Source organism: Pseudomonas paraversuta (assembly GCF_904063065.1).
Taxonomy (GTDB): domain Bacteria; phylum Pseudomonadota; class Gammaproteobacteria; order Pseudomonadales; family Pseudomonadaceae; genus Aquipseudomonas; species Aquipseudomonas paraversuta.
In genome coordinates this window covers 1-57,671 of the sequence record NZ_CAJFCL010000013.1, presented here as the reverse complement: position 1 = coordinate 57,671, position 57,671 = coordinate 1, and the positions used below count along the sequence as shown (strand labels likewise).

45 protein-coding genes and 1 riboswitch (1 of these 46 running past the window's edge) are annotated in these 57,671 nt (G+C 59.5%); of the genes, 17 read left to right on the top strand and 28 right to left on the bottom strand.

The annotated features are described in order from the left end of the window. The 6 genes from JQ845_RS21575 to JQ845_RS21550 all read left to right on the top strand — a co-directional run. A protein-coding gene (locus JQ845_RS21575; RefSeq protein WP_202210674.1) for a bifunctional OB-fold nucleic acid binding domain-containing protein/MaoC family dehydratase crosses the window boundary here: on the top strand, positions 1-248 show its 3' portion. Its footprint begins 691 nt before the window's first position; 248 of the gene's 939 nt are visible here — the last part of the coding sequence; its start codon lies off the left edge, out of view; its stop codon occupies positions 246-248. 248 nt (positions 249-496) lie between these two features. Next, entirely contained in the window at positions 497-1,387 is an 891-nt protein-coding gene (locus JQ845_RS21570) for a VOC family protein (RefSeq protein ID WP_202210675.1), read from the top strand. Between the two features lie 22 nt (positions 1,388-1,409). After that, complete coding sequence (locus tag JQ845_RS21565) at positions 1,410-2,285, top strand: CoA transferase subunit A (RefSeq protein ID WP_003445131.1); 876 nt, start codon at positions 1,410-1,412, stop codon at positions 2,283-2,285. Between the two features lie 11 nt (positions 2,286-2,296). Continuing rightward, complete coding sequence (locus JQ845_RS21560) at positions 2,297-3,094, top strand: CoA-transferase subunit beta (protein WP_203009446.1); 798 nt, start codon at positions 2,297-2,299, stop codon at positions 3,092-3,094. Positions 3,095-3,109: 15 nt separating this feature from the next. Then, complete coding sequence (locus tag JQ845_RS21555; RefSeq protein WP_003445133.1) at positions 3,110-4,015, top strand: enoyl-CoA hydratase; 906 nt, start codon at positions 3,110-3,112, stop codon at positions 4,013-4,015. After that, positions 4,012-5,079 carry an NAD(P)H-dependent flavin oxidoreductase gene (locus JQ845_RS21550; protein ID WP_003445134.1) on the top strand — a complete coding sequence of 356 codons (1,068 nt, stop codon included), beginning with the start codon at positions 4,012-4,014 and terminating at the stop codon, positions 5,077-5,079. Before JQ845_RS21555 ends, JQ845_RS21550 begins: the two co-directional genes overlap by 4 nt. A 75-nt stretch (positions 5,080-5,154) precedes the next feature. Here JQ845_RS21550 and JQ845_RS21545 read toward each other — a convergent pair whose 3' ends face one another. From JQ845_RS21545 to JQ845_RS21525, 5 genes are all read right to left on the bottom strand, one after another. Beyond that, entirely contained in the window at positions 5,155-6,261 is a 1,107-nt protein-coding gene (locus tag JQ845_RS21545) for a Gfo/Idh/MocA family protein (RefSeq protein WP_127195614.1), read from the bottom strand. Positions 6,262-6,461: 200 nt separating this feature from the next. Next, positions 6,462-7,229 carry an SDR family oxidoreductase gene (locus tag JQ845_RS21540; RefSeq protein WP_203009445.1) on the bottom strand — a complete coding sequence of 256 codons (768 nt, stop codon included), beginning with the start codon at positions 7,227-7,229 and terminating at the stop codon, positions 6,462-6,464. A gap of 24 nt (positions 7,230-7,253) precedes the next feature. Then, on the bottom strand, positions 7,254-8,321 hold the full coding sequence (locus JQ845_RS21535; protein WP_203009444.1) for a phosphotransferase family protein: 1,068 nt from the start codon (positions 8,319-8,321) through the stop codon (positions 7,254-7,256). Between the two features lie 206 nt (positions 8,322-8,527). Next, positions 8,528-8,842 (bottom strand): SCP2 sterol-binding domain-containing protein, encoded by a 315-nt coding sequence (locus tag JQ845_RS21530; RefSeq protein WP_003445138.1) that lies wholly within the window; start codon positions 8,840-8,842, stop codon positions 8,528-8,530. Between the two features lie 55 nt (positions 8,843-8,897). After that, the gene (locus JQ845_RS21525) at positions 8,898-9,608 is read right to left on the bottom strand and encodes a histidine phosphatase family protein (RefSeq protein WP_003445140.1); all 711 of its coding nucleotides are present in this window, start codon (positions 9,606-9,608) and stop codon (positions 8,898-8,900) included. Positions 9,609-9,815: 207 nt separating this feature from the next. On the opposite strand from JQ845_RS21525, the gene sohB reads away from it, so the two are divergent. Next, the gene (sohB, locus tag JQ845_RS21520; RefSeq protein WP_003445142.1) at positions 9,816-10,838 is read left to right on the top strand and encodes a protease SohB; all 1,023 of its coding nucleotides are present in this window, start codon (positions 9,816-9,818) and stop codon (positions 10,836-10,838) included. A 92-nt stretch (positions 10,839-10,930) separates the two neighbouring features. On the opposite strand, the gene JQ845_RS21515 is transcribed toward sohB, so the two are convergent. The 4 genes from JQ845_RS21515 to metH form a co-directional block, all read right to left on the bottom strand. Beyond that, complete coding sequence (locus JQ845_RS21515) at positions 10,931-11,425, bottom strand: DUF934 domain-containing protein (protein WP_003445144.1); 495 nt, start codon at positions 11,423-11,425, stop codon at positions 10,931-10,933. After that, positions 11,409-13,067, bottom strand: a complete 1,659-nt coding sequence (locus JQ845_RS21510; RefSeq protein ID WP_003445145.1) for a nitrite/sulfite reductase — start codon at positions 13,065-13,067, stop codon at positions 11,409-11,411. The genes JQ845_RS21515 and JQ845_RS21510 overlap by 17 nt, the downstream gene beginning before the upstream one ends. A 355-nt stretch (positions 13,068-13,422) precedes the next feature. Then, positions 13,423-13,641, bottom strand: coding sequence for a DUF2970 domain-containing protein (locus JQ845_RS21505; RefSeq protein WP_003445148.1), 219 nt, complete (start codon positions 13,639-13,641; stop codon positions 13,423-13,425). Between the two features lie 109 nt (positions 13,642-13,750). Further along, the gene (gene metH, locus JQ845_RS21500; RefSeq protein ID WP_060781776.1) at positions 13,751-17,461 is read right to left on the bottom strand and encodes a methionine synthase; all 3,711 of its coding nucleotides are present in this window, start codon (positions 17,459-17,461) and stop codon (positions 13,751-13,753) included. Between the two features lie 153 nt (positions 17,462-17,614). Between metH and JQ845_RS21495 the strand changes: the two genes are divergently transcribed. Both JQ845_RS21495 and nfuA read left to right on the top strand, forming a co-directional pair. After that, on the top strand, positions 17,615-19,912 hold the full coding sequence (locus tag JQ845_RS21495; RefSeq protein ID WP_203009443.1) for a fatty acid cis/trans isomerase: 2,298 nt from the start codon (positions 17,615-17,617) through the stop codon (positions 19,910-19,912). A gap of 111 nt (positions 19,913-20,023) precedes the next feature. After that, a complete protein-coding gene (gene nfuA, locus JQ845_RS21490; RefSeq protein ID WP_003445154.1) occupies positions 20,024-20,608 on the top strand; it encodes a Fe-S biogenesis protein NfuA in 585 nt (194 codons plus the stop codon). Between the two features lie 96 nt (positions 20,609-20,704). Here the strand turns inward: nfuA and cobM are convergent, their stop codons facing one another. The 5 genes from cobM to JQ845_RS21465 form a co-directional block, all read right to left on the bottom strand. Then, positions 20,705-21,451, bottom strand: a complete 747-nt coding sequence (gene cobM, locus JQ845_RS21485) for a precorrin-4 C(11)-methyltransferase (RefSeq protein ID WP_203009442.1) — start codon at positions 21,449-21,451, stop codon at positions 20,705-20,707. Between the two features lie 76 nt (positions 21,452-21,527). Further along, positions 21,528-21,941 carry a cobalamin biosynthesis protein gene (locus JQ845_RS21480; RefSeq protein WP_127195610.1) on the bottom strand — a complete coding sequence of 138 codons (414 nt, stop codon included), beginning with the start codon at positions 21,939-21,941 and terminating at the stop codon, positions 21,528-21,530. Next, complete coding sequence (locus JQ845_RS21475; protein ID WP_203009441.1) at positions 21,938-22,645, bottom strand: CbtA family protein; 708 nt, start codon at positions 22,643-22,645, stop codon at positions 21,938-21,940. The genes JQ845_RS21480 and JQ845_RS21475 overlap by 4 nt, the downstream gene beginning before the upstream one ends. A gap of 11 nt (positions 22,646-22,656) precedes the next feature. Then, entirely contained in the window at positions 22,657-22,845 is a 189-nt protein-coding gene (locus tag JQ845_RS21470) for a CbtB domain-containing protein (protein ID WP_003445163.1), read from the bottom strand. A gap of 96 nt (positions 22,846-22,941) precedes the next feature. Further along, positions 22,942-23,156: riboswitch (cobalamin riboswitch) on the bottom strand. Positions 23,157-23,222: 66 nt separating this feature from the next. Beyond that, positions 23,223-23,585 carry a response regulator gene (locus JQ845_RS21465; RefSeq protein ID WP_003445165.1) on the bottom strand — a complete coding sequence of 121 codons (363 nt, stop codon included), beginning with the start codon at positions 23,583-23,585 and terminating at the stop codon, positions 23,223-23,225. Positions 23,586-23,842: 257 nt separating this feature from the next. Here JQ845_RS21465 and JQ845_RS21460 point away from each other — a divergent pair, with 257 nt between their 5' ends. From JQ845_RS21460 to JQ845_RS21440, 5 genes are all read left to right on the top strand, one after another. Beyond that, on the top strand, positions 23,843-27,340 hold the full coding sequence (locus JQ845_RS21460; protein ID WP_160627498.1) for a response regulator: 3,498 nt from the start codon (positions 23,843-23,845) through the stop codon (positions 27,338-27,340). Continuing rightward, positions 27,341-28,165, top strand: a complete 825-nt coding sequence (locus tag JQ845_RS21455) for a CheR family methyltransferase (protein WP_003445169.1) — start codon at positions 27,341-27,343, stop codon at positions 28,163-28,165. Next, positions 28,162-28,767, top strand: coding sequence for a chemotaxis protein CheB (locus JQ845_RS21450; RefSeq protein ID WP_203009440.1), 606 nt, complete (start codon positions 28,162-28,164; stop codon positions 28,765-28,767). Before JQ845_RS21455 ends, JQ845_RS21450 begins: the two co-directional genes overlap by 4 nt. Continuing rightward, entirely contained in the window at positions 28,764-29,945 is a 1,182-nt protein-coding gene (locus tag JQ845_RS21445) for a hybrid sensor histidine kinase/response regulator (protein ID WP_029612658.1), read from the top strand. Before JQ845_RS21450 ends, JQ845_RS21445 begins: the two co-directional genes overlap by 4 nt. 78 nt (positions 29,946-30,023) lie before the next feature. After that, positions 30,024-30,401, top strand: coding sequence for a response regulator (locus tag JQ845_RS21440; protein WP_003445176.1), 378 nt, complete (start codon positions 30,024-30,026; stop codon positions 30,399-30,401). Positions 30,402-30,482: 81 nt separating this feature from the next. On the opposite strand, the gene JQ845_RS21435 is transcribed toward JQ845_RS21440, so the two are convergent. From JQ845_RS21435 to JQ845_RS21415, 5 genes are all read right to left on the bottom strand, one after another. Then, positions 30,483-31,535, bottom strand: a complete 1,053-nt coding sequence (locus JQ845_RS21435; protein WP_203009439.1) for a tetratricopeptide repeat protein — start codon at positions 31,533-31,535, stop codon at positions 30,483-30,485. A gap of 239 nt (positions 31,536-31,774) precedes the next feature. After that, positions 31,775-33,184, bottom strand: a complete 1,410-nt coding sequence (locus JQ845_RS21430) for an efflux transporter outer membrane subunit (protein WP_003445179.1) — start codon at positions 33,182-33,184, stop codon at positions 31,775-31,777. Next, the gene (locus JQ845_RS21425; RefSeq protein ID WP_003445180.1) at positions 33,181-36,360 is read right to left on the bottom strand and encodes an efflux RND transporter permease subunit; all 3,180 of its coding nucleotides are present in this window, start codon (positions 36,358-36,360) and stop codon (positions 33,181-33,183) included. Before JQ845_RS21425 ends, JQ845_RS21430 begins: the two co-directional genes overlap by 4 nt. A gap of 15 nt (positions 36,361-36,375) precedes the next feature. Continuing rightward, positions 36,376-37,620 carry a multidrug efflux RND transporter periplasmic adaptor subunit MexE gene (mexE, locus tag JQ845_RS21420; RefSeq protein WP_003445181.1) on the bottom strand — a complete coding sequence of 415 codons (1,245 nt, stop codon included), beginning with the start codon at positions 37,618-37,620 and terminating at the stop codon, positions 36,376-36,378. 267 nt (positions 37,621-37,887) lie between these two features. Further along, a complete protein-coding gene (locus JQ845_RS21415) occupies positions 37,888-40,080 on the bottom strand; it encodes a TonB-dependent siderophore receptor (RefSeq protein ID WP_161718573.1) in 2,193 nt (730 codons plus the stop codon). 127 nt (positions 40,081-40,207) lie between these two features. Between JQ845_RS21415 and JQ845_RS21410 the strand changes: the two genes are divergently transcribed. From JQ845_RS21410 to JQ845_RS21400, 3 genes are all read left to right on the top strand, one after another. Further along, complete coding sequence (locus tag JQ845_RS21410; RefSeq protein WP_161718575.1) at positions 40,208-41,227, top strand: alpha/beta fold hydrolase; 1,020 nt, start codon at positions 40,208-40,210, stop codon at positions 41,225-41,227. A gap of 568 nt (positions 41,228-41,795) precedes the next feature. Further along, the gene (gene mtlD / locus JQ845_RS21405; protein WP_203009438.1) at positions 41,796-43,937 is read left to right on the top strand and encodes a bifunctional mannitol-1-phosphate dehydrogenase/phosphatase; all 2,142 of its coding nucleotides are present in this window, start codon (positions 41,796-41,798) and stop codon (positions 43,935-43,937) included. Positions 43,938-43,999: 62 nt separating this feature from the next. Further along, positions 44,000-45,007 carry an Ldh family oxidoreductase gene (locus tag JQ845_RS21400; protein WP_160627509.1) on the top strand — a complete coding sequence of 336 codons (1,008 nt, stop codon included), beginning with the start codon at positions 44,000-44,002 and terminating at the stop codon, positions 45,005-45,007. Positions 45,008-45,467: 460 nt separating this feature from the next. Here the strand turns inward: JQ845_RS21400 and abaF are convergent, their stop codons facing one another. The 9 genes from abaF to JQ845_RS21355 all read right to left on the bottom strand — a co-directional run. Then, positions 45,468-46,862 carry an MFS transporter gene (abaF, locus tag JQ845_RS21395; RefSeq protein WP_203009437.1) on the bottom strand — a complete coding sequence of 465 codons (1,395 nt, stop codon included), beginning with the start codon at positions 46,860-46,862 and terminating at the stop codon, positions 45,468-45,470. 68 nt (positions 46,863-46,930) lie between these two features. Further along, positions 46,931-47,848, bottom strand: coding sequence for a dihydrodipicolinate synthase family protein (locus JQ845_RS21390; protein ID WP_003445196.1), 918 nt, complete (start codon positions 47,846-47,848; stop codon positions 46,931-46,933). A 135-nt stretch (positions 47,849-47,983) separates the two neighbouring features. Further along, entirely contained in the window at positions 47,984-49,012 is a 1,029-nt protein-coding gene (locus JQ845_RS21385) for a trans-3-hydroxy-L-proline dehydratase (RefSeq protein WP_010656606.1), read from the bottom strand. A 9-nt stretch (positions 49,013-49,021) separates the two neighbouring features. Next, positions 49,022-49,744 (bottom strand): amino acid ABC transporter ATP-binding protein, encoded by a 723-nt coding sequence (locus JQ845_RS21380; RefSeq protein WP_003445202.1) that lies wholly within the window; start codon positions 49,742-49,744, stop codon positions 49,022-49,024. Further along, positions 49,737-50,387: an amino acid ABC transporter permease gene (locus tag JQ845_RS21375; RefSeq protein ID WP_003445205.1), complete on the bottom strand. Its 651-nt coding sequence runs from the start codon at positions 50,385-50,387 to the stop codon at positions 49,737-49,739. The genes JQ845_RS21380 and JQ845_RS21375 overlap by 8 nt, the downstream gene beginning before the upstream one ends. A gap of 10 nt (positions 50,388-50,397) precedes the next feature. Then, positions 50,398-51,063, bottom strand: a complete 666-nt coding sequence (locus JQ845_RS21370) for an amino acid ABC transporter permease (RefSeq protein ID WP_003445208.1) — start codon at positions 51,061-51,063, stop codon at positions 50,398-50,400. Then, positions 51,056-52,828 (bottom strand): cis-3-hydroxy-L-proline dehydratase, encoded by a 1,773-nt coding sequence (lhpI, locus tag JQ845_RS21365; RefSeq protein ID WP_203009436.1) that lies wholly within the window; start codon positions 52,826-52,828, stop codon positions 51,056-51,058. The genes JQ845_RS21370 and lhpI overlap by 8 nt, the downstream gene beginning before the upstream one ends. 11 nt (positions 52,829-52,839) lie before the next feature. Continuing rightward, positions 52,840-53,658, bottom strand: coding sequence for an ABC transporter substrate-binding protein (locus tag JQ845_RS21360; RefSeq protein WP_003445213.1), 819 nt, complete (start codon positions 53,656-53,658; stop codon positions 52,840-52,842). Positions 53,659-54,075: 417 nt separating this feature from the next. After that, on the bottom strand, positions 54,076-57,671 hold a 3,596-nt coding region (locus JQ845_RS21355), incomplete at its 5' end, for an RHS repeat-associated core domain-containing protein (protein ID WP_203009435.1).

The window sequence follows — 57,671 nt, the reverse complement described above, 5'->3', positions numbered from 1 at the left end:
TGCAGTCGCGCATGCAGTTGAACCTGGATTACGAGATCACCGGTTTCAGCAATATGGTCAATTACGGTTCGGACCGTTTGCGCTTTCCGGCGCCGGTACCGGCCGGTTCGACCATCCATTCGCGGGCCCGGGTAAAGCGTGTGGAACGGGTTAAAAGCGGTACCCAGCTGACCCTGGAGCTCAACATCCACGTGCTGGGCAGCGAGCGGCCTTCAGTGATCAATGAGCTGGTGATTCTCTATATGTAATCCTCGCGTGACCTGTGAACTGTGACCTGTCGTCTGTAGGAGCGAGCTTGCCTCGCGAGCTGTTAGCGGTAGAAAAGCTCGCGAGGCAAGCTCGCTCCTACAGAAGCTCGCTCCTGCAGTTATGAGGTATGAAGCGTTGAGGTTATTCAGTGTCCTCAAGGGCTTTAGTCTCAACGGACGATGAGCCCGGCAACCTTCCTTCCCATACTGCCCCAAGCCAATAAATACAGGCATTGAGGAGCAGGCACATGATCGACATTCGTGGTTTGAGCTACTTCGTTGCAGAGTCCGCCGACCCGGTGCAGTGGCAGCGTTATGCCGAAGATGTACTCGGGATGATGGTCACTGCGGCACCCGCCGGGGGATTGTATGTGAAGATGGACCAACGCCCGTTCCGGATGTTGATCGTGCCTGGCGGTGAGTCACGCTATCTGGCATCGGGCTGGGAGCTGGCCAGTGAGAAGGCGTTCAATGCCGCCATCGAAACCCTGGATCAGGCCGATGTCAGCTGGCGCCCGGGTACTCCCGAGCAATGCGATCAGCGCGGTGTACAGGCGTTGCTGCACGTCACCGATCCTTCGGGCAACCGCCATGAACTGAGCTGGGGCCATCGCTCCGATTGCCAGCCCTTTGTTTCGCCGCAAGGTGTTCCGGGGTTCATCACCGGTGAGATGGGCCTGGGGCACACCGTTCTGCCCGCTCCCAACTTCGATGCCACCCTGGCCTTTGCCAAGGACGTACTGGGCTTCGAGTTGTCGGACATATTCAATTTCCGGCCCGACCCGTCGGCCGCACCGATCCGCATTCACTTCCTGCATTGCAAAAACAGCCGTCACCACAGTCTGGCCCTGGCCGAGTACCCGGTGCCGTCCGGCTGCGTGCATGTGATGGTCGAGGTCGAAACGATGACCGAAGTGGGCCGCGCCCATGACCGGCGCCTGGCGCATAACGTGCCGTTGTCGGCCACTTTGGGCCAGCACCTGAACGACCAGATGACCTCTTTCTATATGAAAACCCCTTCGGGCTTTGACCTGGAGTACGGCTATGGCGGCTTGCTGGTGGATTGGCAAGACCACAGCGCTTTTGAATTCACCCGGGTCAGCCTGTGGGGCCACGATTTTTCAGTCGGCCAGCAGTAACAGACCGGTAAAGGAGTAACCCATGAACAAGCAAATGACAGCGGCAGACGTGGTCGGCCAATTGCGTGACGGCATGACCATAGGTTTTGGCGGCTGGGGGCCACGGCGCAAGCCGATGGCGATCGTGCGCGAGATCCTGCGCTCGGAGGTCAAGGACCTGACCGTGGTGGCATATGGCGGCCCTGAAGTCGGCATGCTTTGCGCGGCCGGCAAGGTCAAGAAACTGGTGTTCGGTTTTGCCACCCTCGATGCGATCCCGCTGGAAGCCTACTTTCGCAAGGCGCGGGAGGCCGGTGAGCTGGAATTGATGGAGCTGGATGAGGGCATGTTGCAATGGGGCCTGCGCGCCGCCGGTATGCGGTTGCCGTTTTTGCCGACCCGCTGCGGCCTGGCAACCGATGTCAGCCGTCTGAACCCGGACATCAAGCAGGTGCAGTCGCCCTATGACGACGGTGAAGTGTTGCTGGCGATGCCTGCGCTGAACCTGGATATGGCCTTTTTGCATGTCAACGTCGCTGACCGCCTGGGTAACACCCTGATCACCGGTCCCGATCCGTATTTTGATCATCTGTTCGCCCGTGCCGCCAAGCAGTGCTTTGTGTCCTGCGAACGGATCGAAGAGCGCCTGAGCCTGGATGCCGCCCAGGCCCGCTTCAATACCTTTGAGCGCTATCTGGTCAGTGGCGTGGTGCACGCCCCCTTTGGTGCGCACCCGACCTCGTGCCCGTCCGATTACGGCTGGGACATGAGCCATCTCAAGCGTTATAGCGCCAGTGCCGGCGAAGCCGACGGCTGGCAAGGCTATGTAGCAGAGTTTGTGACACCGGGCGAATCAGCCTACCAGGCCAGCAATGGCGGTGCCGACCGGCTGGGCGCTTTGCCGCTGCCAGTGTTTTGAGGAGTATGGACATGACTGCGACTTGCGAATTTACCCTGGCCGAACTGTTGATCGTGGCTGCTTGTGAAGCCTGGCGCGATAACGGCGAAGTGATTGCTTCCGGCCTGGGGGTGATCCCGCGCCTGGGCGCGAGCCTGGCCAAACTGAGCCACAGCCCGGAACTGTTGATGACCGACAGCGAGGCCTTTCTGGTGGAAGAGCCGATTCCTTTGGGGCCGCGCGGTGACTATGAGCCGCGTTACTCGGGTTACCTGTCGTTTGAACGGGTGTTTGAGTGCGTGTGGGGCGGCCGTCGTCACGCGATGATCGGCCCGACCCAGATCGACCGCTGGGGCCAGACCAATCTGTCGTGCATTGGCGACTATCACAAGCCCAAGGTGGCAATGCTGGGGGTGCGCGGTTTGCCGGGCAACAGCATCAACCATATCAACTCGTTCTTTGTGCCGAGCCATAACACCCGGGCATTTGTGTCCGGTGAAGTGGACATGGTTTCAGGTGTCGGGTTCAAGCCAGAGCGTTGGGAAGAAGGCATGCGCCGCGACCTGATGGATATCCGCCTGATCGTCACCGATCTGTGTGTGATGGACTTCGGCGGCCCGGACCGCGCGGTTCAGGTGCGCTCGCTGCACCCGGGTGTGAGCTTTGAACAGGTGCAGGACAATACCGGCTTTCCGCTGCTCAAGGCAGCCGATATCAAGCAGACCGTGGCGCCTACTGCGCAGCAATTGGAGCTGATCCGTCGTCTGGACCCGCATGACTATCGCGCAGCCGCGCAGAAGGGCAATCCACCCGGCATTCGCCAGGCCTGAAGGCAAGGAATCCAGATGAACAGCGACAGCGAATTTGTGCAGCGGGCTGATACCGCTGTGTATGAAACCGAAGAACCGGTGCTGTACGGGGTGGCGGACGGGATTGCCACCCTGACCCTGAATCGGCCGACAGTGAACAACGCGCAAAACTCGCAGATGACCTATGCCCTGGACGATGCGTTTCGCCGGGCGGTGAATGATGACCTGGTGAAAGTCATAGTGTTGCGCGCTAACGGCAAGCATTTCTCGGCCGGGCATGACATTGGCACCCCCGGGCGCGACATCAACAAGTCGTTTGAGCGTGCGCACCTGTGGTGGGATCACACCAACAAGCCTGGCGGCGAATATCTGTATGCCCGGGAGCAGGAGGTGTATCTGGGCATGTGCCGGCGCTGGCGCGAGCTGCCCAAGCCGACCATCGCGATGGTGCAGGGCGCGTGCATTGCCGGCGGGCTGATGCTGGCCTGGGTGTGTGACTTGATCGTGGCCAGTGATGATGCGTTTTTCCAGGACCCGGTGGTGCGCATGGGCATTCCGGGGGTGGAGTACTTTGCCCACCCTTACGAATTGAACCCGCGCATTGCCAAGGAATTTCTGTTCACCGGCGACCGTATGAGTGCCGAGCGCGCCTATCAGATGGGCATGGTCAATCGCCTGTTCAGTCGCGAAGAACTGGAGGCCGGCACTTATGCGCTGGCAGCGGCCATTGCCAAACAGCCGCGCATGGGGCTGGCGCTGACCAAGCAGGCGATCAATCACGTTGAAGATTTGCAGGGTAAGCGCACAGCCATGGACGCGGTGTTTGCCTGGCATCACTTCGCCCATAGTCATAACGAACTGCTGTCGGGCGACAAGCTCGGTGGTTATGACGCCAAGGCCATGATTCAGGCAAACAAGACGGCTGCGGGAGAGCGTGGATGAGTGGCTATCTGCAAACGGCGCTGACCGATGCATTGGGCTGTCGTTACCCCATAGTGCAGACCGCGATGGGCTGGGTGGCGGATGCCAATCTGGTGATTGCCAGCACCCGGGCCGGGGCGTTCGGATTTCTTGCCGGGGCGACCATCGCCGCGGACCAGCTTGAGGCTGAAATCCAGCGGGTGATCGAGGCCACCGGCGGCAGTAATTTCGGCCTCAACTTTCATATGTTCCAGGAGAACGCTGCGCAGTGCGTGGACCTGGCGATCGAGTACCGCTTGCGTGCCGTCAGTTATGGTCGCGGGCCGGATCGCCAGACCATCGAGCGCTTCAAGCGGGCCGGGGTGCTGTGTATACCCACGGTGGGCGCACTCAAGCATGCGCTCAAGGCGGTGGAGCTGGGCGCTGACATGGTCACGGTACAGGGTGGTGAAGGCGGCGGGCATACCGGCGGGGTGCCGAGCACCATTTTGCTGCCCCAGGTGCTGGATGCGGTACAGGTCCCGGTGATTGCCGCCGGTGGCTATTCCACCGGTCGCGGTCTGGCCGGAGCATTGGCCAGCGGGGCGGCCGGGATTGCCATGGGCACGCGGTTTTTGATGACCCGGGAATCGCCCACCCCTTTGGCGACCCTGGAACGCTATGTGAAAGTCAAAGATCCGCAGCAGATTCGCGTGACCCTGGCGGTGGACGGGATGCGCCACCGGATGATCGAAAATGCCTTTATCAATCGTCTGGAAAAGGCCGGTGCCTTTGGCCGCTTGCGCATTGCCCTGGGCAGTGCCTGGCAGTGGAAGCAACAGACCGGCATGAGCCTGGGGCATATGTTCAGTGTGTTCGCCCAGTCGGTGAAGGAAGACCCGGGTGCCTTGTCGCAAACCGTAATGGCAGCCAACCAGCCGGTGCTGCTGCAGCGCTCCATGGTGGACGGCATTCCGGATGAAGGGATCTTGCCCAGCGGGCAAGTGGCAGCAGCGATCAGCGAGCTGAAAAGTTGCGAGGAGCTGATTCAGGAGATGGTGCTCGAGGCAGAGCGGTGTTTGGGCCGATTGCATAGAACTGTGTAGGAGCGAGCTTGTCTCGCGAGCTGTTGGCGGTTGAAAGAGCTCGCGAGCAAGCTCGCTCCTACAGGTATGGGGGGGTCAGAGGGTTATCCAGCGCTGTTGTTCGGCGGCTTCGCGAATGGCCGCAGCCAGACGTTCTACCTGCCAGGCTTCTTCGAAGTCGGGGCCCGGCGCAGGGTTGCCGGCGCAGGCCTGGATCAGCCCGTGTACCTCCAGGGTTTTCAGTTCGTTGTACCCCAGCTGATGCCCGCCCGCAGGGCTGAACGCGGCGTAGCCGGGTAGTTCCGGGCCCGCCAGCAGGCGTTCGAAGCCGGCCTGGCCGGCTTTGCACAGGTGCAGTTCATTCAGCCGCTCCTGATCGAATTTAAGGGTGCCGCCGGTACCGCTGATCTCGAAGCTGAGGTGGTTTTTATAACCGTGCTTGAGCCAGCTGCTGCTCAGGGTGCCCCGGGCGCCATTGCTGAAACGCACCAGGGCGTGGGTCTGGTCGTCGATCAGGATGTCGCGCAGTTCGCTGCTGTTGCGGCTGGCCGGGCGTTGTGGGTGAACGGTCTGGCTGTCGGCGCACACGGCTTGGACATCCCCCACCAGATAGCGCGCCATGGCCAGCAGATGGCTGCCCAGATCGGCCAGGGCACCGCCGGCATGCCCGGGTTCGCAGCGCCATGACCAGGGCAGCGCCGGATCGGCCATGAAGTCCTCGCTGAACTCGCCCTGGAAACTGATGATGCGTCCCAGGTCACCACGCTCAATCATCTGTTTGGCCAACACCAGCATCGGGTTGTGTTGATAGTTGTAACCCACCCGCGTGACCACGCCGGCGACCCTGGCAGCGAGATGCATTTGCTCGGCCTGTTGCAGGCTGACGGCCAGGGGTTTTTCGCAATACACCGCTTTACCCGCTGCGATGGCGGCCATGGCCATGGGGAAGTGCAAGTGGTTGGGGGTGGTAATGGCGACCACATCCACTGCCGGGTCGCTGATCAGCTGTTGCCAGTCGCCATGGGCGCGGGCAAAGCCCCAGGCGTTTGCACAGTGCTGCGCGCGCTCGACGTCGGCATCAGCCAGTGCTGCAAGGTGCAAGTGCACCGGCAGTTCAAACGCAGAACTGACATTACGAAACGCCAGCGCATGGGCTCGGCCCATGAATCCGGTGCCGATCAAACCAATACCAAGTGCACGCATAGCCTGGATCCTTTGAATTGTTATTTTCAGGGAGGGCTATTAATGGAATAAATATTCCGAAATATCAACTATTAGAATTAACTTATTGGTCTGTGAGCCAGGTTCTGTAGGAGCGAGCTTGTCTCGCGAGCTTTTTAAAACCGCCAACAGCTCGCGAGACGAGCTCGCTCCTACAGGGGGGGGCTGGGCTTTGGTCTGGGTTATGAGAGGTATCCGCCGTCGACGTTTAACGAAACGCCAGTGGTGTAGGTCGAGGCGTCGCTGGCCAAATACAGCACTGCACCGGCCATTTCTTCGGGCCGGGCCACGCGTTTCAACGGGATCTGTTGCAGTGCGGTCTTGAGGATGGCGTCGTTGCCGACCAGCGCCGATGCAAATTTGGTGTCGGTCAGGCCCGGGAGCAGGGCGTTGCAGCGTATCCCGTACTGGGCGCACTCCTTGGCAAATACCTTGGTCATGTTGATCACCGCGGCCTTGGTCATCGAGTAGACCCCCTGGAACACGCCGGGCGATACGCCGTTGATCGAAGCCACGTTGATGATGCTGCCGCCGCCGTGGTCGCGCATCAGTTTGCCGGCTTCTACCGACATGAAGAAGTAACCGCGAATGTTCACGTCCACGGTTTTCTGGAACGCACTCAGGTCCGTGTCCAGGACGTTGCAGAACTGCGGGTTGGTCGCCGCGTTGTTGACCAGGATATCGATGTGGCCAAATTCTTCGCGAATGCGGGCAAAAGTCCGGGTGATCTGCTCCATTTCGCCGATATGACAGGCGATGGCAGTGGCCTTGCCGCCTTCGGCGATGATCCCGTCAACCACCGGCTGGCAGCCTTCAAGCCTGCGGCTGGACACAATTACATGGGCGCCCTGTTGGGCCAGCAGCCTGGCGATGGCTTCACCAATGCCGCGACTGGCACCGGAAACAAAGGCAATTTTTCCATCAAGGTTGAACAGTTGAGTCCTGGACATGTTGATTCCCTGGTTGTCGCGGGTTTAGAGGCTGGATGTGCGGATGAGCTTGAGGCTCATCTGCTCGAGCAGCGCATTCATCTGCACAAAGGATGCGAAGCGCTTGTCCTGCGTCTGGCCGTGGTAATAGCGGTAATAGATCTGCTGGACAATACCCGCCAGACGGAACAGTCCGTAGGCGTAGTAAAAATCGTAATTGTCTATCTGAATGCCCGAACGCTCGGCGTAGTAATCGACGAATTGGCGGCGGGTCAACATGCCCGGGGCGTTGCTGGGCTGGCGCCGCATCAGTTGTACCGGTGCCGGGTCGTTGGCTTCAATCCAGTAGGCCAGGGTGTTGCCCAGATCCATCAGGGGGTCACCGAGGGTGGTCAGTTCCCAGTCCAGGACGCCGATGATTTGCATCGGGTTGGAGGGGGCGAGGATCACATTGTCGAAGCGGTAGTCGTTATGCACGATGGCCGGGGTCGGGTGGTCAGCCGGCATTTTGTTCTGCAGCCACTGTTTTACTGCTTCCCAGCGCGGGGCATCCGGGGTCAGGGCCTTTTCGTAACGTTCACTCCAGCCGCTGATCTGGCGTTGCACATAGCCTTGGGGCTTGCCCAGGTCGCCCAGCCCGCAGGCGTTGTAGTCGACCTGATGCAGTTGCACCAGCTTGTCGATAAAGCTGTGGCACAGGGTTTGTGTGGTGGCGGCAGTCAGCCCCAGTTCTTCGGGTATGTCCGAGCGCAGGATGATGCCCTTGACCCGCTCCATCACGTAGAACTCCGAGCCGATCAGGCTTTGGTCGGTGCAGTGGGCATAGGCTTTGGGGCAGTAAGCAAAGGCGTCCTTGAGCTGATTGAGAATGCGGAACTCGCGGCCCATGTCGTGGGCTGATTTGGCTTTGTGGCCAAAGGGCGGGCGGCGCAGTACCAGCTCCCGGTCGGGGTATTCAATCAAATAGGTGAGGTTGGACGCGCCGCCCGGGAACTGGCTGACCACAGGGTGCCCCGCAAGCCCGGGGACATGAGCCTTGAGGTAAGGATCGATGCGGCTGATGTCGAGTTCTTCACCCGCGCGGATGCGGGTCGACGAGTCGGTAAGCGCCATGTTTATCTCTTCTGCTTATATTTGTGGCTGGGCAACATTCGCTAATCTAATGGGCGCCCGGGCCCGGGACAAGGCGGGGATGGCCTTAATAGGTGCGGGTGTTAGTGAGCGATCAGCGTGATGGATAAGCGTTGAGTGAAGCACAGGCGAAAAAAAACCGAAGCGCGTGGTCTTCGGTTTTTCGGTTTTTCGGTGTTGCGTGTGGCTTACGAAGGGAACAGTTCGCTCAGCTTCATGGCCAGCATCATGTCGCCTTCAGCGCGCAGTTTGCCGCCCATGAACGCCTGCATGCCATCGGTTTCGCCGCTGACGATGCCTTCCAGGGTTTCGCCGTCCATGACCAGCGTTACCTGTGCGTCCGGGTTCTCGCCTTCCTGGAGTTCGCAAGTGCTGTCTTTAATGATCAGCGAGAAGTTTTTGGTGTCATCAATGCGAAAACCGAATACCAGGTCCAGGCCGGCAGCAGCGGCTGGGTTGAATTTGGCTTTCATTGCTTGAACGGCATCAGCTACAGAAGTCATGGTTCGATCCTTTTAGGTTGGGTTACTGCGACCCTCAGGTCGCGGTTGCCGACGCTCAACGATAGGTGATGAGTGACGGCGTCTTCAACAGTTGCAGATGCACCTGGCTGTTGAAGGAAGCCAGAATGACCTCGCGGCCATGGAACTTGAGCTGGCTGAGCGAGGTGTTAGCAATTTGCCAGGTCAGCTTGAAGGCGTCGCTGGCCGGAATCTGGGTCAGTATGTGCAGCAAGGCAGTGATGGTGCCGCCGGAGGTGAACACGGCGATGGTCTGGTCGTTGCGGGCCAGGTCGAGAATCCGGTTCAGGCCTGCCTGAACCCGTTCAACGAAACCCAGCCAGGTTTCCAGCCCGGGAGTGTCGTAGGTACCGCTGAGCCAGCGCGCGATGATCAGTTCAAAGATACGCTGGAACTCTGCCGGGTTGTGGGCGGCATTGTTCATGGCTGTTATGGCGTCAGGTTCGTCTGGCAACAGGCCAGGAAGCAGGGCGCCGAGCACGGCGAAAGCATCAAATTCGTTGAAGGCAGAGTCAATGTCATGGGCGGGAACGGGCAACCCGGCAGCCGTGAACTGTGCCAGTGCATGGCGAGCGGTGTCTTGCTGGCGCAGCAGGTCGCCGGAGATGCAGCGATCAAAGCGCAGATCCAGATCAACCAGATGCTGGCCCACGATCTCTGCCTGGCGCACACCCAGGGCCGACAGCATGTCGTAGTCGTCGGCGCCAAACGAGGCTTGGCCATGTCTTATCAAGTAGATGCTGCCCACTTTCGCGTCATCCCGCTCGGTTGAAAGTCTGGCGAGGTTAGGAGGAAGGCAGGAACCTGTCAATGAAAAAACATACGCTCGTTTGAATCGCCTGTATGGGCCTGCCGACAAGGCTGTATCGCGGCTGGCAGGGCGAGGGTCACGCCGGTATGCTGGGGGTATTACGCGGCCCTGACCCGAGGGTCGCATGCTAATTAAGGAGAGTCTGTGGAATTTTTTGCCGATTACGCCAGTTTTCTGGCCAAGACCGTGACCCTGGTGATTGCCATTGTGGTAGTGCTGGTGGTGATTGCGGCATTGCGCGGCAAAGGTCGCCGCCGCTCTGCAGGGCAGTTGCAGGTCAACAAGATGAACGAGTTTTATAAAGGACTGCGGGACACCCTGGAGCAGTCGTTGTTGCCCAAGGATCAGCTCAAGTCGCTGCGTAAACAGCAGGCCAAAACCGACAAGAAGTTGAAAAAGCAGCCTGAAGAAAAACCTCGGGTGTTCGTGCTGGATTTCGACGGCGATATCAAGGCATCGGCCACTGAAAGCCTGCGTCACGAAATCACTGCTCTGCTGGCCCTGGCTACCCCTGCCGATGAGGTGGTACTGCGTCTGGAAAGTGGTGGTGGCATGGTTCACAGCTACGGCCTGGCGTCGTCGCAACTGGCGCGTATTCGTCAGGCGGGGATTCCGCTGACCATCTGTATCGACAAGGTCGCGGCAAGCGGCGGCTATATGATGGCGTGTATCGGTCAGAAAATTATCAGCGCGCCCTTTGCGATTTTGGGTTCGATCGGGGTTGTGGCGCAGTTGCCCAACGTCAATCGCCTGCTGAAAAAGCACGACATCGATTACGAAGTGCTGACCGCCGGCGAGTACAAACGCACCCTGACCGTGTTTGGCGAAAACACTGAAAAGGGCCGGGAGAAGTTCCAGCAGGATCTGGACATCACCCATCAGCTGTTCAAGAACTTTGTCGCCAAGTACCGCCCGCAGCTGGCGATCGATGAAGTGGCCACCGGTGAAGTCTGGCTGGGGGTTGCTGCAGTCGACAAGCTGCTGGTGGATGAACTTAAAACCAGCGACGAGTATTTGTCGGAGCGTGCCAGGGACGCTCATCTTTACCACTTGCACTATGCACAGCGTAAAAGCTTGCAGGAGCGCGTTGGCCTGGCGGCCAGCAGTTCGGCAGAGCGGGTGGTTGACTCTCTGTGGAGCCGTTTGACGCAGCAGCGTTTCTGGTAAAGCTGCTGTCTTTGGGCACTCTTTGAGCCACGCAAGGGCTCAGGAGTGGCCCGTGTCACAGGCATGCCATGTGACACGGGTTCCTCAGATGATTAACGACGTCGGAACAGCGGCATCGGTTCATCTGTAGAAGACTGATAGGTGACTGAAAAATCTTTCAGGCCCTGCAGTGCTTCATAGGGGTCTTTGTCGGCACGGATGGCAAATGCATCGAAGCCACAGCGGTGCAGGTAAAACAGCTGGTCGCGCAGAACATCGCCGATCGCGCGCAATTCGCCTTTGTAACCATAACGGTCACGCAGCAAGCGGGCGTTGGAATAGCTGCGACCATCGGTGAAAGCGGGGAAGTTCAGGGCAATGACCTGGAAATTCGCCGCGTCATCGCCCAGTTCCTCGGCTTCCTCATCGCTGTCCAGCCACACACCCAGGCCGCCATCACGTGCCTTGAGTGCCGGGCCATGTTCGCGCCACAGCGCCAGCGGCACGATCAGGTCGTCGCAGTTGGAGATGTCATCAAAGCTGACGTCCTTTGGCAGCAAGTGCCAGGTTTCGTCGATCACTTCGTTGTTTTTAATTATTCGCTGCATAGACGCGCTCCTTGAAAGGGTCGATGCCGATACGTTGGTAGGTGTCGATGAAGCGCTCATCTTCGGTACGTCTTTCAACGTACACATCGATCAGCTTTTCGATCACGTCCGGCATGGCGTCCTGGGCGAACGAGGGGCCGAGAATCTTGCCCAGGCTGGCATCGCGGCTGGCGCTGCCACCCAGGGAGACCTGGTAGAACTCGGCGCCTTTTTTGTCGACGCCCAGAATCCCGATGTGACCGACGTGGTGGTGACCACAGGCGTTCATGCAACCGGAGATGTTGAGGTCAAGCTCGCCGATGTCGAACAGGTAATCCAGGTTGTCAAAGCGACGCTGGATCGATTCTGCAATCGGGATCGACTTGGCGTTGGCCAGGGAGCAGAAGTCGCCGCCCGGGCAGCAGATCATGTCGGTCAGCAAGCCAATGTTAGGGGTGGCGAAGCCTTGTTCACGCAGCTCGCCCCACATGGCGAACAACTGGTTTTCTTCGACGTCGGCCAGGATGATGTTCTGTTCGTGGGAAGTACGCAGTTGACCGAAGCTGTAGCGATCAGCCATGTCGGCGATGCCATCCCACTGCTTGTCCGTCACGTCGCCCGGCGCTACGCCTGTAGGCTTGAGCGACAGGGTAACGGCGACATAGCCCGGCTTCTTGTGGGCCAGGGTGTTGCGGGTACGCCAGCGGGCGAAACCCGGGTGCTGCTGGTCGAGTTCAGCCAGTTCGGCGCTGAAGTCGGGCAGTACTTTGTAGTCAGGGTCGACGAAGTGCCTGGCGATGCGCTGGACTTCAGCCTCGGTCAGGGTATTGGAACCACCGCGCAGGTGAACCATCTCGGCTTCAACGCGTTCGGCGAACACTTCCGGGGTCAGGGCTTTGACCAGGATCTTGATCCGGGCCTTGTACTTGTTGTCACGACGGCCGTAGCGGTTGTAAACCCGCAGGATGGCTTCGAGGTAGCTCAGCAAGTCTTGCCACGGCAGGAATTCATTGATGAAGGCGCCGATCACCGGAGTACGGCCCAGACCGCCGCCCACCAGCACGCGGAAGCCCAGTTCACCGGCGTCGTTGAACACCGGCTCGAGGCCGATATCGTGGACTTCAATGGCGGCACGGTCAGAGGCCGAACCATTGATGGCGATTTTGAATTTGCGCGGCAGGTAAGCGAATTCCGGGTGGAACGTGGTCCATTGACGAACGATCTCGCACCAAGGGCGCGAATCGATCAGTTCATCGGCAGCCACACCGGCAAACTGGTCGGTGGTGACGTTGCGCAGGCAGTTGCCGCTGGTTTGAATGGCGTGCATTTGCACTGTCGCCAGTTCTTGCAGAATGTCCGGCACGTCTTCCAGCGCCGGCCAGTTGAATTGCACGTTCTGGCGGGTACTGATGTGGGCATAGCCCTTGTCATAGTCGCGGGCAATCTTGGCCATCATTCGCGCTTGACGCGAAGTCAGCTGGCCATAGGGCACGGCGACCCGCAACATCGGGGCAAAACGCTGGACATAAAGGCCATTTTGCAGGCGCAGGGGGCGGAACTCTTCTTCGCTCAGCTCACCTGCCAGATAGCGTCGGGTCTGATCCCGGAACTGCTTGACGCGGTCCTCGATGATCCGCTGATCGTACTCGTCATATACGTACATATAGGTCCTGTTCTCAGGCTGCTAACAGCTTATCTGCGCGCACGGCCGCGCACTCCCCAAGGAGCAAGGCACGATACCAGCTTGTAGTTATGCGCAAAAGTGATGTTTAAGCATATGCAAAGAACCAAAACGACTATAAGAGTCTGATTCTCAATGCCTTACTTGTGGGAAGGGCATTACTGAACTTAACTGAGCCCAAGTCTTCAAGCATTCACCCATAAAACCGAAAAAAGGCGATGCGATGAGTACTCCAGTCAAAGTGCGTAAAAGCGACAGCAAGGTCGATGCATGGGCCATTTTCTTTCTTGTCATCCTGGTGGTCTCAACGGCCGTCTTCTGGGTGAGTCACCAGTAATCAAACCCCGGCCAGATACAGCACCAGCTTGACGATGCCGAACAGGGTGAGCGCAAAACACAGGGTAAACAGCAGGCCCAGGATCAGAAACTGAGCGGGTTTGCCGTGGGTGAAATCGCGAGAGCGGTTTTTTGCGCTTTGCACGCCAAAGGCTGCAGCCAATACGCTGTGCAACACTTGCCATAAGGTAGGCGGCTTGTTGTTGGCTGGATCGTCCATATATCCCCCACTATTGAGTTGCTGTGAACACAGCATAGTTCAAGGGATGCATACCACTTGACTGCAGGAGCGAGCTTTAACGGCTCGCTCCTGTAGAGGCAGAGGTTGTTTAGTTGTCGTAGCCCAGGTTCGGCGCCAGCCAGCGCTCCGTCACGCTCAGGTCCTGACCTTTACGCGCCGTGTAGCTTTCAATCTGGTCCTTGTCGACCTTGCCCACGGCAAAGTACTGCGCCTGCGGGTGAGCAAAGTACCAGCCGCTGACCGCCGCCGCCGGGAACATGGCGTAGTGCTCGGTCAGGAATACACCGCTCTGGCCTGCGCGCATCTCTTGTGCTTCAGGGTCCAGCAGGGCGAACAGGGTGCCTTTTTCTGTGTGATCAGGGCAGGCCGGATAGCCCGGGGCAGGGCGGATACCGCTGTACTGCTCCTTGATCAGTTCGTCATTGGCCAGTTGTTCGTCCTTGGCATACCCCCAGTATTTGGTCCGTACCTGCTGGTGCAGCCATTCGGCGCAGGCTTCGGCCAGACGGTCAGCCAGGGCCTTGACCATGATCGAGTTGTAATCGTCGCCCGCATCCTGATAGGCCTTGGCCACTTCTTCGGCACCAATACCGGCGGTGGTGATGAAGCCCCCCACGTAATCGGTGACGCCGCTGTCTTTGGGCGCGACAAAGTCGGCCAGCGAGAAGTTCGGCTTGCCGTCGGTCTTGATGATTTGCTGGCGCAGGTGATGCAGTTTTGCCAATGGCTGGCCATCGTCGCCGTAGAGCTCCAGATCATCATCGTTGACCTGGTTGGCCGGCCAGAAACCAAACACCGCACGGGCGCTGATCAGCTTTTCATCGATCAACTTGGCCAGCATTTCCTGAGCGTCGGCATACAGCGCGGTGGCCGCTTCGCCGACCACTTCGTCGGTCAGGATGCGCGGGAACTTGCCTGCCAGATCCCAGGAAATAAAGAACGGCGTCCAGTCGATGTATTCGGCCAGCACTTTGAGGTCGATGTTGTCCAGCACCTTGGCCCCGGTAAACGTCGGCTTGACCGGCTGGTAGTCGCTCCAGTCGAACTGTGGCTTCTTGGCAATTGCAGCGGGGTAGCTCAGGCGCTCGGTACGGGCGCTGCGGTTCGCGGTGCGTTCACGCACTTCAATGTATTCGAGGCGGGTTTTCTCAACGAAACCGGGCTTCAGTTCCTTGGACAGCAACTGTGTCGCGACACCTACGGCGCGGGAGGCGTCGGTGACGTAAATCACCGCATCATTCTGATACTTGGGCTCGATCTTGACCGCCGTGTGAGCCTTGGAGGTGGTCGCGCCGCCAATCATCAGCGGCAGATGGAAGTCCTGGCGCTGCATCTCACGGGCCACGTGGACCATTTCATCCAGCGACGGTGTAATCAGGCCCGACAGGCCGATGATGTCGCATTTCTGCTCCTTGGCCACCTGCAGGATTTTCTCTGCCGGCACCATCACCCCGAGGTCAACGATGTCGTAGCCATTACAGCCCAGCACCACGCCGACGATATTCTTGCCGATGTCGTGCACGTCGCCTTTAACCGTGGCCATCAGGATCTTGCCCTTGGCTTCCGGTTTGTCGCCCTTTTCCAGTTCAATAAAGGGAATCAGGTGCGCCACCGCCTGTTTCATCACGCGGGCGGATTTCACCACCTGGGGCAGGAACATTTTGCCGGCGCCAAACAGATCGCCAACGATATTCATGCCGGACATCAGCGGCCCTTCGATGACTTCGATCGGACGCTTGAACGACTGGCGCGACTCCTCGGTGTCTTCGACGATATGGGTGGTGATGCCCTTGACCAGCGCGTGCTCAAGACGCTTGTTGACTTCCCAGCCACGCCACTCTTCGGTTTCGGCCTCTTTGACGCTGCCGTCGCCCTTGTACTTGTCGGCAATGGCCAGCAGGTTGTCGGTGCCGTCCGGGGTGCGGTTGAGCACCACGTCTTCCACGGCGTCGCGCAATTCAGCCGGGATCTGGTCGTAGATCTCCAGCTGTCCGGCGTTGACGATACCCATGGTCAGGCCGTTGCGGATCGCATACAGCAAAAACACCGAGTGGATGGCTTCACGCACCGGGTTGTTGCCGCGGAACGAGAAGGACACGTTGGACACACCGCCGGAAGTCAGTGCATACGGCAGCTCGTCGCGGATGTAGGCACAGGCGTTGATAAAGTCCACAGCGTAGTTGTTGTGTTCTTCGATACCGGTGGCCACGGCAAAGATGTTCGGGTCGAAAATGATGTCTTGTGGCGGGAAGCCGACTTCATTGACCAGGATGTCGTAGGAGCGTTTGCAGATTTCTTTTTTGCGCGCTTCGGTGTCGGCCTGGCCGGCTTCGTCAAACGCCATCACCACCACGGCGGCGCCGTAGCGTTTGCACAGTTTGGCGTGATGGATGAACTGCTCCACGCCTTCTTTCATGCTGATGGAGTTGACGATGCCCTTGCCCTGAATGCACTTGAGGCCCGCTTCGATGACTTCCCACTTGGAGGAGTCGATCATGATCGGCACCCGGGAGATATCCGGTTCACCGGCAATCAGGTTGAGGAAGGTCACCATCGCCTTCTTCGAGTCCAGCATGCCCTCGTCCATGTTGATGTCGATGATTTGCGCACCGGCTTCAACCTGCTGCAGCGCCACTTCCAGGGCTTCGGTGTAGTTGTCTTCACGGATCAGTCGGGCGAAGCGCGCAGAGCCGGTGATGTTGGTACGTTCGCCGACGTTGACGAACAGCGAGCTGCGATCGATGGTGAAGGGCTCAAGACCCGAGAGGCGGCAGGCTTTGGGAATGTCCGGGATCTGGCGCGGGGCGTAACCGGCCACGGCTTTGGCGATGGCTTCGATATGGCCCGGGGTGGTACCGCAGCAGCCACCGACAATGTTCAGAAAGCCGCTCTGGGCAAACTCTTCAATGACCTTGGCGGTTTCGGCCGGCAGTTCGTCGTATTCACCGAACTCGTTGGGCAGGCCTGCGTTGGGGTGAGCGGAAACATAGGTGTCGGCCTTGTTCGACAGCTCTTCGAGATACGGGCGCAACTCACGGGCACCCAGGGCGCAGTTCAAACCGACCGAAATCGGCTTGGCATGGCTGATGGAGTTCCAGAATGCCTCGGTGGTCTGGCCGGACAGGGTACGCCCGGAAGCATCGGTGATGGTGCCGGAAATCATGATCGGCAGTTCGACACCCAGCTCTTCAAACACGCCCTGCACGGCAAAGATCGCGGCTTTGGCGTTGAGGGTGTCGAAAATGGTCTCGATCAGGATCAGGTCGGCACCGCCTTCGATCAGGCCTTTGGTGGCCTCGGTGTAGTTTTCCACCAGTTCATCGAAGGTCACGTTGCGATAGCCGGGGTTGTTCACGTCCGGCGACAGGGAACAGGTACGGCTGGTAGGGCCGAGCACGCCCGCGACAAAACGTGGCTTGTCCGGGGTTTCCAGGGTTTTGGCGTCGGCGACTTTGCGCGCCAGACGTGCGCCTTCTACGTTCAGCTCGTAGGCCAGGGCCTGCATGCCGTAGTCGGCCTGGGATACCTGGGTGGCGTTGAAGGTGTTGGTTTCGAGAATATCGGCACCGGCATCCAGATACGCCTTCTCAATGGCCCCGATCACATCGGGGCGGCTGAGGATCAAAAGGTCGTTGTTGCCTTTGACATCACTCGGCCAGTCGGCGAAGCGTGTGCCACGATAGTCGTGTTCCTCTAGGCGGTAGCTTTGGATCATAGTGCCCATGCCGCCATCGAGAATCAGAATGCGCTCTTTGAGGGCTTGCTGAAGTGCTTGGAGACGAGCGCTGCGGTCAGACATAGGACTACCTGTAAGAGCCATGCAAAAGATGCGAAATCATAACAAACCTGCGTGGGATTTGAGCGTTCGCTAATTTACATGAATTTGATTCATGTTGGTGCGGGTGTTCCATGGGTAGAATTGCGACATCTATTGATATCAGGACAATGGCACATGTTTTTTCGTCTACTCGCCAGCGCCGTGACGCTGGTGGTGTGCAGTACAGCGCTGGGACAAACCCCGCTGGTAAGTCCGGCTATTTCCTATACCCGGGACATACAGCCGATCCTCACTGAGAAATGCGTTGCCTGTCACGCCTGCAACGATGCCGCCTGCCAGCTGAACCTTGGCAGCGCCGAAGGCTCGACCCGCGGAGCAAGCAAAGTCCCGGTGTACCAGGGCGACAGAACCACCGCCGTAGCCCCGACCCGGATCTTCTACGATGCCAGTGGCCCTATTGAATGGCGCAACAAGGGCTTTTACTCGGTTCTCGATGCCCAGGGCGCGCAAGCAGCCCTAATGGCGCGGATGCTGGAACTGGGCCACAGCGCACCGCTGACCCCCAATGCCAAGTTGCCTGAAGAGATTGTGCTGGGCCTGAACCGTCAAAACGCCTGCCCGGCCCCAGGGGAGTTCAATGCCTATGCGCAAAAGCACCCCAGGGAAGGGATGCCGTTGGCTGTGACCGGGCTTACCGATCAGCAATATCAAACCGTGCAAACCTGGCTAGCCCAGGGTGCGCCGGTGGATCAAAACGCAATCCGGCCGAGCGTCGAGGAAGCGCAACAGATCGCCGAATGGGAAGAGTTGCTCAATCGCCCGGGTTCAACTGAAGCCCTGGTCGCGCGCTGGTTGTATGAGCATTTGTTTTTGGCCCACGCCTATTTCGATAACGGTGTGCCGGGGCATTACTTTCAATGGGTGCGCTCGCGTACGCCCAGCGGCGTGCCGGTTGACCTGATTGCCACACGCCGGCCGAATGACGATCCGGGCACCGAGTTTTTCTATCGCTTGATGCCGGTCCAGGGCGTGATCGTGCACAAGACCCACATCACCTACCCGATGGGCGCGCACAAGCTGGCACGGGTCAAGCAGCTGTTCTACAGCGGTGACTGGCACGCCACCTCATTGCCGGGTTACGGGCCGCGCGGCCGGGCCAATCCGTTTGAAACCTTCGAGGCCATTCCGGCAGTTGCGCGTTACCAGTTCATGCTCGATAACTCGGAATATTTCGTGCGCACCTTTATCCGCGGCCCGGTGTGCCGTGGGCAAATTGCCACGGACGTGATTCGCGACAACTTCTGGACCGTGTTCCAGGAGCCTGCCCACGATCGCTATGTCACCGATGCCGCTTATCGGGGCAAGGCCACGCCGTTGCTGGCGATGCCGGGGCAAATCGATGATGTGGGCAGTGTGATCTCGCTGTGGCACAACTATCGCGACAAGCGCAACGACTATGAGAAGTTGCGCCAACAAGCCTATGCCGAAATGACGCCGCCCAGCTGGTCGACCCTGTGGGCGGGCAACGACAACGCGTTGCTGACCATTTTCCGGCACTTTGACAGCGCCAGCGTGAGCAAGGGCCTGATCGGTGACGTGCCGCAAACCCTGTGGTTGTTCGACTACCCGTTGCTGGAGCGCACCTACTACCAGCTGGCAGTCAACTTCGATGTGTTCGGCAACGTCTCCCATCAGGCGCAGACGCGTTTGTACTTCGACCTCATCCGCAATGGTGCCGAGGTCAACTTCCTGCGTTTGATGCCGGCCGATTCCCGGGCGGGCATCTTGAGTGACTGGTACCAGAACAGCGGCAAGCTGAAGATGTGGCTCGACTATCAAAAAATCGATGCCGACACCCCGACGGGCATCAAGCTGGACCCGGTCGACCCCAAGCGCGATTTCGCGCTCAAATTGATCGAGCGCACAGGCACCCTCAATGCGCGGCCAGACCCGATCAACCGCTGCACCGGGGCGTACTGCTCACGGCCCGGCATCGCCCGGGAGTTCCAGTACGCAGAGCAATCCCTGAGCAGTTTGACCTCACGTCCTGCAGCGGGGCTGGCGGTGATCAACCAGTTGCCCGAAGCCACCATGCTGCGTATCGAGGGCGCCGACGGCAAGCGCGAGATGTACAGCATGCTGCGCAACCGCGCGCACACCAACGTGGCGTTCATGCTCGGTGAGGAATACCGGCTGCAACCGGGCCTGGATACCCTGACCATTTACCCCGGGGTACTCAGCAGCTATCCGAACTTTATGTTCAACATCCCGGCAGATGAGGTGCCAGCCTTTGTCAAGGCGATGGAGCAATGCAAGGATCAGTCGACCTTCGACACCATTGTCGAGCGCTGGGGGATACGTCGCAGCAATCCGCAGTTCTGGCATTACTTCCACGATATTGGCCAGTACATCAATGAAACCGACCCGGTAGAGGCGGGCGTGCTGGATATGAACCGTTACGAGAACCTGTAGTCGTACCGATTATTTTGAACTGGACGGGGCTGCTTTCCTGACAAAAATACTAGGACTTTGTCAGGCGCGCCGATTGGCGTAAACTGCCCCACATGTCTGCGAGGAGATTCCATGAGCGCCATAACGATTACCGACGCCGCCCACGATTACCTGGCTGATCTGCTATCCAAGCAGAACACCCCGGGTATCGGCATCCGCGTCTTCATCACCCAGCCCGGCACCCAGTACGCTGAAACCTGCATTGCCTACTGCAAGCCCAATGAAGTGAAACCCGAAGATACCGCACTGGGCCTGAAAACCTTCACGGCCTGGATTGACTCGGTCAGCGAACCGTTTCTTGACGATGCCGTGGTGGACTACGCCACCGATCGCATGGGCGGCCAGCTGACCATCAAGGCGCCAAACGCCAAGGTGCCAACAGTTAACGCCGATAGCCCGATCAACGAGCGTATCAACTACTACCTGCAGACCGAGATCAATCCCGGTCTGGCCAGCCACGGCGGTCAGGTCAGCCTGATTGAAGTGGTTGAAGACGGTATTGCGGTTCTCAAGTTCGGTGGCGGTTGCCAGGGCTGCGGCCAGGCTGACGTCACCCTGCGTGAAGGCATCGAGCGCACGCTGCTGGAGCGAGTGCCCGAGCTCAAAGGCGTACGTGATGTGACCGACCACTCGCAGAAAGAAAACGCCTACTACTGAGTCATCGGTAACAGGGTGTACGCTGCGTAGCTGATGAAAAAACGGTGCCCCGTGAGCACCGTTTTTTTATGTCCGGAATCTGTGGCAGCCAGGTACTTATGGACGATACAGATGCGCATGCCCGGCACGGTACAGCGATGAATCGGAAAAACTGTCACTGGCCAGTACCCGGCCCACCAGAATCAGTGCCGTACGCTTGAAGCCCTTGGCCCGGACCTTGTCCAGAATGTCATCCAGGGTGCCTTGCACCCAGTCCTGGTCCGGCCAGCTGGCCCGGTGAATGACTGCAACAGGGCAGTCACTGCCGTAATGGGGGCGTAGCTCCTCGATGATTCGCTCAAGGTTCTTGACCCCCAAATGAATCGCCATGGTCGCCTTGTGTTGCGCCAGGCTCTCCAGCTCTTCGCCTGCAGGCATCAGGGTCTTGTCCGCGTAACGGGTCAGGATCACGGTCTGCGAGATGTCCGGCAGGGTCAGTTCTGCGCCTAAAATGGCAGCGCAGGCGGCTGTGGCAGTCACCCCCGGAATGATTTCAAATGCAATGCCCAGCTCGCGCAAACAGCGGATTTGCTCGCCAATGGCGCCATACAGGCTCGGATCACCCGAGTGCACGCGGGCCACATCCTGGCCTTTGGCATCGGCGGTCTTGATCAGGCTGATAATTTGCTCAAGGTGCAGCTCTGCACTGTTGATCACTTGCTCAGCCTGATGGCCTTCAAGGACTGCCTCCGGCACCAGTGAACCGGCGTAAATAATCACCGGGCAGCTGCGGATCAAGCGCTGGCCCTTGACGGTAATCAACTCTGGATCGCCGGGCCCGGCACCGATGAAATAAACAGTCATGGCAGTCTCTTGAAAGGGTCTGGATAGAGCTGTTCGTGAACAACGCTCATAGTGAAGCAGGGGATTATCGCGGGTTTTACCCGGCACAGGCCAATGCAAAGGTGGCCACAGACGAGTTCTGGCGGGTAATCAGCAGTCTGGCCGGCGCGCCACCCAGCTGTTCGGCCAGGGCCAGTGCAGCACTTTCGGCCACGCCAAAGCAGCCGGTGAGGGCAAACGCCCGGGCTGACCGCTGACTCAATTGCGGCGCAAACGGGGCCAGTTGCTGCGCGCTTAGAACCTCATACGCAAGATTCAACTGCGCCGCCAACCGGATGAGTCCCGCCTCATCACGCTTGAGATCAATACTGGCCAGGGCGTGAACCGCCTGCAGAGCGATTCCCGCCTGGCTCAGGGATTGTTCAATCAGGGCCAGCAGGTCATCGACACTGCAACCCTGACGGCAGCCCAGGCCAATCACCAGGATTGGCGCGGTGCCGGCAGCAATCATGCCGAGTACTGAGCTTCAGGCTTGCGGCGGAACAACCAGGCGCTGATCACGCCCAATGCCAGCCAGAAGGCGAAGTTGGTCAGTTGCGAAGCGATCTTGAACTGCGCTTCCAGCTCTTGCGGAGCCAGGCTGGAATGCACCAGGGGCTGGGGCGCACCAAAAATATGCGGTACCAGCACAATCGCAACCCCCAGCACTTTCAGGGCCCAGTGCTTGCCAAACACTAACAGCGCGATGGCCACTGCAGTGGATGCGGCAGTGGTGACCCACCAGAGCTGGCGTTGCAGCAAATCGGCGGCGGCAGTGCCCGGCAACTCGGGCGGCAGGCCAAGGGTTGGCGCCAGGCAGAACACCGCATAGCCGGCCAGCCCCCACAGCAGGCCCTGGGAGGTGCGGGTTGGTGCGCGCAGGGTATACAGGCCAGCCAGCATCAGGGCGAAACCGACCGCCACCACAAGATTACCGCCGGTGGTCGACAGCACCCGCTGCCAACCGTCTTCAGGCTCCCAGGCTTCGTCGTCGTGGCTATGGCCGGCCATGCTGCCTGCGTCGTGCTCGTGCTCGTGCACTTCACTGGCGGCGGGTTTTTCGTAGGTTTCCGCCTGCAGAATCAGCGGGGCGACCCAAAAGCTTTGCAGCAGGGTGAGCAGCAAAGCGCCCAGCAAGCCGGTGAAGCCTGCGGTCTGAGCTATACGCTTAATCATGGCAGGCAACCTCAATGGCACGGAAAGGCTGAGCTATGACGGGTGTCATGGGCTGCATTGTGTACGGCTGCAATATGCGAGAAACCGGCGAAGTAGACGAGCAAAGCCCCCAGCACCGCAGCGCCGACGGCAGCAACGATACGTTGGCTTCGTGTGGCGCTGGTGGCAGCGGAGTGAGTACGGCTGGTGCTGATGGACATGGCGCTTCCCTCTGGTCAGACAGCGGGCACAAGAGCGCAAGAAAACCCCGCGAACGAAGCTCGCAGGGTTTAACAGCGCCCGCCCACCGCGGGTTTGTTATTGGTAATGACCAGGCCGGTCTCCGGGCTTGCGAGGGGCTCACGTGGTGTGGGCCTGCAAACATCTCCTTCCCATGCAGGGTGCACAGTGGTTGTGATGTTTCTCTCGCTTACCGTTGCGGGGGCAGCACCGGACTGGTCGGACAATTAACGCCTGACGCACCGGTTTCCCGTTTCACCCTGTGAAGGGCACCTGATACAAGATGTGTAGGAGAGCACAGCTACGCGGGAGCCGTCAAATCAGCTGCCCATGCAATGGATTGCCTGCAGAGTCAACTTCAGACGGCGAGGATGCTTTTGACCTTGTTGCGCAGTTGGTCGATGGAAAAGGGTTTGCCGATCACAAACATGCCGGCTGGTACATCGATGTTCTCGGCATAGCCGCTGGCAAACAGCACGGGTAACTGTGGTCGCAGCTCGCGGGCTTTATTGGCAAGGGTCTTGCCATCCATCCCCGGCATCCCCACATCGCTCATCAGCAAATCGATCCTGTTGCCCCGGTCTTCGAGCAGTTCCATGGCGCTCTCGCCATCCTCGGCTTCGAGCACGTTGAATTTCAACTCTTCCAGTACGTCAACGATCAACATACGAACAATGGCGTCGTCTTCGACCACCAGAATGGTAGAGGGTGTTGCAGACATAATGGTTATCCCGAATGAAATTGAGCGCGGGTGGGGGCAAACCTGAATTTGCTTGCTCTATCAGTAAGCTGGAACCCCAACCTAGTTCCGCCGTTGTACAAAAAAAATGCCTGTACAAGTTTTGTTAGGATAGCTGTTGCAAGCAGCTAAATCCTTTTTCACTGTAGGAATTGGCTACCACTTCATAAGAAAAATAGAATTTTTACTCGAGAATCCGTCAAACTCTCAATTTTGACCACCGTACACGGGACTGAAATATGAATGCACCAGCTTCGGTAGATGAGCAGAGCTTTCGCAAGCTCCTGAGCCGCAACGTCGGTTTGCCCTTGGGTGTGGGTGTGCTCAGCGCCGTGTTGTTTGTAGCCATGATCAGCTACCTGCTGTCGGTCATTCAGTGGGTCGAGCACACCGACCGGGTGATTAACAACGCCAACGAGGCGGTGAAGCTGTCAGTGGATCTTGAAACCGGCATGCGCGGCTTCCTGATTACCGGTGATGAGCATTTTCTTGACCCCTATGAAGTGGCAAAGCCGCAAATCATGGCCCAACTCAACGGGCTGAAAGAGCTGGTCGGCGACAACCCGCAGCAAATTGATCGCCTCAAGCGTCTCGAAGCCCTGCAATCCGACTGGAGTAACTATGCCCAGTCGATGATCGATATGCGCCGCCAGAGCGGCGACTACAGGGCGGCAGTGCAGGCCGGACGTGGCAAGCGCCTGAGCGATGAAATCCGCAAGGAATTCGAAGACTTCGTTGCCATGGAGCAGCAACTGCGAGTTGCCCGCAATGAAGATGTGAGTAAAACCACCCTCGTCAGTATTGGCCTTTATCTGGTGTTTGTACTCGGCTTGAGTGGTTTTCTGGCCTACAGAGGTCGTCGTGATTTGCTCGATCTTTCAAAGAGTTACAGCGACAACCTCGAGCTACAAATTAAGACTGCGCAGCGCCTGGAACAGCAGGCCTGGTTGCGTAATGGTCAAACCGAACTGGCGGAGCAGGTATTGGGCCGGCTGACCCTGAATATGCTGGGGCGCAACATTCTGCAATTTTGCGCCCAGTATCTCGGCACAGTGGTTGCCGCCGTGTATGTGCGGGAAGACCACGGCGGCCTCAAACGGGTGGCCAGTTATGGTTTTTCCCGAGAGGAAGAAGCCCGGGATCAGTTGATACACAATGACGAAGGCCTGGTCGGGCAGGCGGCCCGGCAAGACCAGCTGATACGCCTGGACGATGTGCCCGAGGACTACTTCCTGAAAGTCAGCTCAGGTCTTGGGCAAGGCACCCCGCGCAGCGTGCTGGTGGTGCCTACCAGCGACGATGACCGGGTCAATGGCGTCATTGAACTGGGCTTCCTGCGGCCACTGACCGAGCGTGATGTCGAACTGTTTGAGTTGATTGCCGACAATATCGGCATGTCGATTGAAGCCGCCCGTTACCGTCAGCGCCTGCAGGAAGTGCTGGCCGAAACCCAGCAGCTCAACGAAGAGCTGCAAGTGCAGCAGGAAGAGCTGAAGACCGCGAACGAAGAGCTCGAAGAGCAATCGCAGATTCTCAAGGAATCCCAGACGCATCTTGAAACCCAGCAGGCGGAGCTTGAGCAAACCAACGAACAGCTGGCGGAACAGGCACTGGCCCTGGCCGGTCAGCGAGACGCGATGGACCTCAAGAATACCGAACTGAATCAGGCCCAGGTGCAGCTTGAAGAGCGCGCTCTGGAGCTGCAGCGCTCCAGCAAGTACAAGTCCGAGTTCCTCGCCAACATGTCCCATGAACTGCGGACCCCGCTCAACAGCTCGTTGATTCTGGCCAAGCTGCTCGCGGAAAACCCCCAGGAGAACCTGAGCGCCGAACAGGTCAAGTTCGCCGAGTCTATCTACTCGGCGGGCAATGACTTGCTCAACCTGATCAACGACATTCTGGATATCTCCAAAGTTGAGGCCGGCAAGCTCGAAGTGCGTCCCGAAAACACCAGTGTCAGCCGTGTAGTCGAAGGTTTGCGCGGTATGTTCGAGCCGCTGGCGGGGGACAAGTCCCTGCAGTTCCGGGTTGAGGTACAGCCCGGCACGCCGGCCATGATCTACACCGACAGCCAGCGTCTGGAGCAAGTGCTCAAAAACCTGTTGTCCAACGCGATCAAGTTCACCGCCAAGGGCCAGGTCAGCCTGACCGTGTCGGCTCTGCCGGATGCCGCCATAGCGTTCAGCGTCGCGGATTCCGGTATCGGGATCGCCGCCGAAGAGCTGGAAAGCATTTTCGAAGCCTTCCGCCAGGCCGATGGCACCACCAACCGCAGTTATGGCGGGACGGGGCTGGGCCTGTCGATTTCCCGGGATCTGGCGACATTGCTCGGTGGCTCCATCAGTGTCAGTAGCGTGCCGGGGCAGGGCAGCGTATTTACCCTGGTCATGCCCGAACAGTTTGTGGAAAACGCCGAGCCACCAGCCCGGGTGCCTGTCAGCGCTGTGGTGCCAGTGGTTGCTGTCGTACCGAAACCAGCAGCGCCCGCGGCTATTGTTGCGCCCCTGCACATCCCGCGGTTCATGGATGACCGGGAAAAAGGTCCCTTTACCGGGCGTTGCATCCTGGTGATCGAAGATGAGCCTAACTTTGCCGGTATCCTCTTCGATCTGGCGCATGAATTGGGGTATCACTGCCTGGTGGCCCACGGCGCAGATGAAGGCTTCAGCCTGGCGACACAATTTATTCCTGATGCGATTCTGCTGGATATGCGCCTGCCTGATCATTCCGGGCTGACGGTGCTGCAGCGCCTGAAGGCGCTGGCGCCGACCCGGCATATCCCGGTTCACGTCATATCCGTGGAAGATCGGGTCGAAGCTGCGATGCACATGGGCGCCGTGGGCTATGCGGTCAAGCCGACCAGCCGCGAAGAGCTCAAAAACGTATTCGCGCGCCTGGAAGCCAAGCTCACGCAGAAGGTGAAAAAGGTTCTGCTGGTGGAAGATGATGATTTGCAGCGCCACAGCATTGCCCGCCTGATCGGCGACGATGACATCGAAATCACCGCCGTAGGCTTCGCCCATGAGGCGCTTGAACTGCTGCGCAGCAACATCTATGACTGCATGATCATCGACCTCAAATTACCGGACATGCTGGGCAACGACTTGCTCAAGCGCATGTCTACCGAGGACATCTGCTCGTTCCCGCCGGTCATCGTCTATACCGGGCGCAACCTGACCCGGGATGAAGAGGCAGAGCTGCGCAAGTATTCCCGCTCGATCATCATCAAGGGCGCGCGTTCGCCGGAGCGTTTGCTCGATGAAGTGACATTGTTTTTGCACAAAGTTGAATCGCAGTTGTCCCATGAGCGGCAAAGCATGCTCAAGACCGCCCGTAGCCGCGACAGGGTGTTCGAAGGGCGCAAGATTTTGCTGGTGGATGACGATGTGCGCAACATCTTCGCCCTGACCAGTGCCCTTGAGCATAAGGGCGCTATCGTGGTCATTGGCCGTAATGGCCGTGAAGCCATCGAGCGTCTGAACGAGACCGATGATATCGATCTGGTATTGATGGACGTGATGATGCCGGAGATGGACGGCTACGAAGCCACCGTAGAAATTCGCAAGGACCCGCGCTGGCGCAAGCTGCCGATCATTGCAGTGACGGCCAAGGCAATGAAAGACGATCAGGATCGGTGCCTGCAGGCAGGCTCCAATGATTACCTGGCCAAACCTATTGATCTGGACCGACTCTTTTCGTTGATCCGTGTCTGGCTACCGAAAATGGAACGACTCTAAGTGCCACAAACGCAACGAAACGACGACATAGAGTTACGCCTTCTGATCGAAGCGATCTATCTCAAATACAGCTATGACTTCCGCGACTACTCCGGCGCGTCCATCAAGCGCCGGGTGCATCATGCGTTGCGTCAGTTCGAATGCAAGACCATATCGGCCCTGCAGGAACGGGTACTGCATGACCCGACGGCCTTTATGCAGCTGCTGCAGTTCCTGACCATTCCGGTGAGCGAGATGTTTCGCGACCCGGAGCACTTTCTGGCCATCCGCCAGGAAGTGGTGCCGGTGCTCAAGACCTATCCCTCACTGAAAATCTGGATTGCAGGTTGCAGTACCGGAGAAGAGGTTTACTCGATGGCCATCTTGCTGCGTGAAGAGGGCCTGCTGGATCGCACCATCATCTACGCCACCGATATCAATCCGCGCTCCCTGGAAAAGGCCCGGCAAGGGATTTTCTCGTTGGAGAACGTTCGCGCCTATACCCAGAATTACCAAAAATCCGGGGGGCAGCGTTCGTTTGCCGAGTACTACACTGCCGCCTACGACTATGCGATTTTTGACAAGACACTGCGTGAAAACGTGACCTTTGCCGATCACAGCCTGGCGACCGACAGCGTATTTTCCGAAACCCATTTGATTTCGTGTCGCAACGTACTGATCTACTTTAATAAGAATCTTCAAAACAGAGCATTCGGATTGTTTCATGAGTCGCTGTGCCACCGTGGTTTCCTGATGTTGGGCAGCAAGGAAACCCTGGATTTTTCGGACTACAGCAAACAGTTTGCGCCCCTGCTCAAACAAGAACGGATCTACCGCAAGCTATGAATGACATAACCGTAGCGTCTTCGCCCTTGAGACCTGTGGATGCCGTGGTAGTCGGGGCATCGGCCGGGGGTGTTGAAGCCTTGTTGGCTATTTTTGAAGGCCTGGGCCCCGACTTCGGCCTGCCCATCATTGTGGTCCTGCACTTGCCTGATGCCCACCGTAGCCAGCTGGCCGAGGTGTTTGCCCGGCGTCTGGCGCTCAGGGTCAAGGAAGCGACCGACAAGGAACCGATCAGCCCGGGTACCCTGTATTTCGCGGCTCCCGGCTATCACCTGTCGGTGGAGGGCGACTATAGCTTCTCGTTCAGCCAGGAGGCGCGGGTGCATTACTCGCGGCCGGCGATCGATTACCTGTTTGAGTCGGCGGCCGATGCGTATCAACACCGGCTGGCCGCCATCTTACTGACGGGTGCCAATCAGGACGGCGCTCAGGGGCTGTACACCGTCAAACAGCGCGGCGGCGTGACCATTGTCCAGGACCCGCAAGAGGCCCTGGTTGCGACCATGCCCCAAGCGGCACTGGACCGGATAAAACCTGACTACATCCTCCCTTTGCGCGGCATCGGCCGTTTGCTATGCGAGCTGGAACGAATCGAATGCTGAAAAGTGATATTCAAGCCAAGTTGCTGATCGTTGATGATCTGCCGGAAAATTTGCTGGCGCTGGAAGCGTTGATCAAAGGCGAGGATCGCACCGTCTACAAAGCGTTGTCTGCGGACGAAGCATTGTCATTGTTGCTGCAGCATGAATTCGCCATCGCCATTCTGGATGTGCAAATGCCCGGCATGAACGGTTTTGAACTGGCCGAGTTGATGCGCGGTACGGAGAAAACCAAAAGTATCCCGATCGTCTTTGTCAGTGCCGCCGGGCGCGAGATGAACTACGCCTTCAAGGGCTATGAAAGCGGGGCCGTGGACTTTTTGCACAAACCGCTGGATATCCATGCGGTGAAGAGCAAGGTCAATGTGTTTGTCGATCTTTATCGCCAGCGCAAGGCGGTCAAGCAGCAGGTCGAAGCCCTTGAGCAAAGCCGCCGCGAGCAGGAAGTATTGCTGGCACAGTTGCAACTGACCCAGGTCGAGCTCGAACATGCAGTGCGCATGCGCGACGACTTCATGTCGATTGTCTCCCATGAGGTACGCACGCCGCTTAACGGGCTGATCCTGGAAACCCAGCTGCGCAAGATGCACCTGGCCCGCGACAACGCGTCAGCCTTTACGCTGGACAAGATGAAGGCCATGGTCGAGCGCGATGAGCGTCAGATCCAGAGCCTGATCCGTCTCATCGAGGACATGCTTGACGTGTCGCGCATCCGCACCGGAAAACTGTCGATCCGGCCGTCAGAATTTGATTTGTCAGCCGCGGTGGGCAATTTGCTGGAGAGCTTTGCTGCGCAAATCAGCGCGGCGGGTTCGAGCGTCAACTACAGGTCAGAGCAGCCGGTGGTCGGGCAGTGGGACGAATTCAGAATTGAACAGGTGGTCTCCAATTTACTGACCAATGCCCTGCGTTATGGGGCCAAAAAACCGATTGATGTGTCTGTGTATACCCGCAGTGCCTGGGCCGTGATCGAAGTCAGTGACCAGGGCATTGGCATCAGCGAAGAAAACCAGCAGCGGATTTTCCACCAGTTTGAGCGCATAGCCGGCAGTCACGTGGTTACCGGCCTTGGCTTGGGGCTGTACATCTCGGAGCAGATCGTTGCCGCCCACGACGGGCAAATCTCGGTTCACAGTGCATTGGGTGAAGGTGCCACGTTCAGGGTTTGTCTGCCTCTGTAACAAAAGACTTGAATTAGCCGCAACCTATGGCGTGGCCTGCGGTCGAAATTGCAGCAATTGCCCGGAATAAGGTTTCCCATGAGTGAAGATGCGCAAGATGTAGTTCTGATTGTCGAAGACGATCCCTCGATCCTGATGGTTCTCAGCGCCTACCTGTCCGGTGAAGGTTATAGAGTGCTGCAGGCTGAAAACGGCGAGCAGGCGTTCGAGATTCTGGCGAGCAAACCGCATCTGGACCTGATGGTGACTGATTTTCGTCTGCCCGGTGGCATATCGGGGGTTCAGATTGCCGAGCCAGCCCTCAAGCTGCGGCCGGACCTCAAGGTCATTTTTATCAGTGGTTACCCGGCAGAAATCCGCGACACCGGTAGCCCGATCACCCTGACGGCGCCGATCCTGGCCAAGCCGTTCGACCTCGACACCCTGCAGGAACAGATCCAGAAACTGCTGGCCTGACTGTAGGAGCGAGCTTGCCTCGCGAGCGGTTAAAAGCTCGCGAGCAAGCTCGTTCCTATAGGTACAGACAGGCAAAGGGGGTCAAAGCCCCTGCTGCAGCGCCGGGTCATCCGGGTTCAACTGTTCCATCTGCGCCAGCAGTACCTGAACGTTCTGTATTTGCCCGGACTCTTTCCAGTAGCGAATCAACAGCACGCGCGCCTTGCGATTGGCCGGCTGGCGTTGCAACAGCTCCTCAAGCTGGCGTTGCGCGGCTTCCAGTTGATCAAGATCGTGCAGGGCAATCGCCAGCTTGTAACGGTAATCACTGTTATCAGGCTCCAGCTCTACGGCTTTGGCCAGACCCAGCAGGGCGTATTCAGTCTGCCCGTGGTTAAGCAGCCAGATACCCAGCGCATGCTGCAAATAAGCAGACTCGGGATGCTCCTCCAGCTGCCTGGCCAGCAATTCACGCGCCCGGTCGGTTTGCCCGCGCTTATCCAGCAACTCCACCTGAGCAACCACGGCCTTGAGATTTTCCGGGTCCAGGGCGGTGACTTTTTCCAGAGCGGCCTGGGCTTCATCCAGCTGACCTTCATGCAGATACAGACGGGCGAGCTGGCCCTGGGCCTGGGGATCGTCGGGGCGGGTTTTGAGATCGCGTTCGTATTCGTCGATTACCTGCTGCAAGGGGGCGAAATACAGGCCTTGCTCATCAGGAGACAAGCCCAGCAGTGCACTGGCGGCGGTAAAGCGTACGCTTTGTTCGGGATCATCCAGCAACGGCCCCAGCAATAGCGTGCGCTGGGCGTTGGGCACCAGCCCGGCAATGCTCTGGATCGCCGCCTGACGGACCAGCGGTGAAGGGTGCTGCAAGTCGGCGTCCGCCAGCTTCAGTGCCTGGGGGCTGGGGTAGTTGGGCAATTCTGCATGCAGGCTGGCACGGCGGATGTCCGACAGGTCGGTGCGGGCCAATTGCTGATAGAGCACCCGGGCCGCACCGGGTTGACCGTTGTGCGCCTGGGCAAGGGCAACCGAATAACTGCTTGTAGAAGGCGCTTTTGTGGCTGGCGCGGGGCGCATCCAATACCAGAGACCGGCTGCGATAAGCGCTGACAGAAGACTGATAGCGAGGTAACGGCGAGGCTGGGTCATGCAATATCCAGAAACAGGCGTGCGGTTGAGGGACAAGATTGGGACAGTAGCCGGTTGGAGTCAAACCCTGATCCGGCAAGCCGCCCTGGCGCTACGCTGCAGATCGAAGCCCCGGGCAGCGACTACGAGGTCGCGAACAGTAAAAACCAGAACCAAAAAAAGCCCCGTGACCGAATGACCACGGGGCTAAAAATGGCTGGATGCGACCAACCAAAGGAGCTCTTGAAACTGCTGTTAAATCAATGGGCGCTGGCGACGGTCTCTGCTTGCCAGCCGCCGCCCAGGGCTTTGTAAATGGCCACTACACCGCGATACAACTCAACCTCGGCCTGGGCCTGGCTGTCTTCGGCCGCCAGACGCTCGCGCTGGGCATCGAGCAACACCAGAAAGTCCACCGTCCCTTCGCGATAACGTATTGCCGCCAGGTCGGCCGCCGCGCGGCTGGACTCGCTTTGGCGAATCAGCGAAACCAGGCGCTGCTGACGTTTGCCATAGTCGCTGAAGGCATTCTCTGACTCTTCCAGCGCCAGCAGCACTTGCTGCTCGTAACTGGCCAGTGCGCCATCGGCCTCTGCATCGGCCCCGCGCAGACGTGCCCGCACGCTGCCCAGATCAAACGCCGGCCAGGTGATGCGCGGGCCCAGTGCCCAGGCATTGGCCGCCGCCGAACCGATCTGCGAACCACGCCCGGCGGTGAAACCGAGGAAACCGCTGAGGCTGACCCGAGGGAACAAATCAGCCTTGGCCACGCCGATCCGGGCAGTGGCCGCCGCCAGCTTGCGCTCGGCACTCATGATGTCGGGCCGACGCTGCAGCAGGTCGCCGGGGTTGCCGATATTCAGCGCCTTGGCAATGGCCGGCAGCTGCTTGGGCCCCAGGTCCACACTCAATTGCTCAGGCCGCTGGCCCAGCAAGGTGGCGATACGGTTGCGCTCGCGCACCTGCTCGGCCTGCAGTTGCGGCACGCTGGCCTCAACTGCGGCCAGACGCGCATCAGCCCGCATCACGTCCAGTTCATCACCGACCCCGGCATCACGCAGGCTTTGGGTGATGGCTTTGGAGTCTTGCTGGTTTTTCAGGTTGTCCAGGGCGATCCGCTCACGCAGTTGCGCGCCGCGCAGTTCACCGTAGGCATCCACCAGCTCGGCAATCATGGTCACTTGCAGTTGATACAAGTCCGCCGCTGCGGCCTGTTCGTCGGCGTCACTGGCTTCCAGTTCGCGCTGGATACGGCCAAACAGGTCGATCTCCCAGGCCATGTCCAGCCCCAGGTCATACCGCTCACTGTTGACCCGTTTTTCGGTCTGGCCAGGTATCTGGCCTTTGCCCACATCGCTGCTGGCGCGGCTGGTAATGGTCGGCATGGCGTCATTGCTGACGTCATCGCGAATGGCCCGGGCCGCGCGCAGGCGGGCAAAAGCCACGCGCAGCTCGCGGTTACCGTTGAGCGACTGCGTCACCAACTGGTTGAGGGTCGGATCGTCGAATTGCTGCCACCAGATGCCTTCATAATGGGCCCGGTCAAACCCCTTGAGGTTGTCGGCACTGATCTGTGCCGGCTCAGTGACCGGGGTTTTGTAGTCCGGGCCTACGGCGCAGGCACTCAAGGCCAGCACCAGCAGACTTGGCATAAAGACTTTCAGGCTCATTGTTGCGACTCCAGCTTGAGGTGCCTGGCCGCCTTGCGCGCTTCACTGCGCTCCACATAGCGGCGGATCAATACATAAAACACCGGCGTCAGCAGCAGGCCGAAGAAGGTCACACCCAGCATCCCGGAGAACACCGCGACACCCATGGCGTGGCGCATTTCAGCACCGGCACCGCTGGAGAACACCAGTGGCACCACACCCATGATGAAGGCGAAGGAGGTCATCAGGATCGGCCGCAACCGCAGACGGCAGGCTTCCAGTACCGCATCCAGCGGGCTCATGCCTTCTTCCTGCTTGTCCTTGGCAAACTCGACAATCAGAATCGCGTTTTTGCACGCCAGACCCACCAGTACGATCAATCCGATCTGGGTGAAGATGTTGTTGTCACCCCCCGAAGCAATCACCCCGGTAATGGCCGACAACAGGGTCATGGGCACGATCAGGATCACCGCCAGCGGCAGGCTCCAGCTTTCGTACTGGGCCGCGAGTACCAGGAACGCCAGCAATACGCAGAGCGGGAACACGAACAGCGCTGTGTTACCGGACAGAATCTGCTGGTAGGTCAGGTCGGTCCATTCGTAGGTCATGCCGTTGGGCAGTTCTTCCTTGAGCAGTTTCTCGATGGCTTTTTCGGCCTGGCCGGAGCTGTAGCCGGGTGCCGCGGCACCGTTGATTTCAGCGGTGATAAAGCCGTTGTAGTGCATCACCCGATCCGGGCCCGAGGTGTCGCTGACCTTGATAAAGGTGGCCAGCGGGATCATCTCGCCCTTGTTGTTACGCACTTTCAACTGACCGATCTGATCCGGCTCCAGGCGGAACTGCTGCTCGGCCTGAACGTTGACCTGATAAGTACGGCCGAAGCGGTTGAAGTCGTTGGCATACAGCGAGCCCAGGTAGATCTGCAGGGTATCGAAGATGTCGCTGACGGCCACGCCGTGGGTCTTGGCTTTTTCCCGGTCGATGGCGGCATCGACCTGTGGCACGTTCACCGTGTAGCTGGTGAACAGCCCGGCCAGTTCCGGCACGTTGTGGCTTTTGTTGATGATGTTCATGGTTTCTTTGTACAGCTCGTCATAGCCCAGGTTGCCCCGGTCTTCGATTTGCAGGCGGAAACCACCGATGGTGCCCAGGCCCTGTACCGGCGGCGGCGGGAAGATCGCCATATAGGCTTCTTCAATGCCGCTGAACTTGCCGTTCAGTGCACCGGCAATGGCACCGGCAGACATGCTCGGGTCTTTGCGTTCGTTGAACGGTTTAAGGGTTACGAAGACGATGCCGGCATTGGGGCTGTTGGTGAAACCGTTGATCGACAGCCCCGGGAACGCCACGGCACTTTCTACCCCGGGCTGTTTCAGGGCCAGGTCGGACATGCGTTTGATCACGTCTTCGGTGCGGTCCAGGCTCGCCGCATCCGGCAGTTGGGCGAAGGCCACCAGGTATTGCTTGTCCTGGCCGGGGACGAACCCGGTCGGGGTGTTGGAGAAACCGAAGAAGGTCAGCACCATCAGCCCGGCGTACAGGATCAGGGCAATGCCACTGCTGCGGATCACCCGTGCCACGGTACCGACATAGGTATGGCTGGCACGGTCAAAGAAGCGGTTGAACGGGCGGAACAGCCAGCCGCCGAACAGCGTGTCGAGCACTCTGGAGAAGCGGTCTTTCGGCGCGTCGTGGCTCTTGAGCAATACCGCGGCAAGGGCTGGCGACAGGGTCAACGAGTTGAAGGCCGAGATCACCGTCGAAATCGCGATGGTCAGGGCGAACTGCTTGTAGAACTGCCCGGTCAGCCCGGAGATAAAGGCGGCCGGGATAAACACCGCACACAGCACCAGCGCAGTGGCGATGATGGGCCCGGTCACTTCACGCATGGCGCGCTTGGTGGCTTCCACCGGGGTCAGCCCCAGGCCGATATTTCGCTCGACGTTCTCCACCACCACAATCGCATCGTCGACCACGATCCCGATCGCCAGTACCAGTCCGAACAGCGACAGGGCGTTGAGTGAGAAGCCGAACATGTGCATCACGGCAAAGGTACCGATCAGCGATACCGGCACCGCCACCAGCGGAATGATCGACGCCCGCCAGGTCTGCAGGAACAGGATCACCACCAGCACCACCAGAATCAGCGCTTCGAACAGGGTGTGAACCACCGCCTCGATGGAGCCGCGAACAAAGATCGTCGGGTCATAAACGATGCTGAAGTCCATGCCTTGCGGGAAGTTCTTCTTCAGCTCGGCCATCTTGGCCCGAACTTCATTGGAAATATCGATGGCGTTGGAACCCGGACGCTGGAAAATCGGGATCGCCACCGCCGGTTGATTGTTCAGCAGGGAGCGCAGGGCGTATTGGCTGGAGCCCAGTTCAACCCGGGCAATGTCCTTGAGACGAGTGATTTCACCGTCATCGCCAGCGCGAATGATGATGTTCTCGAACTCTTCTTCGGACACCAGACGGCCCTGGGTATTGACCGACAGCTGGAAGCTGGTGGCATTCGGGGCAGGGGGGGCACCCAGGGCGCCGGCAGCCACCTGACGGTTTTGCTCGCGGATCGCGTTGACCACATCGGTGGCCGTCAGATTGCGCGAAGCGGTCTTGTTCGGATCGAGCCACACCCGCAACGAGTAATCGCCCATGCCGAACAACTGCACGTCGCCAACCCCGCCGAGGCGGGCCAGTTCATCCTTGATGTTGAGGATGGCGTAGTTGGACAGGTACAGCATGTCGTAGCGCTGGTCCGGCGAGGTCAAGTGCACAACCATGGTCAGGTCGGGCGAAGCCTTGTCCACCGTGATCCCGATGCGTGTCACTTCTTCGGGAAGCTTGGGCTCGGTACGGGTCACACGGTTCTGCACCTGCACCTGAGCGTTGTCCAGGTCGGTACCCAGGGCAAAGGTGATGGTCAGGGTGATCTTGCCGTCAGCGGTGGACTGAGACGACATGTAGAGCATGTTCTCGACACCGGTAATCGCCTGTTCCAGCGGCGCGGCGACGGTTTCACCTATCACTTTGGGGTTGGCCCCGGGGAAGTTGGCCCGTACCACAACGGTCGGCGGCACTACTTCGGGGTATTCACTGATGGGCAACTGGAACAGCGAAATGCTGCCCGCAATCAGGATCAGCAAGGAAAGCACGGCGGCGAAAATCGGCCGCTGAATGAAGAACTGGGAAAAATTCATCGGAGTTATCGTCCCTTAACCGCGAGGAGTCGCGACGCTGGCCAGCTTCGGCGCGCCATTGGCGGGCTTGGCTGGGGACAGGTTGCTGGCTTCCAGGGCTTGTCGTTGTTGTGCCAGTGCGGCGAGGGTCTGTTCGCTGGCCATCGGAATCACTTCAGGGGTGACCGGTGAACCCGGGCGCACCCGTTGCAGGCCCTTGACGATGATGGTGTCGCCCTTGTTCAGGCCGCTGCGAACAATGCGCAGGCCTTCGATTTTCGGTCCCAGGTCAACGGAGCGGTACGTAGTGTTATTGGCGCCGTCCATGACCAGCACGAATTTCTTGCCCAGGTCGGTACCGACGGCTTCGTCATTGATCAACACCGCTTCGTAGGTGCCGCTGCCCACCAGTTTGAGGCGCGCATACAGGCCCGGGGTGAAGCTGCCGTCGGCGTTATCGAACACGGCACGGCCGCGGATGGTGCCGGTCTTCGGGTTGACCTGGTTGTCGACGAAGTTCATCTGGCCCAGGTGCGGGTTGCCGTCTTCGTTGGACAGGCCCAGGTAAACCGGGGTGCTCTGACCGCGCTGGCCCTGGCGGGCAAGTTGCGCGTATTTGAGGAATACCCGTTCGTCAGCGTCGAAGTAGGCATACACCTTGTCGGTGGAGACCACACTGGTCAGCGGCGTGACATCAGCGGTGACGATGTTGCCCGCAGTGATTTCGGCACGGCTGACCCGGCCACTGATTGGCGAAGTCACACGGGTGAAGCTGAGGTTGAGTTTGGCCAGGTCCAGTTGTGCCTGAATGGCCGAGACCCCGGCGCGGGCGGCCTGGGAGGCGGTGGTGCGCGAGTCGGCCAGTTCTGCGGAAATCGCATTGCTCTGGCGCAGGCGTTCGCCGCGCTGGGCTTCGTTGTCGGTACGGGTGGCGTTGGCGCGGGCCTGTTGCACCTCGGCTTCAAGACGACGCACTTCGGCCTGGAACGGACGCGGATCGATCTGGAACAACAGGTCGCCCTTTTTCACCAGGGCGCCCTCAGTGAAGGCGACCTGATCAATCTGGCCCGACACCCGTGGACGAATTTCAACGGTCTGCGGAGCTTCAAGGCGCCCGGTGAACTCGTCCCATTCATTGACCGGCTGTTCCAGCACTTTGGCCACACTGACTTTGGCAGCGGGAGCAGGAGCAGTCGCTTGTGGAGTTTTGCCGCATGCGCTCATCACCACGATGGCCAGGGCCGCGAGTGGGAAGCGCAAATGTTTAAGTGACTGTTCCATGGGGGGAGTCCGCCAATCTATTGAGATGGGCGGATAATGCTGGCGCGAGGGCCGGGGAACGAATCGAACCCAGCGAAGATCAATATCATTCAGAATGATACAAAGCCCGGCCAAGCCCTCTAGCTTGCGCCTTTTGTTAGGGAGCTATCAATTAAATTCTTCGTCATGGGCCTGAACCATCTGTAGGAGCGAGCTTGCTCGCGAGCTCTTCAAATTACCAGCGAAGAGCTCGCGAGCAGGCTCGCTCCTACAGGTGCGGTCAATGCTTCAGAAGTTGATCGAAGCACTCAGGCGGGCGGTCAGCGGCGCGCCCTGGAATACATAGTTGTCGCCCATGTACTCACCCACATCGCGCCAGTAGCGCTTGTCGAACAGGTTGTCGACGGTGAGCCGGAACACGGTGTCATAACCTTCGATACGGGTGCTGTAGCGGCTGCCGATATTGAAGATGGCGTAACTGCCAGCCTGCACACCGCCCTGTTGGCTGGCGTATTTTTTGCCGCTGTATTGCACCCCGCCGAGCAGGGCCAGGCCATCGAACCAGGGCAGGGCGTAATCACCATAAAGACTGGCGCGCAGGGTCGGCACGTTGATGGTTTGATGGCCTTCATACTCGGGCGTACCGCTGCCTGTCACCCGGGCGCGGATCGCCGTCACACTGGCCGATACCTGCAAGCGCTCACTGGCCCAACCGTTGGCCGCCAGCTCCAGGCCGGTATTTTTCTGTTCGCCCTGCTGCACATAGGTGAATGCACCCGCAGTGGCGTCGGGGCGGGCATATTGGTAGTCCTGACGGATCTGGAACAGCGTCGCGCTCAGGCTGATACGCCGCCAATCGTACTTGACCCCTGCTTCAATTTGCCGTGACAGGGTGGGGGCGAGGGTTTCAAAAGCATTGCTGGCAAACCAGGGCGCCGTGCCACCCAGGGCCAGGCCCTTGCTGTAACGGGTATACAGCGACAGGTTCGGTACGGGTTTGTAGATCAGTGCAGCCTGGGGCAGGAATTCATAGCGCCGGGTATGGCGGCTGGTGTCGCCCTGGTCGTCGAAGGTGCGTTCGTCCAGCAGCACTTCACGGCCACCGAGCACGGTCTGCCATTGCTGGTTAAAGCTGATCCGGTCGTTGAAGAACAGCCCGTACTGGCGGCTGTCCAGACGTCGATAGCTGTCCTCGACCGGCCCGTCATAGCGCGCAAAGTTCTCGGGTTCACTGTCGATATTGCCGCTGCCGATCATCTCGTTGATCAGCTCGCGCTGATCCACCACACGGCGGAACGCGCTGCTGCCCACTGTCAGTTCATGGCCGATGCCGCCGGTATCAAACACACCGCTGAGTGCTGCCTGCACTTCATCATTGCGCCGGGTGTCGTCGGGGCTGCGGAAGTCATAGATATCGTAATTGCCTTCGGGGCTGAAGTAGTTGGGTACTGCGCTGCCGGCACAACTGGCGGCGCCATAACAACCCCAGGCAAACGAACTGTAATCATCGATCACCACTTTGCTGCGCGAGGCGCTCAGGCTGCCTTTCCAGTTATCGGTGAAGCGGTACTCAAAGTTGCCGTTGATGTTCAGCGAATCAATGGTTACAGGTTTGGAGCCGCTCTGGTGAGCCAGCAGTTTTTTCGGTGAAGCGTGGTGCGGCAGTTCGGTGCCGCCGAGCAATTGATAGCCCGGCACCGAACGCTGCTCCTTGTTTTGGTACTCCACATCCAGTTGCAGCAGGGCGTCGGGGCTGATGTTCCAGTCGAAAGCCACAGCGGCGAAATCACGCTGGCCATTGGCATGTTCGACGTAGGAGTGGATATCCTCATGGGCGAAATTGGCACGCAGTCCGAACTGCTGCTCGCTGCCGAACCAGCCCCCCACATCGGTGGCCAGATAACCACTGCCGCGATCATCGGTGGAGACCGTGACGGAGCGTACATCCGCGGCACGCTTGGTCACGTAATTGACTACGCCACCTGGCTCGGACACGCCGCTTTGCAGGCCGGACAGACCCTTGAGCAATTCCACCTGCTGCTTGTTTTCCAGGCCGACGTTTTGCTCGCCGGTGATGGTGCGGCCATTGATCTTGTAGCTGCTGGCCGAATTCAACGAGAAGCCGCGGACCACGAAATTCTGGTAATAACCAATGGGCGCATAGCTTTCACCCACCGAAGCGTCGTTGCTCAATACATCGCTGAGCAGGCGGGCTTGTTGATCCTTGATCAGCGCGTCGGTAAAGACTGAAATCGCCGCCGGGGTATCCAGCAGGGGTGCCGCTTCGAAACCGCCGACCCAGGCGCTGTCGGCCTGATAGCCGGCGTTGTCTTCCGCGGTCACGGCGGTCGCCGGCAACTCGGTATTGGCGCCGTGGGCCACCGGCACTGCGCTGGACAGTAACAGGCCAAGGGTCAGCAGGTTGAGCGTGAACCGCGGGGCGGACTCTCCCTGGTTGAAAGTCCGGTGAAGCCTGTTCATGCAAAACTCCTGAATGATGGGCGGCCTTGAGTGCAGGGCCTGTTCACAGGCGCGCCATCATACAGACGCTACTTAACCTTGGGTTAATGGTGCAATGTGAGGCTCCGGTCTTTTTGAGGAATTGCGCATGCCATTTTTTCTACGCTCATGCCTGGTACTGGCCTGCAGCTTGCCCTTGCAGGCGCTGGCGGCGCCTTCCGCTTCCGCCCCGGTTTATGGCGAGCAACTGCAAGGCTTCGAGTACCCGTACCCGCTGCATCACTTCAACTTTGATTCCCAGGGCCAGACCCTGCAGATGGGCTACATGGACGTTGCCCCCACGGGGCCTGCCAATGGCCATACGGCGGTGCTGCTGCACGGCAAAAACTTCTGCGCAGCCACCTGGGGCGACAGCATCAAGGCCCTGAGCGCGGCGGGTTACCGGGTCGTGGCGCCGGACCAGATCGGTTTTTGCACCTCGAGCAAACCGGCCAGTTATCAATACAGCTTTCAGCAATTGTCGGCTAATACCCATGCCTTGCTCGACAGCCTCGGGGTGGACAAGGCCAGCATCATCGGCCACTCCACCGGCGGCATGCTGGGTACCCGCTATGCACTGCAGTACGCCCCGCAAACCGAGCAGCTGGTGCTGGTCAATCCGATCGGTCTGGAGGACTGGAAAGCCCTCGGCGTGCCATGGCGCAGTGTTGACCAGTGGTACGCACGGGAACTGAAACTCAGTGCCGAAGGTATTCGCCAGTACGAGCAAAGTACCTATTACGCCGGGCACTGGAAGCCCGAGTACGACCGTTGGGTGGACATGCTGGCGGGTCTGAACAAGGGGCCGGGGCACAAACGGGTGGCGTGGAACTCGGCGTTGATCTACGACATGATTTTCACCCAGCCGGTGTTTTACGAACTGCCGGACCTCAAGGTGCCAACCCTGTTATTGATCGGCGATGCTGACACCACCGCCATCGGCAGTGATATTGCTTCAGCGCAAGTGAAGGCCAGAATCGGTGACTACAAAGTGCTGGGCAAACAGGCGGCCAAACTGATTCCCGGGGCCAGGCTGATTGAATTCCCGGGCATGGGCCACGCCCCGCAAATGGAAGACCCGGCGGCCTTCAACAAGGTGCTGGTGGAGCAGTTGAACCTCCAGGGTTGACCCCAAACCCGGCGCTGTGCCAAAGGCTCGCAGCCTTCGTGCCTGGTTAGCGACTGCCCATGATCAAACGAGGATCAAATCAGGATCAAGCGAGTGATCAATCCAGGATCACTCCTTGATTTAGAGCCTCCAAGTGCGTTATAGCTAAAAGGGTATCCAATCGTATTACAGGAAATTACAGCTCCCTATGGATGGAATCACACGTATCAATCGCCAGTCCGGCTCACATTACGCATCCCTGATTGCGCAGTGTGGGCCTCACGTCAAAGGCTGCATTCTTGCAGCGACAGGGTTTGTCTCCCGCCTCTATGCACTCTTGATTCCACCCCGTTGTTTGCCCGCCAGCTGTGCTGACTGGCGCCACTGCTACGTCCCCCCTCCAGATTTTTTCTGATCGCCAGCCGACCCGGCGTGTTTGCATCCGTTTTTAACGGTATGCGCTGTTGCCCGGCATTTTTATCTGATCCCCTCACTTTCTGACCCGACATCCCTGGCACCAGCCAGCTGCAGGTCACGACAGCGTTTGGTTACCCATGACCAGGCGCCGCGCTACAAGGACTCACGAGCCATGATTTATTTCCAGGGTAAAAGAATTTTCAGTGCCATCTTCGATATGGACGGCACCATGTTTGACACCGAACGCCTGCGCTTCAAGACCCTCAAACAGGCCGCGCTCGAGATTTACGGCACGCCATTGAGCGAAGAAACCCTGATCGGTTCTCTGGGCCTGAGTGCCCGTAAGGCCGAAGCGCTGGCCAAGGCCAATCATGGTGAAGATTTCCCTTACGCTGCGGTCCGCCAGCGCGCCGATGAACTTGAACTGGCCCATGTGCGCAACCATGGCGTGCCGATCAAGGACGGTTTGCTCGAAGTGCTCGAGCGCTTGCGCAAGTATGGCCTGACCATGGCCGTGGCCACCTCGAGCCGCCGCGCCATCGCCGAGGAATACCTGATCAATGCCAACGTACTGAAGTACTTCGACGTCACCGTTTGCGGCGATGAAGTGGAGCAGGGCAAGCCCCACCCCGAGATTTTCCTCAAGGCCGCCAGTGCGCTCAATTGCCTGCCGGGCCACTGCCTGATGCTCGAAGACTCCGAGAACGGCCTGTTGTCGGCGATTCGTGCCGAAGGGCAGCCGATCCTGATCGAAGACATCAAGCCTCCGGCAGCCGAAGTGAAGGCCGGTGCGCTGAAGGCGTACCAGAACATGCACGGGTTTCTGGGCGACCTCAACCAATGCATGCCGGATCTGGGCACCCCCGAACTGAACGAGAGTTTCCCCCAGGCCCTCAATCAATTCAGTGTCGGCATCCACGGTTTCGGGGCCATGGGCGGTGGCTACCTGACGCAGATTTTCTCCCACTGGGATGGCTACACCCGGCCTTGCGAGATTATCGCGGCTACCCGTTCGCGGATGCTGCGCGACACCATCCAGGCCTTTGGCCGCTTCAGCGTGCGCTATGGTGCGACCTCGTTCGACCAGACCATTGAGAACCTCAGAATGATCGACATGGATGACGCCCAAGAGGTGATCCGCATGTACGACGAAGCTGAAATAGTCGGGCTGAGCCTGCCGGAAACCGCGATCCGCAAACAGGCGGACGTCATTGCCAGGGGTTTGATCCGGCGCTTTGAGCGACGCGGGCGTGAGTTGACGATTCTGATTGTGTTGAACAAGGTCGGCGGCGCGGACTTTGTCCGCCGCCATGTGCGAGCCCAGCTCGAACTGTTGGTTGCACCGCACCTGTGCCAGAAAATTCTGGATAACACCCACTTTGCAGAAACCGTGGTCAGTCGCATTGTCTCCAAGCTGTCCAACGAGTCGCTGGTGCGCCAGTTGCGTATCAAGTCGAAAATCTTCCAGAACAGCCTGACTGACGACACCGTCGTACCCACGGCAAGCCCGAAAACCCCGGTGCCGGAATACGAACGCCTGATCAGCCGCTTTCGGCCATTTGCCCAGTCCAGCAATGCACTGAGCCAGTTGCATTTGATCCTGTTCAACAGCGAGTCGGACATGCCGTTGTATGCCGAACGCTGCAGTAACCTGCTGGAGCGTCTGCGCCAGGTCAGGACAGTCGACGACATCACCCAGACCCAGGTGATGAAAAACCTGTTGTGGAACGGCCCCCACGCCATCATTGCCTGGTACGCCAGCCGCCTGGGCTATTCGTGGTTGGGGCAGGCCATGGGCGACCCGCGGGTCAGTGCTCTGGCCGAGCGCTTGATTCGTCAGGAAGTGGGCCCGGTCCTGGTGGCCGAATACCCGCACATGGCGCAAGCTGTCGAGAGTTTCTCGAACACATTTCTCGCGCGCTGCAACACCTCGTTCAAGGACCCCTGTACCCGCGTCGGCCGTGATCCGCTGCGTAAACTGCAGCGCAACGAGCGGATTTTCCGCAGCATCGATCTGGCCAAGAAACATGGCATCGACTGCAGCGCCCTGGAGTTTGGCAGCGCCCTGGCGCTTCATTACGCGCTGCGTTCCACAGACAGCAAGGATCAGGAAAGCCAGTTGATGCGCACCCTGTATCAAGACAGCGGCAGTGTCGAGACGGTGCTGACCTACAGTGCAAATTACAACGGCCGACCGTATCCGGGGCTGGATCCGGTCAAGGACGCTGAATTGATCGAGGCCATCTCCGGGCATTTCCGGAGCCTGGCGGCCATGGAGCCGGACTGTGCTGAATTCGTCATGGCCCAGGCCTAAAGCAATCAAGCGCGCAACCCCTTGAATGGGCCAGTCTGGTGGGTCTGTTCAAGGAGATGATCATGATCCGACTGTCCCTGGTCCAAGCCAAAGAGCTGGCCGAATCCATCCTGTTGCATAACGGTTTCAATCCGGCCCATGCCCGCGCAGTGAGTGACACGGTACTTGCCGGGGAGCGCGATGGTTGCGCTTCCCACGGCCTGTATCGGGTGCTGGGCTGTGTCAATTCACTGCGTGCGGGCAAGGTCTCGGCCGATGCCGAACCCCGGGTGATCGACCAGGCACCTTCCATTGTTCGGGTGGATGCAGCGGGCGGTTTTTCCCAGCTGGCGTTTCAGGCGGGTTTGCCGTTACTGCAAGAGAAGACCCGGGCCAACGGGATTGCCGCACTGGCGATCAATCGTTGTGTGCATTTTTCCGCATTGTGGGTGGAGATCGAGCAGTTGACCGCTGCCGGTCTGGTGGCGCTGGCCTGTAACCCGAGCCATGCCTGGGTTGCGCCGGCGGGCGGGAGCCAGCCGGTATTCGGCACCAACCCGATTGCCTTCGGCTGGCCACGTGCGGGCAAGGATCCGTTTGTATTCGACTTCGCCACCAGCGCCATCGCCCGTGGCGATATCGAGTTGCACCGACGGGCGGGCAAGGCGATTCCCGAGGGCTGGGGGGTTGATGCCCATGGCCAGTCGAGCACTGATGCCAATGTGGTACTGGACACGGGAGCGATGCTCACGTTTGGCGGGCACAAGGGCTCGGCGCTGGCGGCGATGGTGGAACTGATTGCCGGGCCCTTGATCGGTGACCTGACCAGTGCCGAGTCACTGGCCTGGGACGCGGGGAGCAAGTCGTCGCCGTACCATGGTGAATTGATCATCGCATTGGATCCGCAGCGTTTTCTGGGGGCCGCCACCGAGCAGCATCTGGCCCGGGCCGAGGTGTTGTTCGAAAGTATCGAAGGGCAGGGTGCACGATTGCCGTCGCAGCGCCGTTATGAAGCCCGGGCGCGCAGCCTGGTGGAAGGGGTACAGATTCCCGAAGCCCTGTACCACGACCTGCTGGCGCTGAAATCCTGAGCCATCACTCCTAACGAGCTCGTCTTCTGCAGGAGCGAGCCTGTCTGCAGGAGCGAGCTTGCCTGTAGGAGCGAGCTTGCCTCGCGAGCTTTTGGTCATTTCGATAAAAAGCTCGCGAGACAAGCTCGCTCCTACAGTTCAAGGTTTCAAGGTTTCAAAGGTTTCAACGCCGTACTTCAGGCCAGTGAGTCTCCACGACGGGCTGTGGTCTGTGCATTGCCATCCAGCGCGGATATGCGCGCCGCCGATTCCGCATCTACCTGATGCAGCGACTTGCCCAATCAACCCAAACGAGCTCGTCTTCTGCAGGAGCGAGCTTGTCTGTAGGAGCGAGCTTGCCTCGCGAGCTTTTTGTCATTGCGATGAAAAGCTCGCGAGACAAGCTCGCTCCTACAGTTCAAGGTTTCAAGGTTTCAAGGTTTCAAGGTTTCAAATGTTTCAAATGTTTCAACGCAGTACTTCAGGCCAGTGAGTCTCCACGACGGGCTGTGGTCTGTGCATTGCCATCCAGCGCGGATATGCGCGCCGCCGATTCCGCATCCACTTGATGCAGCGACTTGCCCCGGGTTTCACGGGTCAGGCCCACAGCCATAATCGAGATCAGCGCCGCTCCCACCAGGTACCAGGCGATCGGCGTCGAGCTGTGGTACTTGTTGAGCAGGGTGATCGCGATCAGCGGTGCCAGTGAACCGGCGAAAATCGGCGCCACCTGATAGCACAGCGAAAGCGCGGTGTAGCGCACATGGGTCGGGAACATCTCGGCCATCAACGCCGAATAGGGGGCATAGGTCATCGACTCTATCGCCAGGCCCAATGTGATGGCCGCCATGATCAGCCAGTTATTGCCGGTGTCCATCATCGGAAATCCGACAAAGCCCCAGAACCCGGTGAGCACCGCCCCGACCAGATACACCGGTTTACGTCCCACCAGGTCAGACAGGTAACCCATCAGCGGGATCATGAAAAAGTGCAGCAGGTGCGCGCCGAACATCAAAAACAGAATCTCGGAGGTGTCCTTGTGCACCACCAGCTTGAGGTAGGTGATCGAGAAGGTCACGACGGTGTAGTACAGAATGTTTTCTGCAAACCGTGCACCGATACCCACCAGCACGGAGCGCCAGTGGTGACGCAGCACTTCAATCACCCCGAGTTCCTGCTGTTTGTTTTGGGCCTGACGGGCCTGGGCTTCCTTGAAGATGGGCGCATCGTCGACGCTGGTACGAATCCAGTAGCCGATCAGCACCACCACCGCCGAGAACCAGAAGGCTACACGCCAGCCCCAGGAGAGGAATTGCTCCTCCGAAAGCGTGGTCGACAACAGCAGCAACGCCACGGTAGCCACCAGGTTGCCGGCGGGAACTCCGGCTTGCGGCCAACTGGCCCAAAAGCCCCGGCGGTTATCCGGGCAGTGCTCTGAAACCAGTAGAATGGCGCCGCCCCATTCCCCGCCAAAGGCGAAGCCCTGGATCAGCCGCAGCAACACCAGCAGCACCGGTGCGGCGTAGCCAATGGTATCGAAGCCGGGCAGGCAGCCCATCAGGAAGGTGGTGATGCCGACCACCACCAGGCTCAGTTGCAACAGGCGTTTGCGGCCGAACTTGTCGCCATAGTGACCGAACACCAGGCCGCCGATCGGCCGGGCGAGAAAGCCCACTGCATACAGGGCAAAGGCCGCGATGATGCCGTCGATCGGGCTGTCGGTCTGGCGGAAAAACAACTGGCCGAAGACCAGTGCCGAGGCGGTGCCATACAGAAAAAATTCATACCATTCGGCGACGGTACCGGCCATGGCTGCGGCCACGACACGTTTGAGTCCCGCAGGGCTGGTGGTTGCGTGAGAGGATTGAGTGGACATGCTGGCACTTCCTGTAGGTGCGCTAAAACGGGCAGCCGGGCGGGCAGTCAGAGCCCCCCGGCAATCACTTAAAGACCGACGTCCGGCAGATGCGGACGGTTGGCCAGGGCCTTGGCCATGATCTGTTCCACATACTCGCGATCAGCCTGTGGCAGGGCCAGACGCGGCGGGCGGGTCAGCGCACTGCCGCGCCCGGCAATCGCTTCGCACAGCTTGATGCACTGCACCAGATCGGCACGGGCATCCAGGTGCAGAATCGGCATCAGCCACTCATAGATCGGCATGGCTTCGGCAAAGCGTCCGGCCTTGGCCAGTCGGAAAATCGTCTCGCCTTCCTTGGGGAACACGTTGGACATCCCCGAGACCCAGCCTTCAGCCCCCACGGCCAGGCTTTCCAGTACCACGTCATCAAGACCGGCGAACAACACAAAGCGGTCGCCCACCTGATTGCGGATGTCGATAAAACGACGGGTGTCGCCGGAGGAGTCCTTGAAGCACACCACGTTGTCGCAGTCGGACAGGGAGATAAGAATTTCCGGGGTCACGTCGTTTTTGTAGATGGGCGGGTTGTTGTACACCATCAGCGGGATGTCGGCGTTTTTGGCCACGTAGCGATAATGCTCGGCGGTTTCGAACGGCTTGGAACCGTAGACCAGGGCCGGCATCAACATCACACCGTCAACGCCGACCTTGCGCACCGCGTTGGCCACTTTGGCGGCTTGCACGCTTGTGAACTCGGCAACGCCACAGATAACCGGCACCCGACCGCCGGAGGCGGCCACTGCAACCTCGGTCACGGCGATTTTTTCTTCGGCGCTCAGCGAGGTGTTTTCCCCCACCGAACCGCACACCACCAGACCAGATACGCCGTCACGGATGACGTTGGAAATCACCTGGTGGGTCTTGTCCAGGTTGATTGTGAAGTCATCGTTGAATTGAGTGGTTACCGCTGGAAAGACACCACTCCAGTTTATGGGTTTGCTCATTGTCTGTTGCCTCTGCTGTTGTAATTGTATTTCGTATACGATTTTAAACGTCGGTACTTTTTGCTCTCTGCAGGCCCTCGCTCGGGCGCTGTGCTGTGAAAAGCTTGCGCCTACAGAAGGGTTACCGGGGGAGGGTCAGGCGCCTGGCCAGGTATCGGACAGACGATAGCCCTGTGGCCAAGGGTCGCTCGGGTCCAGCAGATGCTGGTGGGTGCCGGTAATCCAGGCCCGCCCGGAAATGCACGGATAGATCGCTGCACGCCCGGCGACTTCGGTCATGGAGTCGATACGGCAATGAAATTCGGAACCTATGAGCGAGCGACCGATAAAACGCTCCCCGACCTGCAACAGCCCTTTGGCCTGCAATACCGCCATGCGTGCCGAGCACCCGGTGCCGCAGGGCGAACGGTCGATCTTGCCGGGACGGATGACCACGGCGTTGGCGCCAGTGGCGATGCCTTGCTCGTACACCACAGGTGCGGCGATCTGGCAAAAAGAAATATGCGACCAGTCAGGGTTCAGCGGGTGCACGAAGCCCAATTGCTCATTGGCCGCATGGGTGATTTTCAGCCCCACCGCCACCAGCTCTGCCGCTTCGTCCGGGGTGATGGAGAAGCCCAGCTCCCGGGCATCGGCGATGACAAAACTGTCGCCACCATAGGCGGTGTCGACCTTGATCGAGCCCAGCCCCGGAACTTCGATCCAGGCATCCAGCCGGTCGGCGAAGGAGGGCACGTTTTTGATTTCGACCCGCTCAACCTTACCGTCGCGGCAATCGGCCACGGCTTCGATCAGCCCGCCCGGGGCTTCGAGGATCAGCCTGGTCTGGGGTTCGGTCATGGGCAAAATGCCGCTGTCGAGCAACACCGTGGACACGCAGATCGAGTTGGAGCCCGACATCGGCGGGGTGTCGGCAGGCTCCATGATAATCCAGGCCATTTGCGCCCGCGGGTCCTTGGCCGGGACCAGCAGATTGACGTGGCGGAACACCCCGCCGCGGGGCTCATTGAGGACAAAATTGCGCAGTGTCTGATCCTGGGCGATCCAGCGTGACTGTTCCCACACCGTGGCACCGGGTGGCGGCGCGACGCCGCCGACAATCACGTCCCCGACCTCGCCCTCGGCGTGACAGCTGACCACATGAATGACTTTGGATGAGCGCATGGTTTTCTCCTATTTCACAGATTTGAGGAATGCTGCAGTTTCAGGATGCAGGGGGTTGCCGATGACTTGATCGGGGGAGCCGATCTCGTGCACCAGGCCATTGCGAAAGAACGCCACCCGGTCGGAGACATCACGGGCAAAGCGGATTTCGTGAGTCACCAGGACCATGGTCATGCCGTCTTCGGCCAGCATGCGCATGGTGTCCAGCACCTCGCCCACCAGTTGCGGATCGAGGGCCGAGGTCGCTTCGTCGAACAACATATAGTCCGGAGACATGGCCAGGGCGCGGGCGATGGCCATGCGCTGCTGCTGGCCGCCGGACAGTTTGCCGGGGAAGGTCTTGAGCTTGTCGCCAAGGCCGACATGGGTCAGTTGTTGCACCGCCAGGGCTTCGGCTTCAGCCTTGCTTTTACCCAGTACCTTGCGCGGGGCCAGCATCACATTCTCCAGCACGGTCAGATGCGGGAAGGCGTTCCATTGCTGGAACACGATGCCGATTTTTTGCCGCAGCCGGTTGAGGTCGGTGGCCTTGTCGTGCACCTCGATCCCGTCTACGCGAATATGGCCTTTCTGGATCGGCTCCAGGCCGTTGATGCACATCAACAGGGTCGACTTGCCGGAGCCGGAGCCGCCGATTATCGAAACCACTTCGCCCTTGTTGACCGTCAGGCTGACGCCCTTGACCACTTCCAGATCGCCGAAGGATTTGTAGACGTTGTCGATCTCAATCATTTTCTTGCCACCTTCTTTCCACACGAGCGCCAAGGCGGGCGACCACCAGGCTCATGACGTAATAGATAAGCCCCGCGATGCACAACACCAGCATCGGTTCCTGGATACGGGTAACGATGGTTTGCGAGGCGCGCAGCAGTTCAACGATGCCGATCCACATCACCAGCGCGGTGTCTTTCATCACGCTGAGTACCAGATTGAGCCAGCCGGGAAACGCTACCCGCATGGCGATCGGCAGCACGATGTAGCGCAGGTCCTGCAGGTAACTCAGCCCCAGCGAGCGGCTGGCCCGGCGCGTGGTGAAGGGCACCGCCAGGACGCCGCTGCGCACGATTTCGGTGAAGTACGCGGCGGCGTATACCCCCAGCACAATGCAGCCGACGCTGAAGGCACTGATGTTCAGGCCGATGATGCTCTTGAGCGAGTTGAACAATACGAACTGGATCAGCAATGGCACGCTGCGAAACACGTCCAGGACCCAGGCCAGCGGCAGGCTGGCCCTTGGCAACAGGGCCCGCAACAGGCCGAAGAGCAGCCCGGCGAGGGTGCCCAGCAGGATCGCCCAGGCGGTCAGTTGCAAGGTGACCCAGGCGCCCTCCAGCAAAAATAAAAAGTCATTCCAGGTAAAGCTGGTGGAAAACATGCTCACGTCCTCAGTAACGGAACAGACGCCAGGCCATCAGCCGGGCTACCGCAACGATCGCCTTGGCAATCAGGTAATACAGCACCGCAGCAATGGCGAAGTATTCGAAGGTGCGAAAGGTTTTGACGTTGTAGTCCTGGGTGACGCCGGTGAGGTCGTTGTTCAATCCGACGATGACCCCCAGCGAGGTCATCAGCACCGCCCACACCATCTGGTTGGTCAGCGGGTAGAACACGATGCGCAACAGCTGCGGGACCACGATCATGCGGTAGGTCTGGAAGGCACTCATGCCCAGCGAGCGCGCAGCCCGCACCTGGGTTTCGGGCACGGCCTTGAGACCGCCGCGAAAGTTTTCGGCCAGGTAACCGGCATTGTTGAAAGTGATCCCGGCCAGCAGCGCGATCCATGAGCTGACATGCAGGCCGAGGGAGCCGAGCCCGAAGTACAGGACATAGATCTGGAACAGCGACGGAGTGTTGCGGGCGATGGAGACCCAGCCGTTGCCGATGCCGCGCAACAGCGGGTTTTTGGTTTCGCGCATGACCGTCAGCGCGAGGGCGATCAACACCCCGAAGATCATCGACAGTGCTGCGGTCTCAAAGGTCACCAGGGCCCCGGCCAGCATGTCCGGCAAGGCGCGCAGGGCTGAGCGCCATTGAAAGGTGTAATCAAACATGGGCGGGTATCTCCTGTGAGGCCGCCGCTGGCAGCCATTGCGGCAGACCGCCGTCGGCCCTGGCGCTGCAGGCGGCATTCACGCATTCGGCGAGGCTGGCGAAGTGCACCTTGCGCCCCACCAGTCCCGGTGCGTAGTGGGCGTACTTGGCTGAATTGGTCATCAGGGTGGTGGCCGCGCAGGGAATCACCGGTTCACCCAGCATGCACCAGCAGGTATCGCTGATCAGGGTCGCGCCGAAGCCTTCGATCACCGCGATATGCCCGGCTGCGCGGGCCTGCTCCAGCACCGCGCGGCCACAGGTGATGACCACGGCTACCTCGGGGTGTTTGTGCCGCCCCTGACACAGGCCGGCCAGACGCGCGAACTCGCTGAGGGAGAAGTGCGGATTGCCCAGGGACACCACGTCCACCCCGGGGTCACTGGCACTGTTGAGTTCGTACCAGCTGTGCAACAGGTCCGCCAGGCTGATGGTGACCACCGGCACCGGGCCATCCAGTACCTGTGCCGGGTCGAGGGCCTCGGGTGTGACCCCGGCGATATGAAACAGCGGGGCGGCGCTGGTGGTGGCAAAGGCCGCACCGAACGCCTTGAGATCGTCCAGATCCGGCTGCCTGTCTTGCAGCCCGAGGATCAAGGGAATACGGCTGCCGGCCAGGGCGCCGATGTGGTAGCCCAGCAGCGGGTAGAAGGCATCGTCCAGCTCGCCCAGGGCGGGCAGCTCGACTTGCAGCCGGGCTTTGCGCTGATCCTCCAGGTGGCAGCCAATCAAGGGCGCGCGGCCGGTGAGGGCGATACAAATGTCCAGATAATCGGGGTATTTAAGGGTGCGCGCGCCTAGCACGCTGTTGGCGTAGACCACTGCGTTGGATTCGGCCCAGACGATCTGTTCGCCGACCTTGGGTGCGCTGTCCAGCAGATAGGGGGCGCAGGTAAAACTCAATTGTGCGCCCATGGCCATATAGGCATCGCCCAAGGCACTGGCGGGCACACCCAGAGCCGGGTCGACCCCCAGTTCGCGCCAGCGGCGCTGGTCGACAGAGATTGAGTTGAGGGTAGTGGGCACCCGTACTTTGGCGCCCCATTCCACCAGTTGTCGGGCAAAGCGCAGACTGGCAGGCCCGGTATAAATGCAGCCGTCGATATGCGCCTGGCTAATGTCCAGCAGCTGTTCAGCGCCCTGTAGCTGTGCCATGCGCAGCACAATCTGCATGGCCACCTGAGCGGCCTTGCCATGCTCACCGTCGAGCAGGGCGCGGTCGTGTCGGGTCAGCTCGATCGAGCAGACCGGTTCCTGGTGTTGTGCCTCGTTGAGCGCTGGCGCCCAGCCATCGTCCGGCGGAGCATCGAACAGGCTGACCCGGTCTCCCTCGACCCGGGCAAATGCCCCGGCGCGCAAGCGGGCGAAGGCCTCGTTGCCGATGCACAGCACCGGCAGGGAGCGTTCGAACAGGGTCTGCGCCACCAGCACGCCAAGGGTCAGAATCTCATCGGCCTCGGCCAGCACCAGAGCCGCGGGGGCGTGGCCATTGCTGATCAGCTCCATCAGCACACTGCTGCCGGTACAGGAGCCGCGACCACTGGGAATCGCCAGTATCTGCCCGCCCAGGTGCTCGCCGCTGAGGGGGTGGTGACGGTCAATCACCTCCCCGGTGAACGGCTCGACCCCGCCCCAGAAGCTCAGCCCCACATCAGCGAACAACAATGGGCCCTGGGCCGCGCCGCTGATCAGACTGCGGCCGTTGAGAGAAGTGATCCTCGACATGCTGGCCGACCTCAGTAGTACACGTCAGGTACGGTCAGGTTCGCCGGCGGGATCTCGGTGCCGACCCATTTCACCCACAGCTCCTTGTAACGCCCGGTGCGCACTTGCTGGTTGACGAACAGGTTGAGGTAGTTGAGCAGACCGTACTCGTTGCGCTTGGCCCCCAGGGACACGTAATCGACCACGTAGGGCGCGTTACCCGCGACTTTCAGATTTTTGTATTTGCCTGACTTGAGGGTGGCGGCGGCCACAGTGTTAGTGACCACAGTGGCTTCGATATGGCCCTGGGCAACGGCCAGCAGGGTGTCGTTCTGCGACTGGTAGGCCCGGAACGAGCCGCTGCCCCAGCTTTTCACGTCTTTTTCCAGGGCAATGGCTTCATAGGTGCCACTGGTATTGCCCAGGGCCTTGCCCTTGAGGTCGGCGAAACTGTTGATCCCGGTGTCGTCGCGGGTCAGCACCACCATCTGGAAGGCAAAGTAAGGAATGCTCAGGCCGACGGTTTTAGCCCGCTCCAGGGTGTCGGAGGTGGAGGCCACGATGATGTCGGCGCGTCCGGAGACCAGCGCCGGAATCCGGTCCGGAAACGGGGTTTCGACAATTTCGGCATCCACGCCCAGCACTTTCGCCAGATCGTTGCAGTAGTCCACGTCAAAGCCCACCGGCTTGTTGGCTTCATCCCGGGAGCCCATGGGCGGGAAGTCCAGGGTTACGGCGCAGCGCAGTTTGCCCGAGCCAATAATGTCGTCGAGTTTGTCGGCCTGGGCGGTGGCGATGAAGGAACTACTGATAACAGCGCTGAGAGCTACGGCAAATACGGGGTTTTTCATGGACGCCTCGCAAGTGTAGGAATGCTGTTGAATAATGGATTATGGATTTCGTATACGATATTTATTTAGCAATTCGTGTGCCGATTTTTCCTGGGTGCCACAATTAAGTGCCGCGTCCGGTTTTGATGGTGTGCGTGATTGCACTGGGCAGTGGTGCAGGGCGTGTGGGGTGGGAGGGGTGTTACAGAAGGGAGCAACAGTGGGGGGATTGCCCCATAAAGGAACACCTGCCGCCTGATGGCACGGGCTTTTGCCTTGTATCCGGCAAAAGCCCGTGGATGTCCGTCAGACGAAGTGCTGCAAACCATCTGTGGGAGCCTGGCTAGCCGGCAAGGTTTCGCTCGGGCTTTTTCTGTGGGAGCTGGCTAGCCAGCGATTGCTTGTGTCTGACCTGTTCAATGTGCACTGCACATGGGGTTATTCCAGTCGGATCGAGCGCAGCGCCGCCTCCCATTCCCGCTGTTGTGCCTGGGCATTTCTGACCCGCAGCAGATTCTTGTATTGAATGCTGCTCTGGATGTCAGGAACTGCGGCGTATCCATTATTTGAGATATGACTGATATGAGTGGTTGCGAAAGGTGAAATACCTGCCTGGGGGATTTGCTCCGGCAACACACCATTAGTCCTGCCCAGCCATGTCTCTTGTACGTAGTTGACGTAGGCTCGATTGGCTTCCTGGGGGGCGCTGTGGAGAGTGGGTAGCTGCCCCTGGATTGCGTGCGTATTTCTTTGCACCGATGCGCGCATAGTGCTGGATGTCTGTGACAACGAGACCAGGTCCGAGCCAGGCAAGCGGCCGATGATATTTTGCATCACCAGGTCCGGCATTTCGTTCAGACGTACGCCTGTCAACTCCTGGGGCATATCAAAGTGCTGTCGGACATATCGCAAGTCATCCGCAGTTAACGCATGACGAGCCTCTTGACCCAGTCGTGGACTTGCACTGGCTCCTCCTTGAAATGCTCGGTTACCCCCGGGAACGCCCCCTGCATGCTGCAATTTATGCTGCCAGCTACCCACGAACTTGCCGGCACTTTTAACCCCCTTGGCCGCGGCCCCGGCCATGGACGGGGCCGCCGAAGCCAGCCCCGTTGCCATGCCCACCCAGCCCAGAATCCGTCCGGCGTTTTCATTGCCACTGGCCAGCAAGGCTATCGAGGCCACGTCCGCTGCCAGCGACACCACGCTCAAGGTCGCGGTGGTGACCGCCGTTACATAGCTGGCGGTCAGCGCCGCAGTGGGCGCTGCCAATGCACCCAGGGAAGCCACGGTGCCGATTACGGCCAGGGCGATGCCGGCCGCCGGCAACAGCCAGTCCAGCCACGAATGGCCCGACGGATCGATGCGGTTGACCGGGTCGCCGGCGCAATAGGCATAGCCATTGAGGCCGCCTTCGCCGAAGGGGCTGAGGCTGTCACGGCTGTGGAAACGCATCAGCACCGGGTTATAGATGCGGTAATCACCCAGGAAGTACCAGCCGCTGTCCTGTTCGCGCAAGGCGCCGGCGTAGCCGAGGCTGCCAATGCCCGGTGCGCTCGCGCCGTAGGCACTGTAGACGGGGGTGTGGATAGCGTCCTGGGCTTCTGTGGTCACTGAACCTTGGGCGTCGGTGCCCAGCAGCATGACTTCGCGCACTGCCGATGCCAGTCGACTTTCTGCCACGGGAACAGCGCCGGCCCGTACCCAGCGGGTTTGAGTGTCTTCACCCAGCTCGCAGCTGAGCTGGCCGCCGGTGTGGTAACGCCAGCGCGGGCCGCGCAGATCCTCGGTCTTGATGATGTTGCCCGCCGGGCCGTAGTGCCAGCGGCGTTCGCCGGTAGGCAGAGTTACCCCGATCAGTCGGCCCAGGGCATCGTAGTGCAGCGGATTACCGCGCTCGTCGCGTTTTAGATTGCCGAGGGCGTCGTACTCCAGGGTTACCGGTGCCGGGTAATCGCTTCGGCTGTGGCTGAGGCTAAGCAGCTGGGTGAGATCGGCGGGGTTGTAGGTAAATGTACTGATATTGCTGGCGCTGGCGTCGGCAAACACCGTTTCCAGACGCAGGACGTTGTCGAGGGCGTCGTACTGGAAGTGTTGCTCGCGGTAAGGGTGGCCGTGGGCATCCTTCGGTAAGTCATGACCGCTCAGACGATGGGTAATCATCCGTGCGCGGTTGTCGTAGTCGAAGCTTTCACCGCGCACCAGTGTGCCGTCACGGGTCAGTTCGCGCCGGGTCAGCTTGCCGTCTTTGCGCCATTGCTGGGTTTGCACTTCTACATGCTGTGCATTCGGCGTTCGGGTAGAGGTTTCTCGACGGGCCGGACGGCCCAGGCTGTCGTAGCCCAGGGTTACGGTCATGTCCCGCGAGCCATCGTTTGATAGGGTTCGCTGCTGGTGAATCCGCGAGGCCGCATCGTAGGTCACGCTGACCGTGACGTCAGGGCCTTGCTGTTGAATCAAGCGACCCAATTCGTCGTACTGGCAGCGCTGCTCGGCACCGTCGGCATCGGTCAGGCGCGTGACTTTGCCCGCCGGTGTGGTGCTTTGTTGTTGCGAGCGCGGCTGATCGCCTTGCCAGGCGTAGTCGGCTTTGTTCAGTTGGCCGGACGGTGACCAGTGATCTTTTTGCAGACCCAGATTGCCTTGGGCTTCCAGCAAACGGCCACTTAACGGATCGTATTTATTGAATACGCTGATCCCGGGCGCTTGCAGCGACAGCAACGCGCCGCCCAGTTCCGGTTGGTGTTCACTCTGCACCCGGGTACCGTCGGGCAGAACCTGGGTATGGGCGTGGATTTCTCCTTCGGCATATTCCCATTCAGAGACACTCTGCCCGACCTTTTCCCATACCAGTCGGCCCAGGCCATCGTATTTACGCTCGCCCAGCAGGACTTCATTAGTGCCCAAAGACGGATGAGTGATCGAGACCGTGGCCGGCAATTCACCATCGTGCCCTTCGGCATAGGTGCGCTTGATGACACTGCCGTCGGGCAGGGTGGTGGACAGCAGTCGGTCAAGGACATCCCACTGCTGTCGGGTCTCCAGGCCCATGGCATCGGACTGGCTGATGCAGCGGCCAAGGCCGTCATAGCTCCAGCTAAGTTCGTGCTGAAGTACGCCATCGGCGCAATAGAGTTGTTCTTTAAGGGGGCGTCCATCGAGGCTATGGCTGGTCACGGTTTTGGCCCCGGCCACGCCCTTGGCGTCGGTCTGCCAGCGGGTTCCGGTCAGGGCTACCGGGTCGGCCAGGGTATGTTGGGTGATACCGTCTGCGCCGGTTTCAGTCAGCACATTGCCCCAGTCATCAAAGGTGCGTTCAGTGGTCAGGATCAGGGCAGGAACGTCTTCGTTACCCGGGTCGTAGCTGGTTTCACGGAACACCCGGCCCAGCACGTCATATTCGGCGGTCCAGGCGGTATAGGTCTCACCGCTGTCGGTCTGTTTTTCCCGGCGGATTTCCCTGGCCATACCATCGAGCCAGACAGTTTCCTTACGTCCGGAAGCGCCGACTCGGGTCTGGCAGCGCTGGTTCGCTGACAACGAATAGACCCAGTTGACCTTGGCCTCGAAGGCTGAATCCGGAGCCGCGACTTCCTGAGTTACACGGCCCAGGGGATCGTGGGCAAAGGCCAGGCGCGTCAGCTCATCGGTCTGCTCGGTGACCATCAGGCCGGAGTACAGATCCTGCGACGATTGCGCAACAGTTGACTGGCCATCGTGACCTGTAATGGTGACCTTTTCCTGCAGGACTGCGCGCTCAAGTGCGCGGGCGTTTGGGGCTTGGGTCAGGCTGTAGCTGTAAACCCGGGTAGTGCTTTTACCCTCTACCGTCTGGGTTTCGCTGAGCATGCGAGCGTGATGGGGCGAGGTCGGATCGTTAATGAAATTTTGCGTCGAGCGGCCCAGTTCGGTGGACTGATTGCCCTCAACCAGCAGCAACCGCTCTTCACTGCTCTGGACAAATGTCGGCAATGCAAACCCGGGAGCATCCCCACGCACGGGCAGGGATTGATAGCGATATCGGGTCTGCTTGA

Bases quoted from the DNA above. Each gene is read 5' to 3' on its own strand.
- JQ845_RS21570 (WP_202210675.1), top strand. From the start codon at position 497: ATGATCGACATTCGTGGTTTGAGCTACTTCGTTGCAGAGTCCGCCGAC.
- JQ845_RS21565 (WP_003445131.1), top strand. From the start codon at position 1,410: ATGAACAAGCAAATGACAGCGGCAGACGTGGTCGGCCAATTGCGTGAC.
- JQ845_RS21560 (WP_203009446.1), top strand. From the start codon at position 2,297: ATGACTGCGACTTGCGAATTTACCCTGGCCGAACTGTTGATCGTGGCT.
- JQ845_RS21555 (WP_003445133.1), top strand. From the start codon at position 3,110: ATGAACAGCGACAGCGAATTTGTGCAGCGGGCTGATACCGCTGTGTAT.
- JQ845_RS21550 (WP_003445134.1), top strand. From the start codon at position 4,012: ATGAGTGGCTATCTGCAAACGGCGCTGACCGATGCATTGGGCTGTCGT.
- JQ845_RS21545 (WP_127195614.1), bottom strand. From the start codon at position 6,261: ATGCGTGCACTTGGTATTGGTTTGATCGGCACCGGATTCATGGGCCGA.
- JQ845_RS21540 (WP_203009445.1), bottom strand. From the start codon at position 7,229: ATGTCCAGGACTCAACTGTTCAACCTTGATGGAAAAATTGCCTTTGTT.
- JQ845_RS21535 (WP_203009444.1), bottom strand. From the start codon at position 8,321: ATGGCGCTTACCGACTCGTCGACCCGCATCCGCGCGGGTGAAGAACTC.
- JQ845_RS21530 (WP_003445138.1), bottom strand. From the start codon at position 8,842: ATGACTTCTGTAGCTGATGCCGTTCAAGCAATGAAAGCCAAATTCAAC.
- JQ845_RS21515 (WP_003445144.1), bottom strand. From the start codon at position 11,425: ATGCAGCGAATAATTAAAAACAACGAAGTGATCGACGAAACCTGGCAC.
- JQ845_RS21510 (WP_003445145.1), bottom strand. From the start codon at position 13,067: ATGTACGTATATGACGAGTACGATCAGCGGATCATCGAGGACCGCGTC.
- JQ845_RS21505 (WP_003445148.1), bottom strand. From the start codon at position 13,641: ATGGACGATCCAGCCAACAACAAGCCGCCTACCTTATGGCAAGTGTTG.
- metH (WP_060781776.1), bottom strand. From the start codon at position 17,461: ATGTCTGACCGCAGCGCTCGTCTCCAAGCACTTCAGCAAGCCCTCAAA.
- JQ845_RS21495 (WP_203009443.1), top strand. From the start codon at position 17,615: ATGTTTTTTCGTCTACTCGCCAGCGCCGTGACGCTGGTGGTGTGCAGT.
- nfuA (WP_003445154.1), top strand. From the start codon at position 20,024: ATGAGCGCCATAACGATTACCGACGCCGCCCACGATTACCTGGCTGAT.
- cobM (WP_203009442.1), bottom strand. From the start codon at position 21,451: ATGACTGTTTATTTCATCGGTGCCGGGCCCGGCGATCCAGAGTTGATT.
- JQ845_RS21480 (WP_127195610.1), bottom strand. From the start codon at position 21,941: ATGATTGCTGCCGGCACCGCGCCAATCCTGGTGATTGGCCTGGGCTGC.
- JQ845_RS21475 (WP_203009441.1), bottom strand. From the start codon at position 22,645: ATGATTAAGCGTATAGCTCAGACCGCAGGCTTCACCGGCTTGCTGGGC.
- JQ845_RS21470 (WP_003445163.1), bottom strand. From the start codon at position 22,845: ATGTCCATCAGCACCAGCCGTACTCACTCCGCTGCCACCAGCGCCACA.
- JQ845_RS21465 (WP_003445165.1), bottom strand. From the start codon at position 23,585: ATGTCTGCAACACCCTCTACCATTCTGGTGGTCGAAGACGACGCCATT.
- JQ845_RS21460 (WP_160627498.1), top strand. From the start codon at position 23,843: ATGAATGCACCAGCTTCGGTAGATGAGCAGAGCTTTCGCAAGCTCCTG.
- JQ845_RS21450 (WP_203009440.1), top strand. From the start codon at position 28,162: ATGAATGACATAACCGTAGCGTCTTCGCCCTTGAGACCTGTGGATGCC.
- JQ845_RS21440 (WP_003445176.1), top strand. From the start codon at position 30,024: ATGAGTGAAGATGCGCAAGATGTAGTTCTGATTGTCGAAGACGATCCC.
- JQ845_RS21435 (WP_203009439.1), bottom strand. From the start codon at position 31,535: ATGACCCAGCCTCGCCGTTACCTCGCTATCAGTCTTCTGTCAGCGCTT.
- JQ845_RS21430 (WP_003445179.1), bottom strand. From the start codon at position 33,184: ATGAGCCTGAAAGTCTTTATGCCAAGTCTGCTGGTGCTGGCCTTGAGT.
- JQ845_RS21425 (WP_003445180.1), bottom strand. From the start codon at position 36,360: ATGAATTTTTCCCAGTTCTTCATTCAGCGGCCGATTTTCGCCGCCGTG.
- mexE (WP_003445181.1), bottom strand. From the start codon at position 37,620: ATGGAACAGTCACTTAAACATTTGCGCTTCCCACTCGCGGCCCTGGCC.
- JQ845_RS21415 (WP_161718573.1), bottom strand. From the start codon at position 40,080: ATGAACAGGCTTCACCGGACTTTCAACCAGGGAGAGTCCGCCCCGCGG.
- JQ845_RS21410 (WP_161718575.1), top strand. From the start codon at position 40,208: ATGCCATTTTTTCTACGCTCATGCCTGGTACTGGCCTGCAGCTTGCCC.
- mtlD (WP_203009438.1), top strand. From the start codon at position 41,796: ATGATTTATTTCCAGGGTAAAAGAATTTTCAGTGCCATCTTCGATATG.
- JQ845_RS21400 (WP_160627509.1), top strand. From the start codon at position 44,000: ATGATCCGACTGTCCCTGGTCCAAGCCAAAGAGCTGGCCGAATCCATC.
- abaF (WP_203009437.1), bottom strand. From the start codon at position 46,862: ATGTCCACTCAATCCTCTCACGCAACCACCAGCCCTGCGGGACTCAAA.
- JQ845_RS21390 (WP_003445196.1), bottom strand. From the start codon at position 47,848: ATGAGCAAACCCATAAACTGGAGTGGTGTCTTTCCAGCGGTAACCACT.
- JQ845_RS21385 (WP_010656606.1), bottom strand. From the start codon at position 49,012: ATGCGCTCATCCAAAGTCATTCATGTGGTCAGCTGTCACGCCGAGGGC.
- JQ845_RS21380 (WP_003445202.1), bottom strand. From the start codon at position 49,744: ATGATTGAGATCGACAACGTCTACAAATCCTTCGGCGATCTGGAAGTG.
- JQ845_RS21375 (WP_003445205.1), bottom strand. From the start codon at position 50,387: ATGTTTTCCACCAGCTTTACCTGGAATGACTTTTTATTTTTGCTGGAG.
- JQ845_RS21370 (WP_003445208.1), bottom strand. From the start codon at position 51,063: ATGTTTGATTACACCTTTCAATGGCGCTCAGCCCTGCGCGCCTTGCCG.
- lhpI (WP_203009436.1), bottom strand. From the start codon at position 52,828: ATGTCGAGGATCACTTCTCTCAACGGCCGCAGTCTGATCAGCGGCGCG.
- JQ845_RS21360 (WP_003445213.1), bottom strand. From the start codon at position 53,658: ATGAAAAACCCCGTATTTGCCGTAGCTCTCAGCGCTGTTATCAGTAGT.